We start from the raw sequence: 57155 nt of genomic DNA, 5'->3' as shown, positions 1-57155 counted from the left end.
GGCCGGTAGCTTTTCGAGGGCGCTCGCGACCGAGGCCTGGAGGTCGGCGTCGTCCCAGGAACGATCGGTCATCGTGCCGGCGAGATAAGCGTCGTACGCCGCCAGGTCGAGGTGCCCGTGTCCGCACAGGGCGGTCAGGATGACCTTCTCCTCGCCGGACTCCTTGCAGCGTTGGGCTTCCTCGACCGCGGCCGCGAGGGCATGCGTCGGCTCCGGCGCCGGCACGATCCCCTCGGTCCGGGCGAACAGGACGCCGGCCGCGAAGCAGTCGGACTGGTTCTTCGCGATCGCCTCGATCTCGCCGGTCTCGTAGAGATGGCTGATCAGCGGGCTCATCCCGTGGTACCGCAGCCCACCGGCGTGGATCGGGTCCGGCACGAAATCGTGCCCGAGGGTGTGCATCTTCATCAGTGGCGTCATGCCGAGGGTGTCGCCGAAGTCGTAGGCATACGTGCCTTGGGTGAGGGACGGGCACGCGGCCGGCTCGACAGCCCGTACGACGGGCGCCATCCGGCCGGCCCATTTCTCCCGGAGGAACGGGAAGGCCAGCCCGCCGAAGTTCGACCCGCCGCCGGTGCAGCCGATCAGCAGGTCGGGGGTCTCACCGACCATCGCGAGCTGGATCAGCGCCTCCTCGCCGATGATCGTCTGGTGCAGGAGGACGTGGTTCAGCACGCTGCCGAGCGCGTAGTGCACAGTCGGGTCCTGCACCGCCATCTCGACGGCCTCACTGATCGCGATGCCTAGCGAGCCGGTGGAGGCAGGGTTCTCCGCGAGGATCTTCCGGCCGGCCTCGGTCAACTCCGACGGGCTCGCGTGGACGGTCGCCCCGAACACCTCCATCATCGTGCGTCGGTACGGCTTCTGGTCGTACGACGCCCGCACCTGCCAGACCTCACACTCCAGCCCGTACTGCGCGCACGCGAACGCCAGCGCCGTTCCCCATTGGCCGGCGCCCGTCTCCGTGGTCAGCTTCCGGACACCCGACTTCGCGTTGTAGTAGGCCTGCGGGACCGCGGTGTTCGGCTTGTGCGAGCCGGCCGGGGACACGCCTTCGTACTTGTAATAGATCCGCGCGGGCGTATCCAGCGCCTTCTCCAGCCGATGCGCCCGGTAGAGCGGACTCGGGCGCCACAGGCGGTAGACGTCGAGCACCTCACCAGGGATGTCGACGTACTGGTCCTGTGACACCTCTTGCATGATCAGGTCCATCGGGAACAGCGGCGCCAGGTCATCCGGTCCGACGGGCTGCCCGGTGCCGGGATGCAGCACCGGCGGCGGTGGCGTCGGAAGATCGTGCAGCACGTTGTACCAGCGGGTCGGCAGCTCGTCCTCGGGCAGCAGGATCTTCGTCGGCGTCATGCCGCAAAGTTAGGCCTGCTCCCAGCCCGCCGCAATGCCCTCGGGATGCACTCGCCGAGCACTCCGCGTGAACTGGCTAGGAAGCCACCGGCGCCGGCTGGTCGACACCGAGCCACTCGTCGATCTCCGCGAGCAGACCCTTCTGTACGTCGGCGGGCGCGGTCGACGCGAGCACCGAGCCTCGGGCCAGCTCAGCCAGTTCGGCGTCGTTGAAGCCGTGCACATTCCGAGCCGTCTCGTATTGCTCCGCAAGCCGGGAGCCGAACAACAACGGATCGTCCGCCCCGAGCGCGATCCGCGCACCGGCGTCGTACAGCTGTCGCAGCGGCACGTCCTCGGCGCGCTGGTAGACACCCAGCGAGACGTTGGAAGCAGGGCAGACCTCGAGCGCGACCCCGGCGTCGACCACGCGCTTCAGAAGATCTGGATTCTCGACAGTACGCACCCCGTGGCCGATCCGGCCTGCTCCGAGCTCGTCCAGGCAGGTCCGCACCGTCGCTGGGCCGCACAGCTCACCGCCGTGCGGTACTGCGAGGAGCCCCGCGTTCCGCGCGATCCGGAAGGCCGCGGAGAACTCTGAGGTGGTCCCGCGCCGCTCGTCGTTGGACAGCCCGAAGCCGACCACGCCCCGTCCGACGTACTGCGCTGCTAGGCGCGCGAGGGTCCGCGCGTCCAGCGGATGCCGGGTCCGGTTCGCCGCGATCACCACCTGTACGCCGATCCCCGTGGATGCGGCGGCATCGCGCGCAGCGTCCAGGACCAGATCGGTGAACTCGGTGATGCCGTGGAAGCGGCCGGCGTACCCCGACGGGTCCACCTGGATCTCGAGCCAGCGGGAGCCGTCGGCGCGGTCGTCCTCGGCTGCCTCGCGGACGAGGCGGCGTACGTCCTCCTCGGTCCGCAGTACGGACCGGGCGATGTCGTACAGCCGCTGGAAGCGGAACCACCCGCGCTCGTCGGCGGCGGACAGATCCGGCGGCCAGTCGGTGCGCAGCGCGTCGGGCAGCCGGACGCCGTGCTTGTCGGCCAGCTCGACCAGGGTCAGATGCCGCATGGAGCCGGAGAAGTGCAGATGCAGGTGGGTCTTCGGCAGCAGCCGCAGGTCCCGACTCGTCATCACAGAAGGTTACCGACGGATCGGCTTCTGACGAAACCGGCGGTCCACCCGGCCAAGGAAACCGGACGGACCGCCGCGGATCAGCGGGTGACCTTGTAGGCCCTGGTGATGGTCTCGTCGACCGTGTTGCCGAGCGAGTCCGCCGCCCGCGTGCGCAGTGAGACAGACGAAGCGTCCACCGGCACCGAGACCACTGCGGTGTACTTGCCTGCAGCGCTTGCCGTCACGGGCGCGTCCTGCCAGGTCTTGCCGTCATCGGTCGAGGTCTGGACCGTCAGCGTGGTCAGCTTGCCCACCGCAGCGTCCCGCTGGGCCTCGACGACGATCGGAAGGGCGTGGGTCGGCCCGGACCTCAGGGTGTTGTGGTCATCGACCGGCGGCGCGAACCTGACCGCCCACAGGGGGAGTGCGACCCGCTTGGTAGTCCTCGCCGACCTGAAGGCCCAGGAAGTCCGTACGGCGGTGGAGGTGCCGAGTACCCCGGTGCCATTCGTGGCCAGATCGACGCGGTAGCGGCCACTGGCTGCCGGAACCGTGACCAAGGCCGGTGGATTACCCGGCTCGTAAGCGACCTCGGCGAGCGAACTGCCGTCGCGGGTCACACTCAGCGTGCCGGGGCCGGTCGCTGCCGCGCCGGAGTGTCCCGCGCTGTCTCCGATGACCGGTAGCAACGACATGACATCGCCCTCGCGATAGGCGAAGGGACTGTCGGCGTACGGGGGTGCTGGAAAGGCCGGGCCGAGCACAGCGCCGCCGAAGGTCTCCGAGTAGCTCCTGCCCGCCTGGTACGACGTTGCTGTGCCGTTCTGGTTGCTGGGCGCCTCTGCCTGCTCGGCATCCCGGAAAGCGGTCGAGGCCGACCAGGTCGCGCCGACGGCAGTCACGTGGACAGTAGGGGTGGCTGGGAGGTTCGGATACCAGTAGGTCATGCCGTGGCCACCCTCGAGCACAGGCGTCGCCGGCATCACGCCGTACGAGGCTCCGGTGCCTTTGCCCTGGGCAACGAGGGTCGGACGGACAGTTGCCAGCTCGGTCGGCCGCACTGCTTTGTCGAACCCTGTGAAGAAGCTGCCAGGCCTGTCCTGGACAACGGAGTAGATGTACGGAGTGGCCTGGAACGGGGTCGTTCCGGCCGCGCTGGGCTTGGCCCACTCGCTGTTGATCCGGCCGCTGAAGCCGGCCGGCGACGGACCTAGCTGGGCCGTGTAGAGCTTGGTGTCTCCGTCCCCGATCACGTTGCTGCTGTACGGCTGAGCTGTCGTGGTCAACGTGTAGTCGACCGACGTGAACACTCGCCTGGCGCTCGGCTCGGGGACGGAGATCCGCACCGGCTGGGCCTGCCGGGCATCAATGGTGAGCGTCAGGTCTGCAGTCAATTCGAGCTTCGGAGTGACCAGGAAGTTGTGCTCCGGAGCGTCCTTGCCGACTCCGATCGTGGTCTCCAGCAGGTACGACCCCTTCGGCAGCCGCACCCGGGAGGTCCCGTCCGGCTCGTTCAGCTGCACCAGGTCGGGGGAGGCCGCGTACCGATCCAGCAGGGTGTCGAGATAGTTCCCGGTCACCGCCCCCGACCGGTCGAGGTGCTTGATCGTGAGCTCGAAAGTCTGCTCGGTCCCACCGGCTGATGCCGGGAGGGCGGACGACCCGGCGGCCAGGGCCAGGGCGCTCAGGCCCGCGCCGAGCGACCTCGTCGTACGGGGGAAAGGGTTCATACCCGTTCCGACGCCGTGGCCGACCGGCACTGTCACCGAATACCGGCACTTCGAAGAACTGCGAAACGTCAGCCCAGGAGCTTCTGGATGCGGGAGACGCCTTCGATCAGGTCGTCGTCGCCGAGGGCGTAGGACAGGCGCAGGTAGCCGGGGGCGCCGAAGGCTTCGCCCGGTACGACGGCGACCTCGGCCTCGTCGAGGATGATCTCGGCCAGTTCGGTGGAGGTGGTCGGCGTACGGCCGTTGAGCTCGCGGCCGAACACGCCCTTCACCGAGGGGTAGGCGTAGAACGCGCCGGTGGGCTCGGGGCACTCGACGCCGGGGATCTCGTTCAGCATCGAGACCATCAGCTTGCGGCGCCGGTCGAACGCGACCTTCATCTCGTCGACGGCCGTCAGGTCACCGGTCAGCGCGGCGATCGCGGCCCGCTGCGCGACGTTGCAGACGTTGGACGTCTGGTGCGACTGCAGGTTGGTCGCGGCCTTGATGACGTCCTTCGGGCCGATCATCCAGCCGACCCGCCAGCCGGTCATCGCGTACGTCTTGGCGACGCCGTTCAGGACGACGGTGTGCTCGGCCAGCTCCGGTACGACGACCGGCAGCGAGGTCGACTTCGCGTCGCCGTACGTCAGGTGCTCGTAGATCTCGTCCGTGATCACCCAGATGCCGTGCTCCAACGCCCAGCGGCCGATCGCCTCGATCGCCTCGGGGGTGTCCACCGCGCCGGTCGGGTTCGACGGCGAGCAGAACAGCAGCGCCTTGGTCTTCTCGGTCCGGGCGGCTTCCAGTTGCTCGACGGTAACCAGGTAGTTCTGCGTCTCGTCGGCGAGCACCTCGACCGGTACGCCGCCGGCCAGCTGGATCGTCTCGGGGTAAGTGGTCCAGTACGGCGCCGGCAGCAGCACCTCGTCGCCCGGGTCCAGCAGCGTCGCGAACGTGTTGTAGACCGCGTGCTTCCCGCCATTGGTGACGAGCACCTGGCTCGCCTCGATCTCGTACCCGGAATCCCGCTTGGTCTTGTCGACGATCGCCTGCTTGAGCTCCGGCAGACCACCGGCCGGGCTGTAGCGGTGGTTCCTCGGATCGCGGGCGGCCGCGACGGCCGCCTCGACGATGTAGTCCGGGGTGGGGAAGTCCGGTTCGCCGGCGCCGAAGCCGATCACCGGGCGGCCGGCGGCCTTGAGCGCCTTCGCCTTCGCGTCCACCGCGAGCGTGGCCGATTCACTGATTGCACCGATCCGTGCAGAAATACGGGAGACCATGCCGCCCATCCTGGCACTGCCGCCAGGTTCGTCACACCTCGGTATCGCCTGGTGACCGGCGTACGGACGGACGATTCGCGACCCGACGGGCAGCTGGTTCGCGGGCGATGGACGGGTGATGTGCAGCTGGTTCGCGGCCGATGGCCGGCTGGTGGGCGGAACTCATCCCCACCCCTCGCCGTTGTCGGGAGGTGGAGACGGTATCGTTCTGCCCGCGGTACGGCGTCCGGAGTGGGGCGTGGCGGGCGCTCGGTGCCTCACCTGGGCTCAGTTCGACCAGGTGGCCCCGACCCCGTACACTCTTCTAGTCCGGGCGTTGATGGCCCTGATCCGGCATGCCCTGGATCAGGTCCGGCGGCGTCTGGGAAGCAGTACCAGATTTGCAGAGGGCACTAGCTCAACTGGCAGAGCATCGGTCTCCAAAACCGAAGGTTGGGGGTTCAAGTCCCTCGTGCCCTGCAAATCCTGACCGGCGCAGGGCCGGCCAGGGACGCCGCTAGCGAAAGAGGTAGGTCGTGACGGAGACGCGCACCCCGGCACCGTCCGGCGCCGGCAAGCCGGCGGAGAGCAAGTCGGGCAACCGGCTGCTGCGCTTCTATCGCCAGGTCGTCGCCGAGCTCCGCAAGGTGGTCTGGCCGACCCGCAAGCAGCTGTCCACCTACTTCATGGTCGTGCTGACCTTCGTGGTTTTCGTGATCGCGATCGTGTCGGTGCTCGACCTGGTCTTCGGCTGGGCGATGTTCAAGATCTTCGGCTGATCGACCTGAGCCAGCCGGCACCAGCCTGACCCACCCCCGATGCACAGATGACGGAGTACAACGTGCCCGACCAGCGTGACGACGAGGTCCTCGAGGTAGAGGACGAGTTCGACGTATCCGCTGACTCCGGCGTCGACCTCGGCTTCGACCTGGACGACGAGGACGACGACGACCTGTTCGCCGATCTCGACGTCGAGATCGCCGACGACGACGAGGACGATGTCGAGGTCGACGCGGACAGTGAGTACGCCGCCGACGACGAGGCCGAAGCGGGCACGCCCGACGAGGACGACTCCGACGACGAGCCGGTCGTGGTGGTCGAGGCCGCCGACGACGCGGAGGACGACGAGATCGTCACCGCCGCCGATGTCGACGACGCCGCCGACGAGCTGGCCGAGGAGACCGCCGAGACCACGCTCGACGACACCGACGAGGAGCTGACCGCTCCCGACGCCGTCGTCTTCTCCAGTGCGGACGAGGACGCGGCGGACGACGAGGACGAAGAAGAAGCCGAGGAAGCGGAGCCGGCCGAGCCGGTCGACCCGCTGGAGGAGCTGCGCAACACGCTGCGCTCCCAGATCGGCGACTGGTACGTGGTGCACACGTACTCAGGGATGGAGAACCGGGTCAAGGGCAACCTGGAGAACCGGATCAACTCCCTGAACATGGAGGACTACATCTTCGAGATCATCGTGCCGACCGAAGAGGTCGCCGAGATCAAGAACGGGCAGCGCCGGATGGTCAAGCGCACCGTGCTCCCCGGGTACGTGCTGGTCCGGATGGACCTGACGGACGAGTCCTGGTCGACCGTGCGGCACACGCCGTCGGTGACCGGCTTCGTCGGGAACAGCCAGAAGCCCGTCCCGCTCAGCCTCGAAGAGGTCGAGAAGATGCTCGCTCCGGCCGTCGTGGCGGCGGCCGAGGCGGCGGCAGCCGAAACCGGTGCCGCACCCACCAAGACCGCGGCCAAGAAGAAGGTCGAGGTCGCCGACTTCGGCGTCGGTGACTCGGTCATGGTGGTCGACGGGCCGTTCGCGACCCTGCACGCCACGATCACGGAGATCAATGCCGACGCCCAGCGGATCAAGGCGCTGGTGGAGATCTTCGGCCGGGAGACCCCGGTGGAACTCAGCTTCAGCCAGATCCAGAAAGTCTAAGGACCCGAGAGAATGCCTCCCAAGAAGAAGATCGCTGCCCTCGTGAAGGTGCAGCTCCAGGCCGGTGCCGCGACGCCGGCCCCGCCGGTCGGTACCGCGCTCGGTCCGCACGGCGTCAACATCATGGAGTTCTGCAAGGCGTACAACGCCCAGACGGAATCCATGCGTGGCAACGTCGTGCCGGTCGAGATCACCATCTACGAAGACCGCTCCTTCACGTTCATCACCAAGACGCCGCCGGCGCCGGAGATGATCAAGAAGGCCGCGGGCCTGCAGAAGGGTTCGGCCGTCCCGCAGAAGGACAAGGTCGGCAAGATCACCGCTGACCAGGTCCGCGAGATCGCCACCACCAAGATGCCGGACCTGAACGCCCGCGACATCGATGCCGCGATGAAGATCATCGAAGGCACCGCGCGGTCGATGGGTGTCGTCGTCGAGAAGTGATCCGACGGCCCCCGGCCGACGGAACGTAGTACGCAACAGCAGTTGTGGCAGGGCGAAGCGCCGCCCGTGACACCACATCCCAGAGAGGAACAGACATGACTCAGCGCAGCAAGAGCTACCGCGCCATCGCGGAGAAGATCGACTTCGACAAGCTGTACACGCCGCTGGAGGCCGTCAAGCTGGCCAAGGAAGCGGCGGCCGGCAAGAAGCTGAACTCCACCGTCGACGTCGCGATGCGCCTCGGGGTCGACCCCCGCAAGGCCGACCAGATGGTGCGCGGCACCGTCATCCTTCCGCACGGCACCGGCAAGACGGCACGGGTCCTCGTCTTCGCCACCGGTGAGAAGGCCGAGGCCGCCAAGGCCGCCGGCGCCGACTTCGTCGGCGACGACGACATGATCAAGAAGGTGACCGACGGCTGGCTCGACTTCGACGCCGTCGTCGCCACCCCCGACCTGATGGGCAAGGTCGGCCGGCTCGGGCGCGTGCTCGGCCCGCGTGGTCTGATGCCGAACCCGAAGACCGGCACCGTCACCCCCGACGTGACGAAGGCTGTCAACGAGATCAAGGGTGGCAAGATCGAGTTCCGGGTCGACCGGCACGCGAACCTGCACTTCATCATCGGCAAGGCCTCCTTCGACGAGGCCCAACTGGTGGAGAACTACGGCGCCGCACTGGAGGAGATTCTCCGGCTGAAGCCCTCCAGCTCCAAGGGCCGCTACATCAAGAAGACCGTCTTCTCGACCACGATGGGTCCGGGCGTCCAGGTGGACCCCAACATCACCCGCAACCTGCTCGAGGAGCCGGCCGAGGCCTGAGCCTCACCGCTCCACCCCGAAAGACCCCGGTCAGTCGACCGGGGTCTTTCGCGTACTACAACCCGCTTCGCACCTCCTGCGTCGGCGCTCGACCCACCCGCCCCGGTACGCCGCTCCTGCGTCGCGGCTGAAGCTGTCGCTCGGGCAGACCCGCGTTCGCGAGGTGCGAGTCCGCCGGGTCTTTCGCGTACTACGACCCGCTTCGCCCCTCCTGCGTCGGCGCTCGACCCACCCGCCCCGGTACGCCGCTCCTCCGTCGCGGCTGAGAGACGAGGGTGCCCGAATCGGTAGGCGAAGCGGCGAGAGATGCCTGAGTCGGAGGGGTGGTCGGGCGAGGTGCCCGAGCTCGCGGGTAAAGCGCGAGGTGCTCGGGTCGGCGGGTGAAGCTGCGGGGCGCCCGAGTCCGGCTGCGGCTGGCGTGGTTCCTCAAGCGGATGTCCGCCTTCGCGTCTGCGATCTCGTCGCTCAGCCTGTCCAACCCGGTGGATGGTCCGGGCCGAAGCGCTGAGCTTGAACCGTTCGCAGCTAACGCGGTAGCTGGCCGGGTGAGGTCTGAGCGACCCGGCGCATCCGCCAGCCGAGCGACCCGGCCGACCCGACCGACAGCTTCAGCCGCGACGGAGGAGCGGCGTCCGGGGTGGGTGGGTCGAGCGCCGACGTAGGAGGCGCGAAGCGGGGCGTAGTACTCAGAGGTCGAGTAGGTCGGGTGAGAGGCCGGCGAGGGTTGGTACGCCGATGAGGCGCATCGCGTGGTCGAGTTCGTTGCCTAGGTCATCGATCAGGCGGGTGACTCCGGCGGAGCCCCCGACCGTGAGGGCCCAGAGCGCGGGTCGGCCGACGAAGACAGCGCGTGCGCCGAGGGCCAGTGCCGCGAGGACGTGTTCGCCTCGTCGGATGCCGCCGTCGACGTACAGTTCGGTGTCAGAACCGCGAAGGGCCTCGGCCACTTCCGGCAAAGCGCGAGCGGTGGAGATCGAGGCGTCGAGTTGGCGGCCGCCGTGGTTGGACACGATCACGCCGGCGGCGCCCGCGTCGGCGCAGCGCTTGGCGTCGTCGGCGCGGAGGACGCCCTTGACGACCACCGGGAGTCCGGTGCGTTCGGCGAGCCAGCCGATGACATCGGGGGTGAGGTCGTCCGCCTTGCCGAGATCGTCGTCGGAGTACTCGTCCAGGTTCGCCAGCAAATGCCCCTCGGGGATCACCTCCCAAACGGTCGGCCCGTCGTCCTCCTTCCGCCCGACGACCGGCGTATCCGCAGTCAGTACTACGGCTCGCGCGCCCGCCGCCACCGCTTTGTCGAGCATCCGGAGCGTCACGTCGCGGTTCTTCACCACGTAGATCTGCAGCCACCAGGGCGCACCGACAGCACCGATGTCGGCGAACGTCTTACCGGCGTTGCTGGAGACGCCGAGGACCGAGTTGGCCGCGGCGACTCCGGCCGCCATTGCTGCCTCGCCGTCCGGGTCGGCCTGTCGCTGGAGCGTGGTCGGAGCAATCATGACTGGTACGTCGATCGGGGTGCCGAGCACGGTGGTCCGCAGGTCGACGGTCGACACATCGGTCAGGACGTGCGGCCGGAACCGGTACGAGTTCCAGGCGGCGGTGGCCTCCGCGACGCTGACGCCGCCGGCCGACCCTTGGCGGAAGTACCGGTGGACGGGCTCGGGGAGCTTCTCGGCAGCGGCCGCTTCCAGGGAGTCGATCCATCGCATGCCAGCGATGGTGCCATCAAGTGCTGGGCCAGCGCGCGCGAAATACCCAGGCGCCGGCTGGAACCGGCCCGGTACAGTGGATGGCGTGAAGCAGCATGCGCAGCGATTTCTGCGCCCCGGCCGGCACTGCGGTGCCGACGGGGTGAGTCGCTGCTGCGCTCTCTCCTGAGGTGACCGCGGCCGGTCGGGGTGTCTTCTCCTCCGAACCCGCTGCTCACCCTGGAGTGAAACCTCATGTCTGTCCTCACCACTGAAGAACTGCACGCTGCTCTGTCCCTGCGCGACCTCGCCGACCCGGCCCAAGGCCCGCACGCGATCCAGTTGATCGTCGACTCGATCCGTACCGCGCTCGGCCAGGCCTGGCCGTACACCGAGATCTGGACCAGGCGGGACCATCCCGTGGTCTCCCTGGCCGACAACTACGACAACCTCGGGTACGCCGCCGACGCGGTGACCCGGGAGGAGCGCTATACCCGCTATGCCTCGCCAGGTGAGGTACTGCGGAGTCACACGTCGGCCATGATCCCGCCGGCGCTTCGGGAGCTGGCCGGCTCAAAATCATCGGACGTACTGATGGTCTGCGCGGGCATCTGCTATCGCCGCGACTCCGTCGACTGGCAGCACACCGGTACGCCGCATCAGCTCGACCTGTGGCGAATCAGCCGCAACGTCACCCTGGGCGAGGCCGAGCTGGAGGACATGATCGCCCGGCTCGTCGACACCGTCCTGCCGGGACAGACGTATCGCACGGTCCCAGCGGTGCATCCTTACACGATTCACGGCCGGCAGATCGACGTACTGCTCGACGACCAGTGGATCGAGATCGGCGAATGCGGCGTCGCTGCACCCGCCGTACTGCGGCGTGCCGGGCTCGACGATCGCTGGACCGGCCTGGCGATGGGGCCCGGTCTGGACCGTTTGCTCATGCTGCGCAAGGGCATCCCGGACATTCGATTGCTTCGGGCAACGGATCCACGAGTGGCCACCCAGTTGCTCGACCTCACGCCGTACAAGCCGGTCTCGTCGATGCCACCGATCCGGCGGGACCTGTCGCTCGTGGTCGGTGACTCGACTGATCTGTCGGACGAGGTGCTGGGTGACCGCGTGCGGCAGGCCTTGGGTGCCGACGCGGAGGCCGCCGAATCCGTCGAGGTGCTGGGCGAAACGCCGTACGCCGATCTGCCGGAGGCGGCGCGGAACCGGCTCCGGCTTCGCCCCGGTCAACGCAACGTGCTGCTCAGGCTGATCCTCAGATCCCTGGACCGGACCTTGACGGACCACGAGGCCAATGTCCTTCGCGACAAGGTGTACTCGGCCTTGCACGAAGGGCCGGTCTTGGAGTTGATCGTCAGCTGAGCAGGCGGGCTACTCCTGGTCGAGTCGCGCCAGGCGCTCGGCCAGGAAGGCCCGTTCGGCTTCGTTGCTGGTCAGGTCGAGCGCGCGGCGGTAGGCGATCGCGGCCTCGTCGCCGCGCCCCGAACGTTCGAGCAGGTCCGCTTTGATGGCCGGAAGGTACTGGTACCGATCGAGCCGGCCGTCCTTTTCCAGCTCCTCGAGCTCGAACAAGGCCTGAGCCGGACCCGCGACCATCGAGACAGCGACGACGCGGTTCAGCGCGACCACCGGTGACGGCCAGACCGTCAGCAGTTCGTCGTAGAGGGTGACGATCTGCGGCCAGTCGGTCTGGTCGTAGGCCGGTGCCTCGGCATACAAGGAGGCGATCGCTGCCTGCAGGATGTACCGTCCCGGTCGGCCGCCACGAAGGCCGGCCACGATCAGCTCATGTGCTTCCGCAATCGCCGACCGGTCCCACTGGGATCGGTCCTGCTCCTCGAGGCGGAGCAACCGGCCGGTGGCGTCGACCCGGGTGGCGCGGCGCGCGTCGGTGACCAGTAGCAGTGCGAGCAGACCGGACACCTCCCGCTCGTCGGGCATCAGTTCGCCGAGCATTCGCGCCAGCCGAAGCGACTGGTCGGCGAGGTCGGTGCGCAGCAGCGAAGCACCTGATGGGGCAGTGTGCCCGGTGGTGAACAGCAGGTGGATCACGGCCAGCACGCTGCGCAGCCGATCCGGCAGCTCGGCGGCGGCCGGAACGCGGTACGGGATACGGGCGGTTGAGATCTTCTTCTTCGCCCGCGTCATCCGGGCGGCCATCGTCGGCTCGGACACCAGGAACATCCGGGCGATGTCGCTGGTGGACACTCCACACACGAGTCGCAGGGTGAGCGCCAGTTGCGCGTCCTCGGCCAGGGCCGGGTGGCAGCACAGGAAGATCAGCCTGAGCCGCTCGTCGGGTACGACGTCCACGGCCTCCTCCTCGACCGGTTCGAGCAGTTCTTCGTCGGTCATCTCGTCGGGCTCCAGCAGGAGCGGCAGCTTCGAGCGCAGCACCCGCTCCCGCCGTACCGCGTCCATCGCGCGGCGCTTGGCGGTGGTGGTGAGCCAGGCAATCGGCTGCTTCGGGACACCGTCGCGGGCCCATCCCACCAACGCCGCCGCGTAGGCCTCTTGCACGCACTCCTCGGCGAGATCCAGATCCCGCGTCAGCCGCGCGGTCGTGGCCAGCACCAAGCCCCACCCGCGCCGATGGGCGTCCGCGACCGCTGACTCGATCTCGCCGGGAGCCGTCATCTCAGCCCTCGGCGGGCTGAGTGATGACGCCGCCGCTGTGGACCGGACGCACCTCCACGCCACCGCCCTGCTGCGTGGCGGGGTTGCGTCGGGCGATCTCCAGGGCGGCGTCCAGATCGGGCGCTTCGATCACATAGAAGCCGGCCACCACCTCCTTGGCCTCCACGAATGGCCCGTCGGTGACGACATCACCCCGGATCGACGTCGCCATGTCCCTGGGCGTCAAGGCGAACGCGGCCACCACGGCGCCGGCCTCCTCCAGTTCGGCGGCGTGCTTGTCATGGATTGCGAGGTCTTCCGGCGTGGCCTGCGGAGCATGCGCGGAGTCGTTCGCGTAGATCAAGATCGCGTACTGGGCCATGGTGTCTCTCCTTCGTCGATCGGCTGTCGTTCTACTCCCTTGTCGAACGGCCGAACCGGAATCGACAACCGCCGGCAACATTCGTGCTGATCAGATCCTGCCGTACGTACCGCGCCCCAGATCCGCCGTACGCGCTGCAGCTCCGTCTAGGTCCGGGGGCGCAGCGCGCGGCAGGCGACGACGAAGGCGCAGATCGCCAGCGGAACCTCGAGCAGAACGGCCTCGCCCAGGGACAGGGCATGGTCCACGCCGGCGGCCGAGGTGCTTACATCGAACCAAGCGTCGGCGAGCAAAAGCGTGCCGGTCGCGACCGCGGTCAGGGCGGCTCGAACGTCCTGCTTGCGCAGCAGGTACGCCGTCAGGCCCGCCGCCAGCGCGGTACCGCAGTCGAGGCCGATCCAGGTGAGCTTCCAGTTCTCGGCCTGGTACGTCGACGGCAGCGTGGCCGCGAGGATCAGGCACCAGGGCAGCAGTACTGCGGCGACTCCGGCGGCGACCAGTGCGGCGACGCCACCGGGGGAGCGGCGGGGACGGATCCGTCCGTCGAGCCGGCCCTCGGCCAGGTAGTCGTCGAGGGCCTCGGCGACCCGGTCGTCGATGGCATCGCCTAGCGGGTCGGGCAGTGTGCCGGCCTTGAGGAGTGAGCGGGCGGGGCGGGAAAGCGCGGTGGTCGTCATGGCTACGAGACTTCCGAATATCGACGCCTGGCACAGTGCGGCCAACCCACGAAGGCGACCGGGGGATAACCCCAGGTCGAATCGGTGGTTTCCCTCCTGCCGGCCGACCGCGCCGACCCCGTAGGTTGTTGCCTACGGCCACACACCTGGCGGCCACCGGACAGAGGAGGTGCCGCGCAATGGCGACGAGCGTCGCGAGTCCAGTTCCGCGCGCGCCTTGGCGGCTCTGGCGTTCGCCGTACCTGTGGCTGGCTACTGTGCACCTGCTCGGCGATGCCGTCGCGGTCCTGGTCGTCGGTCTGCTGGTCCTGCTGATGCTGATCGTGGCTGTGCTCGCGTTGCCGCTGGCCTACCTCGGCATTCCGCTGACTGTCGGTGCGACCAGGCTGGTGTACGCCGCCGGCGGGTGGGAGCGCGCCAGGGCGGCGATCACTCGTGACCAGGTGATTCCGCCGCTGATGCCGCCGGCTCGCACGGGTTCGGCGGCCAAGGATGCCCGGGCAGCGCTGGCCGACCGTGCCCTGTGGCGGCAGTTCGGCTACTTCGTTCTGCTGTTCGGCATGGCTTGTGTCGGCGTCCCGGCGATCGTGCTGGCCTGGTCCGTGCCGCCGGTGCTGATCGCGTTGCCGTTCTACTACTCGGGCTGGGCGGCGGGACGGTCCCAGCTCGGACCGTTCGAGATCGACAGCGTCACCAAGGCCGGCGTGGTCGGCGCGCTGGCGCTCCTCTTTCTGCTGTTCGTGTCACCGCTGCTGATCCGGGGGCTGTCCGCGGCCGACGGCGTCCTGGCCCGTAACCTGCTGGGCGCCTCGGCGACCGGTGCGCTGGTCAAGCGGGTCGATCAGCTCGTGGAGAGCCGGCAACAGGTGGTCGACTCCGTCGAGGCCGAGCGGCGCCGGATGGAGCGCGATCTGCACGACGGCGCCCAGCAACGACTGGTGTCGCTGGCGATGACGCTCGGCCGCGCCCGCAGCCGGCTGGGCACGTCGAACCCGGGCGTGCTGGAGCTGATCGAACAAGCACATGCCGAGGCGATGCAGGCGATCACCGAGTTGCGGGATCTCACCCGCGGACTGCATCCGCCGGTGCTGACCGACCGAGGGCTGGATGCGGCCATCTCCGCGGTGGCGGCTCGGGCGCCGTTCCCGGTCCGCGTCGACATCCGGGTCCCGGTCAGGCCGTCGCTGACGATCGAGTCGATCGTGTACTTCGTCGTCACCGAGTCACTCACCAACATCGCGAAACATGCCCAGGCGGCTCGGGCCGCGATCCAGATCATCCGGGTGGGCGACCGCCTTCGGCTGGTGGTGACCGACGACGGCCGAGGTGGCGCCGATCCGGATCGGGGCACCGGCCTGCAGGGCCTGATCGATCGCGTTTCCGGCGTGGACGGGGATTTCTCGGTGGTCAGCCCGATCGGCGGGCCGACCGTGGTGACGGTGGAGGTGCCATGCGGGTAGTGATCGCGGAGGACTCGGTGCTGCTGCGCGAGGGGATCGTCCGCCTGCTCGAGGAGCAGGAGTGCGAAGTGGTGGCCGCCGTCGGCGACGCCGACCAACTCCTCAAAGCAGTGGACGAACACCAGCCGGACGTCTGCGTCGTCGATGTCCGGATGCCGCCGAGCTTCACCGACGAGGGGTTGCGTGCCGCACTGGTGATCCGGCAACGGTCGCCGCAGATCGGGGTGCTCGTGCTCTCGCAGTACGTCGAAGAGCGGTATGCGAGCGAGCTGATCGGCAACAATCCCGGTGGTGTGGGTTACCTGCTCAAGGACCGGGTCGGGGACGTCGACCAGTTCATCGACGGCCTGCGGCGGGTCGCCGAGGGCGGGGCCGCGCTCGACCCGGAGGTGATCTCGCAGCTCCTGGTCCGGTCTCGCAGAGCCGACCCGCTGGCAGTGCTCAGTCCCCGCGAGCAGGACGTACTGCGGGCGATGGCCGAAGGGCGCTCCAACACGGGGATCGCGAAGGCGCTGGTGGTCGGCGAAGGGGCGGTCGAGAAGCACATCAGCAACATCTTCGCGAAGCTCGGCCTGGCCGCGGCCGACGGCGAACACCGCCGGGTCCTGGCTGTGCTCAAGTTCCTGGAGTCCTGATGACCAATGCTCAGCGGAAGATGCTCGTGCTCGGGCTGATCCCGGTCCTCGCCCTGGTGCTCGGCGGCGCGGCCGTCACGGTATCGGTCATTCGCGGCAAGCTGGACTTCAACTACGCGACGACCTATGACAAGCCGGTCGACGCGGTGACCATCACGGCGAACATGGTGGTCGCTGTCGCTCCCAGCACCGACGGCAAGGTCCACATCGCGCTGACCGGGACGTACACGGCCGCCCAGCCGACGATCGCCGTACGGAAGCCGGAGCCGGGGTCGCAGGAGTTGGAGATCGGAGCGGACTGCCCAGCCACCGGTTGCCACCTCTTCCTTGCCATCGAGTTGCCGAGCGCAACCCGGCTGTCCGTCAGCGCCTCTGGAACGTCGGTCGAACTGCGTCAGCTGACGGGTGCCATCCAGGTCACTGCCGACAACGGGTCGGTGAACGGGATACGGCTGCGCAGCGACTCCGTTTCGGTCGCCGCACAGAGCGGCTCGGTGGACCTCGGGTTCGACCGGGCGCCGACGAATGTCGAGGTGACCAGCAGCAACGGGTCCATCCAGGTGCTGTTGCCCCGCACCACGACGTACGCAATCGACGCCGCCGCTGACCGCGGCTCCACCCAGCTCAATGTGAACAACGACCTGAGCTCGCCCAACCGGCTGCACCTTCGCAGCAGCAACGGAAGTATCACCGTCGACTCCAACTGACCGCTGGTCAGATGATTGCCCAGAGCAACGAGGCCATGCCGAAGCCGACCAGGGACAGGACGGTTTCCAGGACCGACCAGGTCAGCAGGGTTTCCTTGACAGTCATGTTGAAGTACTTCGCGACGATCCAGAAACCGCCGTCGTTCACGTGGCTGAGGATGATCGAGCCGGCACAGATGGCGGCGGCGATCAGCGCCAGGTGAGCCTGTGAATAGTGATCGGCAGTGAGCAACGGGCCGACGATCCCGCCGGTGGTGACGATCGCGACGGTCGCCGAACCTTGCGCGATCCGCAGACCGCAGGAAATCACGTAGGCGAGCAGCAGAACGGGGAGGCCCGCACTCGACAGGCTCTTGGCCAATGCCGCACCGACGCCGGTGGCCGAGATGACCGCGCCGAAGAACGCGCCCGCGCCGACGACCAGCAGGATCATGCCGACCGGCTTCAGCGAGTTGCCCGACAGTTCGCTGAACTCGGCGTTGGTCATCCCACGGCGTACGCCGAGCAGGTAGTAGGCCAGCAGGACGGCGAGCAGCAGCGCGACGGCCGGGTTGCCGAGGAAGGTCAGCACGCTCAGCAGATCGCGGTGCGGATCGAGAATCAGCGTGCCGAAGGTCGCGCCGAGGATCAGCACCAGCGGCAGCAGGATCACCGCGAGTACCAAGCCGAGGGACGGTTCCGGCTTGTCGGCATCGTCCTGGGTCTTCTCGGCGATGACGAACTCGTCCGGCACGGAGACCGGAACGCGCGGTGCGATGTAGAGCGGCCAGAGAACACCGGCCACCGCGAAGGCGGGTAGTCCGCAGACGAGTCCGATGATGATCAGCCAGCCCATGTCCACGTGCAGCAACCCGGCGACCGCCGTCGGGCCGGGGTGCGGCGGCAGGAACGCGTGCGTCATCGAGAGACCCGCGAGCACCGGCAGCGCGTAGAGCACGAGCGACTTGCCGCCCCGCTTCGCTGCGACGTACACGAGTGGCGCGAGCACGAAGATGCCGATGTCGAAGAAGACCGGGATGCCGAAGATCAGGCCGACCAGGCCCATCGCGACCGGCGTACCCTTCGGGCCGAAGAGCCGCAGCAGGCGACGGCTGAGCACGTCCGCGCCGCCGGACCGCTCCAGCAGGGCACCGAGCACGGTGCCCAGGCCGATGATCACGGCGATGTGGCCGAGAATGCCGCCGAAACCCTTCTCCAGCACGGAATCACTCGACTTGAGTGCGGTTCCGACGATCTGCCGGACGTGCAGGCCGGCCGCCAGCGCCAGGAACAGGCCGGTGGCGAGCAGCGAGATGAACGGTTCGAGCTTGACCTTGATGATCAGGAACAACAGCAGCGCGATGGCCACCAGGCACAGCAGCAACAAGCCTGCCGTGTCGTGGTGCAGCCAGTCGATGGCACCGGACATGGGGACACTCCAAGGGCTAGCAGGGGCGGGGGCAAGTCAGCAAGGAGGCAGCGGGAAACTACAGGCAGCGCGGGGAACTAGAGGGCGGCGCAGAAGGTGGTGGCCTTCGCGGTGATGTCCGACCAGCGGGCGGCCTCCACATCGGCGGGGGACACCACGTCCGTACCGGCGCTGACCGCGAGCGCACCGGCATCGAGGAACTGCCGGGCGTTCCCGGCGTTCACCCCGCCGGACGGAACCAGCGGTACGCCGGGGAACGGGCCGCCGAGGTCCTTCAGGTATTTCGGCCCCAGCTGATGCGCTGGGAAGATCTTGACTGCGTCGGAGCCCAGGGCCAGCGCCGTCATCACCTCGGACGGCGTGAACGCACCGAGCACGACAGGGATGCCCGCGGCGTGCCCGGTCGCCACGATCGCCGACGCCTCCAGCCCTTGACCGGGCGTCACGATGAACTGGGCGCCCGATTCGACCGCCTGCTTGGCCTGCGCAGCTGTCTGTACGGTCCCGGCACCCACCACTGCGCCCGTCTCGGCCGCGGTCGACGCCGCTCGTTCCAGATGCCGGGGCAGCTCCGGTGTGGTGAAGGTCAGCTCGATCACATGGATGCCGCCGGCAACCAATGCGGCGCAGAGGTCGCGCGCGTCGTCGATCGCCGGTGCCCGGACGACGCTCAGTACGCGGTCTTGGCGCAGCAGGTCCAGAGTGCTCATCAGTTTCCTTCGCTAGGGGTACGGCGGATCGCGCGGCCGGGCAGTTCGTCGGTACGGCGTCCGTCGGCGATGACGGGGACACCGTTGACCAGGACCCAGGGGATGCCCTCGGCCTGCTGGCGTGGGTTGTCGAAGGTCGCGGCGTCGCGGACGGCAAGAGGATCGAAGAGGACGAGATCGGCGTGGTACCCCACCCGGACCAGTCCTCGATCGGCGAGCCGCAGCCGGCGGGCGGGACGCCCGGTCAGATGGTGAATGCAGTCGGCCAGCTCGAGAACGCCCAGCTCACGGACGTAGTACGCGAGGTACCGCGGGAACGTCCCCCACGCGCGTGGATGCGGTTTGCCGCCGACCAGGATGCCGTCCGAACCGCCTGTATGGGTCGGATGCTGCATGATCGCCTGCACGTTCTCCTCGTGGCCGACGTGCTGCAGGATCGTGGTCGCGAGGTTGTCCCTGATCAGCAGGTCGAAGAACACCCAGGACGGCGGCTTGTCGATGCCGGCCGCGATCTCGGCGATCGTGTTGCCGACGGCACCGGTCAGGGTCGGGTTCTTGACCCCGCCGATCTCGATCGTGTTCCAGTCGGTCACGCAGCCGTGGCATCCATCGGTCCCGACCTGCTCCAACTCGAAGGTGATCCGCTCGCGGTCCACCGGGTCGGCGAGCCGCGCCAGCAACGCGTCCGGGCCGCCCTCGGCGGTCCAGCTCGGAAGGATCGCGGCCAGAGTGGTTGCCCCGGGCAAGTAAGGATAGGTGTCGGTGGTGATGTCGACGCCGTCGGCCAGCCCCGCGTCGATCAACGCGAGGAGGTCGCCGCCACGGCCCCGGTTCGGCTCGAAGTTCATCGTCGCGTGGGTGAGATGCAGTGCGCAGCCTGCTTCCCGGGCGACGTCGATCATTTCGCCGTACGCCTCCAGCGCGCCCTTGCCGTACGAGCGCTGGTGCGGGCTGTAGTAGCCGCCGTACGACGCGACCACGCGGCAGAGCTCCACCAGTTCGGCGGTGTCGGCGAACATCCCCGGCGTGTAGGTGAGGCCGCTGCTCATCCCGGCGGCACCCTCCTCCAGGCCGACAGCCAAGAGCCGCTTCATCTCGTCGAGCTCGGCGCGGGTGGCCGGGCGGTTCGCCGTACCGACGACCATCATCCGCAGCGTGCCCTGCGGGACCAGGTACGCCGCGTTGCAGGCGATGCCCTGGTCGAGTCGGTCCAGGTAGCCGGCGACCGTGGACCAGGAGAAGTCGAAGTCGTCGGGTTCGCCGTTCCAGCCGGCGATCTGGCGACGGACGGCGGCCCGGGTCGGATCGTCGATCGGGGCGAACGACAGGCCGTCCTGGCCGAGCACCTCCAAGGTGACGCCCTGGCTGACCTTGGCCAGATGGTCCGGGTTCGCGAGGATCTGCAGGTCGGAGTGCGCGTGCATGTCGATGAAGCCGGGCGATAGCGCCAGGCCGTCGGCGTCGATGGTTCTTGCCGCGGCGGGAAGGTCGTTGCCGACGGCTACGATCCGGCCGGCGTCGATCGCGACGTCCGCGCGGACACCGGGCGCGCCCGTGCCGTCGTACACCGTCGCGCCGCAGATCAGCAGGTCGGTCATCAGGCCCTCACGATCGATCGGTCGGAGCTCAGGTCGGGGTTCCGGTCGGAGTTCAGGTCGGGGTTCAGGTCGGAGTTCAGAAGAAGGTGCGGATCAGATCGACGACTACGGGGTCGTCGGCGTCCGGGTCGTCGATGACCGGGATCAGGCCCCACTTGTCGAACGCCGTACAGGGGTGGGACAGGCCCACTCGCAGTTCGTCGCCGATCTGCAGGGCGTCCGTGCCGAAGGTGAGGAACCCGTGCTGGTCGTTCATCTTGGTGACGGTCATTCCCTCGACCCGGCGGACCGCGTCGCCCGGCGTACGGGGACGAAGGAGCTGCGGCTCGGGCAGGTTCTCGTCGAAGGGCAGGTCGCGCTTGCCGGCGTCGAAGATCGCCAACCCTGGTTCGGGTTGCGAGGTGATCCTGATCCAGCCGTGCATCGCCGGGACCAGCCGGTCGCCGTCGGTCCGCGGCGCTTCTCCGAGCGGAGAGATCTCGCGGTAGTACCCGTCATCGTGCGCGATGTATGCCCCCGAACGGATCACCACGCGGGCACCGGTCGAGGTGAGCGGGCCGAGTACCTGAGCCACCTGCTCGAAGTACGCGCTTCCGCCCGCGCTGACCACCGGCACCAGGCCGTCGTCGTACCGGCCGTCCTCCTGCAAGCGGGTGTGGACGGAGGCGAGGTCCCGTAGGTAGGAGCGGACGTGTTCGAGCCCAGCCTCGTCGGCGCCGTGAGCGATCGCGCCCTCGTACCCGGCGACGCCGGCCAGCCGGAGGGTTGGCGCAGCCTCGATCGCAGCGGCGACTTCAAGCGCTGTCTCGGCACCTCGTGCCCCAGTACGACCGCCGATGCCCCCGACCTCGACCAGTACGTCGAGCCGGCGCGCGCCCGCTTCGACGTACGCCGACCGGGCCGCCTCCATGATCTCGACGGTGCGGACCGAGTCGGCCCAGACCATCACCTCGAACCCCTGGTCAGCGGCGAGTTCGTCGGCGATCCAGCGCAACTGCAGCGGGGAGATCATGGCGTTGGCGATCATCACCCGGCTGACTCCGAAGGCCCGGGCGACGCTGAGCTGGAAGGCGTTGGCGAACGTCATACCCCATGCGCCGGCCTCGAGCTGGGTCGCCCAGAGCGCAGGGGACATCGTGGTCTTGCCGTGCGGAGCGATCTCGACTCCGTGCGCTGCGCACCAGCGGGCCATCGTGTCGACGTTGTGCCGCAGGCCAGGCGCGGACAGAGTGAGCAGGGGAGTCGGCAGGTCGGACAGCCGCGGTTTGCCGGCCAGTATTTCGGCGACGGTCCGGCCCCAGAACGCCGGCGGCAGTGCTTTGTCCCGCCAGCTCACCGGCTTGTCGGCCAGCGCTGCGACGGCTGCGGCATCGTACGAAGCGGACATTGCTTCCCTCGGATCGGTGATGCAAAGTGCGGGTTGCGCATGTTGCAACGATCGTTGCGCATTCTGACGTACCGGTTGTAGCATCGCGGGGGAACTCCCGTCAACGACAGCTGCCCGAGAGGACTGGCCGATGGTCGAGGTGGTACCTCGGGCGATCTGCGTCGGCGAAGCGATGATCATGCTCGCCGCCGACACCGGCGCCCCGCTGGAGGATGTCGAGACGTTCCGGCGTTCCGTCGGTGGTGCCGAGTGCAATGTCGCCGGCGGCCTGGCGGCGCTCGGTATCCCGACCGGCTGGGTCTCACGGATCGGAGCCGACGGCTTCGGTCGTCACGTGCTGCGTGACCTGCAGTCCCGTGGTGTCGACGTTGGTGGAGTCGAGGACGACCCAGTGCGGCCTACTGGGCTCTATGTGAAGCACAGCATCGCCGGTCGCACCCGGATGCACTACTACCGTTCCGGCTCGGCTGCCGCCGCAATGGATCCGGCCTTCCTCGACCGACCGGCTGTGCACAACCGGCTGGTCGGTGCGGAGCTCGTGCACACCACTGGGATCACTGCGGCCATCTCCACGACAGCGGCCGAGATGCTGGACCGATTGGCTGTACTGCGGGACTCGCTCGGTTTCACGCTGAGCGTCGACCTGAACTGGCGTCCGGCGCTGTGGCGCGACACTGATCCGGCACCGCTGTGGCGGTTGCTGCGTGCTGCTGATGTGGTGCTGATCGGTGCGGACGAGGCGATGCTCTTCGCTGACACGAGCGACCCTGCTGAGCTTCGGCGGCTGCTCGGTCCGCGGTCGACGCTCGTGGTGAAGTCCGACGCGCACGCAGCGCTCGCGCTGGAGCCGAGCGGCCGTAGTACTGAGGTTCCTGCGCTGAGGGTCGACGTGGTGGAGCCGGTGGGAGCAGGGGACGCTTTCGCCGCTGGGTTCCTGGCCGGCACGTTGCAGGGGTTGCCGATGGAGCAGAGGCTTCGACTGGGTCACCTGAGCGCGGCGGCGGTCCTTGCGGTGCCGGACGATCACGCTGCGCCACCGGGGTCCGTAGTACGGGATGCTTTGCTGCACTGCTCCGATGAGGAGTGGGTGCGTACTGAGGTAGGTGCTGCAGGCATCAGTTCGCCGGCGTTGGTGGGAGGGGGCGTATGAGTCAGAGCCTGGCCAGAGCGCTGCAGATCCTGGTGAGCCTCGGTGAAGGCGACCGATCCCTCGACGAGCTGGCGACCGAGCTGGACGTGCACAAGACCACCGTGCTGCGGCTGCTGCGCACGATGGAGGTCGAGCGCTTCGTACGCCGCGACGGGGCCCACCGGTATCGACTGGGCTCGCGCCTGTTTTCCTTGGCGGATACGGCACGCGAGCAACACGTCGTACGGGCTGTTGCTGCACCGCATCTGCGTCGGCTGAACCAGAAGACGGGTCAGACGGTGCACCTGGCGGCGTACGAGAACGGGCAGGTCATCTACATCGACAAGCTCGACAGCGTGCAGTCGGTCCGCATGTACTCGCAGGTCGGCGTACCAGCGGCACTGCACTGTACGGCGGTCGGCAAGGTGCTCCTGGCGGCTCAGCCGAAGCGGCAGCGGGAGGCGTTGCTGACCACGATCGAGTACCGGCAGTTCACCCCGAACACGATCACCGACCCGGACGCGCTGCGCGACGAACTCGACCTCGTCCGGGAACAGGGCTGGGCACACGACCGGGCCGAACACGAGTCGTTCATCAACTGCATCGGGGCACCGATCAAGGAACGCTCCGGCCGGGTGGTCGGGGCCGTCTCCGTGTCGGTGCCGGACGTTCTGCTCAACTACGAGCAGGTACTGGAACTGCTGCCGGACCTGCTCGCCACGACGGCCGCGATCGCCGCCGACTACAACTGACAACTCACCTGAGAAAGGCTGTATCCAGATGTCTTCCAAGACCGTCATCTCCACGCCCGACGCCCCCGCGCCGATGCCCGTGTTCTCCCAAGGGGTGCGCAAGGGCGGCATCCTGCAGGTGTCCGGCCAGGGCTCGGTCGACCCGGCCAGCGGCGAGTTCGTCTTCGAAGGCGACGTGAAGGCGCAGACCACCCGCGTGCTGCAGAACATCGAGGCCATCCTGAAGGCCGGCGGCGCCACCTTCGACGATGTCGTGATGCTCCGCGTCTACCTCACCACCCGCGAGCACTTCGCCCCGATGAACGAGGCCTACGCCGAATTCGTCGGCGCCCGCACCCCCAGCGGCGTCCTCCCCTCCCGCACTACCGTCTTCACCGGCCTCCCCCTCGAACAAATGCTGGTAGAAATCGACGCCCTCGCCGCGCTCGACTAGTGCCATCCGCACCTGGTGCTACCGGATAGCACCAGGTGCCACAGGCGGGTAGGATGGATGTCATGAGTGCCCAGTCCGAGATCACCCAACGCGACCTGCGGTTGCGGTCCAAAGAGATCATGGACGCCGTGCAGAGTGGCGAGTCCTTCACCGTCACCCGGGACGGCCACCGGATCGGTGAGTTGATCCCGCTGCGCCGTCGGCGCCGCTTTGTTCCCCGCGGTGAGTTTGCCGCGATGTCGCGGACCGCTCCGGACATCGATCTGGACAGCTTCCGTGCCGACCAGGAAGCCCTCGTCGACTCCGAACTCGACGATCCCTATGCCCGTTGAGTTTCAGCAAGGCCTGCTCGACACGAACATCATGATCCTGCGCAGGTGGATAGATCCTGCCGAACTGCCCGCGGAGATGGCGATCTCGGCCATCACCCTGGCGGAGCTGTCGGCGGGCCCACATCAGGTACGAGCCGGTCAGACCGGCTACGAGGAACATGCTGAGCGGGCGCGCCGGATGGACGTCCTTCAGCGGGCCGAGAACGAGTTCGATCCGATCCCGTTCGACGCCGAAGCGGCGAGGATGTACGGCCGAATCTGTGCGGCAGTGATGGCCGTCGGCCGGACGCCTCGGCGGCGCGCGGCCGATCTGATGATCGCCAGCATCGCCGTGGCAGAAGAACTTCCCTTGTTCACCACGAATCCGGACGACTTCCGCGGTCTCGAGGGCCTCCTCACTGTCGTGCCGGTCACGCGGCCGCGATCGGCGGACAGTTGAGCGTCCCGTGAGATCACCTGTCCTGCTGGGTGGTTGAAGGTGGGATCATGGGCGGGATGGGTGAGTCCCCGGGGTTGTTGAGGATTGCTCCTGCTGTTTATTTGCCGGCGTTGTTGTACGGCATCGGGCAAGGGGCGATTGCGCCGGTGGTGGCGTTGTCGGCGCGGGATCTCGGGGCCGCGGTGGCGACCGCGGGGTTGGTGGTGGCCGCCGCTGGGTTGGGGCAGGTGGTCGGGGATATCCCGGCCGGAGCGCTGACGACCCGGATCGGGGAGCGGCGGGCGATGCTCGGCGCGACCGGGCTGGTGTCGGTGGCGCTGGTTGCGTGCCTGGTGGTGCCGAACGTCTGGGGCCTTGCGCTCGCGATCTTCACGACCGGTCTCGCGGGAGCCGTCTGGGGACTGGCGCGGCAGGCGTATCTGAGCGAGGCCGTGCCCATCCAGCTTCGGGCTCGGGCGTTGTCCACGCTCGGTGGCGTTCAGCGGATCGGGTCGTTCATCGGCCCGTTCCTCGGTGCCTTCGCGATGCGCTTCCTCGGCACCGACGGCGCCTATTGGGTCCACCTGGCCGGCGCGCTGCTGGCCTGCGTTGTCCTCCTCAGCCTTCCCGACATCGAGTCCGTACGCCGTGCGCGCACTGGCCGGCCGATCGTCGTACAGTCCACCCGCGCCGTCATCCGCGAGCACCTTCCCGTACTACGGACGCTCGGCGTCGGCGCACTTCTCGTCGGTGCCGTTCGCGCGTCCCGGCAAGTCGTGATCCCGCTCTGGGCGGAGCACATCGGTCTGGATCCGCAGACGACCAGCCTGATCTTCGGCGTCTCCGGCGCGGTCGACATGCTGCTGTTCTATCCAGCCGGCTCGGTGATGGACCGCTTCGGCCGCAAGTGGGTCGCCGTACCGTCGATGGCCGTCCTCGGTCTCGCGCACCTCCTGCTGCCGTTGACCCACTCGGCCGGAGCGTTGACTGCCGTCGCCTTGTTGATGGGCATCGGCAACGGGCTCGGCGCCGGCGTGATCATGACGCTCGGCGCAGACGCGTCCCCTCCGATCGGCCGAGCCCAGTTCCTCGGCGCCTTCCGCCTCTTCGCCGACACAGGCAACGGCGCCGGCCCACTCCTGATCGCGGCCGTCACCGCCTTGGCCGGCCTGGCACCCGCAGTACTGGTCATGGGGCTGACCGGCTGGGCGGCAGCAACAGCCATGAGCCGCTGGATCCCGCCTCATCCCGTCCGCCCCGACTGAGGCTGTGGAACCGATTTGGTGCGTGGGTCACCGGCGGTTACTCTGGAGGCTGCCAAAGACCGCTGGTCGTTGCTCCCGGAGCAACTGAAGGTCCCACAAGCTCGTGGGCGGCCCGCGTAGGTGACAAGTCAGTGGAAGTTTTTCACGCCCTTGCGCCTGCGCAGGGGCGTTTTCGATGTTGAGGGTCCTGGCCGGTGTGGCAAAGAAGCCCAACCCTGATTTACGCAGGGCGGAAGGAGACCCATGGCGAGGCCGGACAAGGCTGCCGACGTCGCAGAGCTCACTGAGAACTTCAAGAGCTCCGCCGGCGCCGTGCTGACCGAGTACCGCGGACTCACCGTGGCGCAGTTGCGGCAGTTGCGCACTACGCTCGGTGACGACGTGAACTACGCCGTGGTGAAGAACACGCTGACCAAGATCGCGGCCAAGGACGCGGGAGTGGAGTCGTTCGACTCGCTGCTGCAGGGTCCGTCGGCCATCGCCTTCATCAAGGGCGACCCGGTGGTCGCGGCCAAGGGGCTGCGTGACTTCGCCAAGGCCAATCCCCTTCTCGTCATCAAGGGTGGTGTGCTGGATGGCAAGGCACTCAACTCTGACGAGATCAACAAGCTCGCTGACCTGGAGTCGCGTGAGGTCCTCCTCTCGAAGCTCGCAGGTGCGATGAAGGCGGCTCCGCAGCAAGCGGTGTCGCTGTTCGCTGCTCCGCTCGCGCAGGCTGCCCGCCTGTTCGCGGCGCTGCAGGACAAGCTGCCGGCCGAGGACGCCCCCGTGGCGGACGAGGCTCCGGCTGCCGAGGCCGTGCAGGACGCACCGGCCGACGCACCTGCCGAGGAGACGAGCACCGAGGAGACCGCGTCAGCCGACAGCTGACCCGTTCACTTCACGCAGGACCCCATTCAGTAATCACCTAGCTACACGTTAAGGAAGGACCGCCAAAATGGCGAAGCTCAGCACCGAAGAGCTGCTCGGTCAGTTCAAGGACCTCACCCTGCTCGAGCTCTCTGAGTTCGTGAAGGCCTTCGAGGAGGAGTTCGGCGTGACCGCCGCTGCTCCCGTCGCGGTTGCCGCGGCCCCGGCCGCCGGCGGCGGCGCTGTCGAAGAGGTCGCGGAGCAGGACGAGTTCGACGTCGTCCTGGAGTCGGCCGGCGACAAGAAGATCCAGGTCATCAAGGAGGTGCGCGGTCTCACGAGCCTCGGCCTGAAGGAGGCCAAGGACCTCGTCGAGGGTGCGCCGAAGGCCATCCTGGAGAAGGTCGACAAGGCTGCCGCGGAGAAGGCCAAGGAGGCCCTCGAGGGCGCCGGCGCCACCGTCACCCTGAAGTGACCCGTGCGGCCCAGCCGCACTCGTAGTACCTGAGAAGGGCGGTCCCGCAAGGGGCCGCCCTTCGCTGCGTGCAAAGCCAAGTTCAGGCGCGAACAGCCGTACGCCGGACGAGTCGCAGCAGCCATTGGCGTCCAGGTGCACCTATATATCTGTGCGCTCCTTCTGCGATCAGCACGGTGAAGCCGATCCAGCCGACGGCGAGCAGCGCGTTGGGCAGGGAGCCGGCATGGACCGGCCCGAATCCTTGGATCACAACGGTCTTCAAAAGGAACATGGCGTAGCCGAGCACCCCGAGGCGGACCAGCACAGGGCCGGCCAGCACCGCCGAGACGCGAGTGCGGGTGAGCACGCTGAGAATCAACAGTCCGAGCGGAACCGACCAGAGCACGCTGTACCGCACTGCACTGCTGGAGCCGAACAACAGCACCACGGCGACCGCATAAACGACTACAGCCACCTGCACGAAGTACGCCGTACGCCGGCTCAGCCGGAACCCGTTGGTTGCCGCGCCGGCCAGCACCATCCCCAGCACCAGGTCGGGGATCCACACGAGTGGGTTGCGGTAGAGCCAGTCGTCGGAGCCAGTGCCCAGCCGTAGTGCCAGCACGACGAGTTGCACGACCAGCGCGCAGACCGCGGCCCTGGCCGGGTCGGCAGCGACGATTCGGGTCAGCGCGGGATACACGGCGTACAGGACGAGCGTGGTACCGACGTACCAGCTCTGTGGGCCGAAAACGGATCGGGCCCACTCGCCGCCGTTCAGCTTGCTCAGCACGAGCACCCCTGCGCCGATCACTACGAACAGAGGTCCTAGTCGAGCGATCCTGGCAACCGCATAGCGGCCCAGTGAACGCCCAGGGCTCAGCGTCGGGTAGTTGTAAAAGAGAACGAAGCCGGACAGCAGGAAGAAGAACGGCACGCCCAGCGAGCCCGCGGCGACCAAGTGATGCAGCGATGGGGGAGCGGTCCGCCAGACGCCTACCTGGGAGGCCACGACGCCGAGCGCGGCGAGCCCGCGTAACCCTGTCAGCGCGAGGATCTCGGGCTGCGGGTGACGTAGTACCGCGCCCTGTTCTTGCGATGTGAGTCCTGTCACGCCGACACCTCGGACGGCGTACGCTCCGTGACCAGTTGCCGAGTGGTGTGCCGCTGGACGACCCGCAGTACTGCCCGCCGAGCCGGTACTTCGACCAGCCGGTGCGCGCCTTCCCCGACCAGCAGGCAGAGCCCGACGATGACGGCCACCGACGCGTACGTGGCCCAGCCGGACGGATTGGTCAGCAGGTCGAACCGGTCCTTCCCGAGATACGGCAGCAACGGCCGGTGGGTCAGGTAGACGGCGTAACTCGCAGTACCGAGTGCGACCAGTGCACGGGTGGAGAAGAACCGCGAAAGCCAGGCGTCAGGCGCTGCCGCGAGTGACAGCAGCAGTACTGCGAACGGCACCGTCCACATCGCCCCATAGAACGCGGGCAGCTCCCAGTCGGCGTGGCCCGGCCCCAACGCTGCGACGACGAACACGACGGCAACGCACGCGGCCTGCAGCCAGCCGGCGATCCGCGTTCGGAGCCGGAGACCACGCAGTAACAGGAAGGCGAGCGACAGCCCGACGACGAACTCGGACAACCGCGGCAACGGATTCCGGTAGAGCCAGCGATGCCCGGATGAGGGGTCCTCCACCGACAGATGCGCCCAGCCCTCCGCGGTGAACAGCACGACCAAAAGCACCTGTACTGCGAACGCGAACGCGATCACGCCGACCAGTCCAGGGGCACCGAATCGCTTGGAAACAAGGGCGATCACCGGGATCAGCAGCGGGAAGAGCGCGTACAGGAACACCTCGACGCAGATCGACCAGCCCGGCGGGTTGTAGCTCGCCTGGCCGATCACGTAGTCACCCGACCAGGTCTGGATCGCCAGGAGGTGACGCCACAGCGCCTCCTGCGGTACGCCGCGAGCCGCTCGCTGCACGACAAGGAAGAGCAGCACTGCCCAGTACAGCGGCATCACCCGGGCGATCCGGGCCAGGTAGAACCGCCAGAGCCGGGTGCCGGACAACACCGTCAACGACGAGTAGTTCCACCCGAGCACCAGCCCGGACAGCATGAAGAACAGCGGTACGCCGATGTAGCCCGAGGCGGCCAGATTGCGCAGCGGCTCCGGGGCGGTCGCCGGTAACCCGATGTGATGGACGACCACGGCCAGGGCCGCCGCGGCCCGGACCCCGGTCAGCGCTAAGATCTCCGAGCGCGGATGCGGGAGCTGGTCACCGTGCTGCGGTGAGGCGATGCCTTGCGGCAGAGCGTCAGGCGAGCGCGGCCGCAGGCGGTTCAACCAAGTAGCTGGCCGCGGCACTGTTCCTCCGGCAATTCGGGCTCTTCGCCACCTCGAAGGGCAGACGCGCAGGACTGTACCCGACCGGGCTGGTCCAGACCGGTGGCCGGGCCGGACGCGCCGTAACCGGCCGGACAGAGCGTGATCAGAGCGTGACTCATCGGTCACCGACACTTGACATCCGGGGGTTACGTATTAAGTGACTCGTGCGTAACCTAGGGCACCGCGCCCTCGTTGGACCGTCGAAAGCGTCGTCGGTCGGGGCAGAGATGTATCCCGTTGAGGAGGACCGGTGGGCGTAGAAGTCCGCGTCGAAGGGCTGACCAAGTCCTTCGGAAGTCAGCTCATCTGGGGCGACGTGTCCCTGACGCTGCCTGCCGGCGAGATCTGCGTGATGCTCGGCCCTTCCGGTACCGGGAAGTCCGTTTTCCTCAAGACGCTGATCGGTCTGCTCAAGCCGGACAAGGGCCACGTCTTCATCGAGGGCACCGACATCGCCACCTGCAGCGAGCGGGACCTGTACGAGATCCGCCGGCTGTTCGGGGTGCTGTTCCAGGACGGCGCGATGTTCGGCTCGATGAACCTGTACGACAACGTCGCCTTCCCGCTCCGCGAGCACACCAAGAAGTCCGAGTCCGACATCCGCTCCATCGTGATGGAGAAGATGGAGATGGTCGGCCTGGTCGGCGCGGAGAAGAAGCTGCCCGGTGAGATCTCCGGCGGGATGCGCAAGCGGGCCGGGCTGGCCCGCGCGCTGGTCCTCGACCCGCAGATCCTGCTCGTCGACGAGCCCGACTCCGGCCTCGACCCGGTCCGCACCTCGTTCCTGAACCAGGTGATGATCGACCTGAACGAGGCCTTCGGCGCCACCTTCCTGATCGTCACCCACGACGTGAACACCGCGCGCACGGTGCCGGACAACATCGGGATGCTCTACCACAAGCACCTGGCGATGTTCGGGCCGCGCGAGATGCTGCTGTCCAGCGAGGAGCCGGTGGTCCGGCAGTTCCTGAACGCGCAGATGATCGGCCCGATCGGCATGTCCGAGGAGAAGGACGCCGAGGAACTCGCCGCCGAGGCCGACCAGGAATTGCCGCCGCTGCCGCCGATCCCGCTCCAGCAGTTGCCGAGCAGCGGGATGCTCCGGCCGACGCAGCGCCCGCCGGGTCAATGGTGTGAGGAGAACGGTGTGACTCCGCCGCCCGGATCCTTCGCGACCGCGACCGTGGGGGCCACGTGACCGTCAGCGCCACCGCCCCGCTGAAGCATGCCGGCAACCTCTTCGCCTTCGCGCTCGACACCGCCCGGGCCTCGGTCCGTCGCCCGTTCCAGCTGCGCGAGTTCCTGCAGCAGGCCTGGTTCGTCGCCAGCGTGACGATCATCCCGACCGCGCTGGTCGCGATCCCGTTCGGTGCGGTGATCGCGCTGCAGGTCGGCGGGCTGATCAAGCAGTTCGGCGCCCAGGCGTTCACCGGCTCGGCCGCCGTACTGGCCGTGGTGCGGGAGGCTTCGCCGATCGCGACCGCGCTGCTGATCGCGGGTGCGGGCGGCTCGGCGATCTGCGCCGATCTGGGTTCGCGCAAGATCCGCGAGGAGCTCGACGCGATGATGGTGCTCGGGATCGACCCGATCCAGCGCCTCGTCGTACCGCGGGTGCTGGCCACCATGCTGGTCGCGTTCTTCCTCAACGGCTTCGTCAGCGTGGTCGGCGTGATGGGCGGCTACGTCTTCAACGTGGTCCTCCAAGACGGTACGCCGGGTAGCTACATCGCCTCGTTCACTGCGCTCGCACACCTTCCCGATCTGTGGCAGGGCCAGGCCAAGGCGCTCGTGTTCGGGTTTCTCGCCGCGGTCGTTGCCTCGTACAAGGGGATGAACGCGGGCGGTGGCCCGAAGGGTGTCGGTGACGCCGTGAACCAGTCGGTCGTCATCACCTTCATGCTGCTGTTCGTCGCGAACTTCTCGATGACCGCGATCTACTTCCAGCTCGTTCCGCCGAAGGGGGCCTGACATGTCGGCCCTGGACTACCTGGTCAAGAAACCGCTGAACTCGCTCGACCACCTCGGTGAGCAGCTCGCGTTCTACATCAAGGCGCTGGCCTGGTCGGGCAAGTCGGTCACCCGGTACCGCCGCGAGATCCTCCGCCTGCTGGCCGAGGTGACGCTCGGCACCGGCGCGCTCGCGGTCATCGGCGGCACGGTCGGCGTGATCACCTTCCTGGCCTTTTTCACCGGCACCGAGGTCGGCCTGCAGGGCTACTCGGCGCTGAACCAGATCGGTACGTCGGCCTTCGCCGGCTTCGTGTCGGCGTACATCAACACCCGCGAGATCGGCCCGCTGATCGCCGGGATCGCGCTCGCCGCGACCGTTGGCTGCGGCTTCACCGCCCAGCTCGGCGCGATGCGGATCAGCGAGGAGATCGACGCGCTCGAGGTGATGGCGATCCCGTCGCTGCCGTTCCTGGTCACCACCCGGATCATCGCCGGCCTGGTCGCCGTCATTCCCCTGTACGTCGTGGGGTTGCTCGCCTCGTACTTCGCCACCCGGTTGACCGTGACCACGTTCTACGGGCAGAGCACCGGGACGTACGACCACTACTTCCATCTGTTCCTGCCACCCGGCGACGTGCTCTGGTCCTTCGGGAAGGTGCTGGTCTTCGCCGTCCTGGTGATCCTGGTGCACTGCTACCACGGCTACCACGCGATCGGCGGCCCCGCGGGCGTCGGTGTCGCCGTGGGCCGCGCGGTACGGACGTCCATCGTCGTCATCAACGTGGTCGACCTGCTGCTGTCGATGGCGATCTGGGGTACGACGACCACGGTCAGGCTGGCGGGGTAGCGCCATGACCAAACGCGTTCTCGGCACCGCCTTCATCGGGTTGCTCTGCTTCCTGCTCTGGCTGACCTACGCCTTCTACGCGAAGGTGTTCACCGACACGGTGACGGTCGAGCTGAAGACCAGCCACATCGGCCTGCAGCTGAACCGGCACGCGGACGTGAAGCTGCGCGGCATCATCGTCGGCGAGGTGAAGAAGGTCTCCACCGACGGTGACGAGGCGACGGTCGAGCTGGCCCTCAAGCCGGACCAGGTCAGCGAGATCTCCAGCCAGGTCAGCGCGCGGATCCTGCCGAAGACGCTGTTCGGCGAGAAGTACGTCGCGCTGGTGCCACCGCAGGGCAGCGAGGGCCGGGCGATCCGGGCCGGCGACGTGATCTCGCGGGACAAGACCGCGGTCGGCATCGAGATCGAGAAGGTGCTGAACGACGCGTTGCCGCTGCTGCAGGCGGTCGACCCGGCCGATCTGAACGCGACGCTGAACACCCTGGCGACCGCGCTGGAGGGCCGCGGCACGGAGATCGCCAAGACCCTCACCCAGCTCGACGGGTATCTGAAGAAGCTGAACCCGAACGTGCCGAACCTGATCGCCGCGCTGACCAAGCTCACCCAGGTCTCGCAGATCTACGGCGATGTGACACCCGACCTCGTCCGGGCCTTGCGCAACCTGACCATCACCGGCAACACGGTGGTGGAGAAGGAGCAGCAGCTGCAGAAGTTCTTCACCGACGTCCAGGCGCTGTCGACGACCGGCGACGGGTTCCTCCGGGAGAACGAGGACCGGGTGATCCGCCTCGGCGAGGTGAGCCGGCCGGTGCTGGACCTGCTCGAGCGGTACTCACCGGAGTTCCCGTGCTTCCTCAAGGTGATGACCGACACCGCGCCGGTGCTGAACGACACCTTCCGCGACGGGGCGCTGCACATCAACCTGGAGCTGATCACCAACCAGCCCACGCCGTACCAGCCGAACGAGTTGCCGGCGTACAAGGATCACCGCGGGCCGACGTGTGTGGGCCGGAACTACAGCGTGCCGGGCGAGAAGCCCGGGCCGTACACCCAGGAGAACCCGGCGCCGTACGTGACCGGTGACGACGGCGTGATCGGCGACCACAACAAGACCACCCGCTTCCCGCTGAACCTGACGCTGAACCGGGCGGCCCCCGGCTTCGCGATGGACAACGGCGGCGCCGGTACGCCGGCCGAGCAGAAGGTGATCGACTCCTTCGCCGGCCCGGTCCTCGGGATGCCGGCCGACGACGTACCGGATCTGACCACCCTGATGATCGGCCCCCTCGTCCGCGGCGGGCAGGTGAACCTGAAATGAAGCTCTTCGACAAGAAGACGTCGTTCGACACCGTGCGGCTCGGGATCTTCGTGGTCGTCACGACGATCGCGACCGCCTTGCTGGCCGTCACGATCGGCAACATCAGCTTCAACGCGACCACGAAGTACCGGGCCGTGTTCACGGACGTGGTCGGGCTGAACAAGGGTGACGACATCCGGATCGCGGGTGTGCGGGTCGGTCAGGTCGACAAGATCGCGATCTACCAGGACAAGTACGCGATGGTGACCTTCAGCGTCGACTCCGACCAGTCGGTCGACACCACTACCCGGGCGACCCTGCGGTACCGCAACCTCGTCGGCAACCGCTACATCGCGCTCACCGAGGGCGTCGGCGGCGGCACCCGGATGAAGAAGAACGGGATCATCGACAAGGACCGGACCGCGCCGGCGCTGGACCTGTCGGTGCTGTTCAACGGGTTCAAGCCGCTGTTCACCGCGCTCACCCCGGCCGACGTGAACCAGTTCGCCTTCGAGGTGATCAAGGTGCTGCAGGGCGAGGGCGGCACGATCGAGAGCCTGCTCGCCCGGACCGCCTCGCTCACCAGCACGCTGGCCGACTCCGACCAGGTGATCGGCGACCTGATCACCAACCTGACCTCGACCCTGCAGATCGTCTCGCAGCGGCAGCAGAACTTCTCCCAGCTGCTCGTCAACCTGCAGCAGTTCATCACCGGGCTGAGCCAGGACATCAACCCGATCCTCGGCTCGCTCGGCTCGATCAACTCGCTGAACACCAAGACGGCCGGCCTCCTGCAGCAGACCCGGGTGCCGTTGAAGGCCGACCTGGACCGGCTCCGGACGGTGTCGACCACGCTGGACGACACCCAGGCGATCTGGGTGAAGACGCTGCAGTTCATGCCCGAGAAGCTGCAGACGATGACGCGGACCGCGCAGTACGGATCCTGGTTCAACTTCTTCCTCTGCGGCTTCGACGGCAACGTCACCCTGCCGCTGGGCACTCGGATCCCGGTGAGCTACGACAACAACTCGGCGAGGTGCGCGAAGTGAAGCCCTTCCGCGAACAGAACCAGGTCACGATCGGCGTGGTCGGGCTGACGATCATCGGGCTGATCATGCTGGCCGCGTTCAAGGCGCAGGACCTGCCGCTGATCGGTGGCGGGACCAAGTACTCCGCGCAGTTCTCCGAGGCCGGCGGGCTGAAGCCGAACGACGAGATCCGGGTCGCCGGCGTCCGGGTCGGGCAGGTCCGCAAGGTCGAACTCGAAGGCACCCACGTCCGGGTCGACTTCGTGGTGGACAAGGGCGTCAAGCTCGGCGACCAGACCGGTGCCGAGATGAAGATCAAGACCCTGCTCGGCCAGAAGTACCTCAAGCTCAACCCCGCGGGCGACGGCCAGCTCAAGGAGGGCACCGAGATCCCGCTGGCCCGGACCATCTCGGCGTACGACGTGGTCGACGCGTTCACCGACCTCGCCAACACCACCGAGCGGATCGACACCGCCCAGCTCGCCAAGGCGCTCGACACGTTGTCCGCGACCTTCAAGAACACTCCTGAGGAGGTCCGTGCCTCGCTGGACGGGCTGTCCCGGTTGTCCCGCAACGTCGCCAAGCGCGATGAGGACCTGAAGAAGCTGCTGCAGCACTCCGACGTCGTCACGAAGATCCTTGCCGACCGCAACCAGCAGCTGATCAAGTTGCTGAAGGACGGCAACACGGTGTTCCAGGCGGTCCAGGCCCGGCGGGCGCTGATCCACGAGTTGCTGGTCTCGACGCAGAAGCTTGCCGCCCAGGTGACCGCGCTGGTCCGGGAGAACCGCAAAGATCTGACCCCGACGCTGCAGAAGGTCAACGCCGTGCTGGCGATCCTGCTGAAGAACCAGAACGCTCTGGACGCCAGCATCAGAGGACTCGCGCCGTACGCCCGGGTGTTCACGAACACGCTCGGCACCGGGCCGTGGTTCGACACGTATGTGCAGAACCTGGTGCCCGTGCCCGAGATCCCGCTGCCGAAGGTGCCCATCCCCGGCCTGCCGATCCTGGGAGGTGGCCGATGACGAAGGTCGCCGGTTTCTCCCGGCTGGTCGCGATGGGCGTCGTGCTGGTGGTGGTCGCCGTCAGCGCGATCGCGCTCTGGCCGCACCCGAAGCGGGTCAGCGCGACGGCGTACTTCCCACGTGCGGTCAGCGTCTACCCGGGCTCCGACGTCCGGATCCTCGGCATCAAGGTCGGCGAGGTCGAGAGCGTCACCCCGGCCGGCCGTTCGGTCCGGGTGAAGTTCTGGTGGGAGGCCAAGCACAAGGTCCCGGCCGACGCGAAGGCCGTGATCGCGTCACCGTCGATCGTTGCCGACCGCTACATCCAGCTGACTCCGGCGTACTCCAAAGGCGCGGTGATGGCCGACGGCGCGCAGATCCCGCTGGAGCGCACCGCCGTACCGCTGGAACTGGACCAGATCTACCAGAGCCTGAACGACCTGTCCGTCGCGCTCGGGCCGAAGGGCGCCAACGACCAGGGCGCGCTGTCGCGCCTGCTCGACGTCTCCGCGGCGAACCTGAACGGCCAGGGCGCCAAGCTGAACCAGACCATCACCGACGTCTCGACGCTGACCCAGACGCTGGCCGGGAACTCCAAGAGCCTGTTCAGCACGGTCCGGCAGTTGCAGACCTTCGTCTCCGCGCTGGCCGCGAACGACACCCTGGTGAAGCAGTTCAACACCAACTTCGCCGCCACCTCGACCACGCTGGCCGGTGAGCGCAAGGACCTCGGCGCGGCGCTGTCCACCCTGGCGACGGCGCTCGGCGAGGTCGCTTCGTTCGTGAAGGACAACCGGGCGTTGCTCAAGACCACGATCTCCGGTGCCACCGACATCTCCCAGATCCTGGTCAAGGAGAAGGCGGCGCTGGCCGAGATCATCGACACCGCGCCGCTCGGCCTGGGCAACCTGGCCCGCGTCTACAACCCGCAGTTCGGCACCCTGGACCAGCGGATCAATCTGGCCCAGTTGGACGACCCGGCCTCCTTCATCTGCTCGATCCTGCTCCAGGCGAACCAGCCGCTGTCCACCTGCTCGGCCTTGAAGGGGATCATCGACCTGCTGCCGAAGCTGCCACTGCTCGGCTCGATCACCGGCTCCGGCGGCCCGGCCGGTACGCCGTGGGCGCCACCGCCACCGAAGAAGCTGCCGAGCCCGGACAACGTCGACGAGACCCTCGGCGGCCTGGTCCCGGGAGGCTCGCGATGAGGCGCCGTACTGCGGTAGTGGCGGGCGTGGTCGCGATGGCGACCCTGCTGACCGGCTGCGACTTCAGCGTCTACTCGCTGCCGTTGCCGGGTGGCGCCAAGATCAAGGGCCCGTCGTACACGGTCACGGTCGAGTTCGCCGATGTCCTGGACCTGGTGCCCAAGTCGTCGGTGAAGGTCGACGACGTCACCGTTGGCACCGTGCAGAAGGTCTGGCTCGACGGCTATGTGGCCAAGGTCAAGATCAAGCTGCCGAAGAGCCTCGACCTGCCGGACAACACGCATGCGACGATTCGCCAGACCAGCCTGCTGGGCGAGAAATTCGTCTCGCTGGCTCCGCCGACCGGGGACGAGAAGCCGCGCGGCAAGCTGGACAACGGCGAGCTGATCCCGCTGTCGCGGACCACCAGCAACGTCGAGGTCGAGGAAGTGCTGTCCGCGCTGTCCCTGCTGCTGAACGGTGGTGGCGTCGCGCAACTGCAGATCATCACCCAGGAGCTGAACAAGGCGCTGACCGGCAACGAGCCGGCCATCAAGAGCGTGCTCACCCAGCTGAACACCTTCGTCGGCACGCTCGACCAGAACAAGCAGAAGATCGTCACCGCGATCACCGCGGTCGACGCGCTGGCCAAGAAGCTGAACGCGCAGAAGACGACGCTGGCGACCGCGATCGACTCGCTGCCGAAGTCGATCGCCACGCTGGACAAGCAGCGCGCCGCCTTGGTCAAGACGCTGCAGGCACTGAGCAAACTGGGCAGCACGGCCACCCGGGTGATCACGGCCTCGCAGAAGGACCTGGTCGCCAACCTTCAGTCGCTCTACCCGGTGCTGACCAAGCTGGCCGAGGCGGGGGAGAACCTGCCGAAGTCGCTCGAGCTGCTGCTCACCTATCCGTTCCCGGACGGCGCCGCGAAGGCGGTCAAGGGTGACTTCACCAACCTGAACATCACCCTCGACGTGAACACCCAGAAGGCGCTCAAGGGCCTGCTCGGCCTCAACCTGCCCACCACGGGTCTCACGCTGCCCACAGTGGGGCTCAGCCTGCCGGTGCACAACTCGCCGCAGTTCCCGACGGGTAAGGGCACGGGTGGACTTCCCCCGCTGCCGCTGCCGACCGGGACGGCGACCAGTTGCATCACGCTGCTCGGACTGCCGGTCTGTACGCCGACGCTGAACCGGCCGGCCTTCGATCCCGAGCTGGCCAAGGTCCTGATGCCGGGGGTGGCCAAGTGATCACCAGAGGCGTCCGGATCCAGCTGATGGTGTTCCTGCTGATCACCGTCGTCGGTGTCGCCTTCGTCGGCGCCAAGTACGCGCAGGTCGACCGGCTGTTCTTCGACGACAGCTACACGGTCAGCGCCAGCTTCGCCGAGTCCGGTGGCATCTTCACCGGTGCCGAGGTGACGTACCGCGGCCAGCCGGTCGGCCGGGTCGGTCAGCTGAAGCTGCTGTCGGACGGCGTCGAGGTCGACCTCGACATCAACAACAAGACGAAGATCCCGAACGACCTGCTCGCCGTGGTGGCGAACCGGTCCGCGATCGGCGAGCAGTACGTCGATCTGCAGCCGCGGCGCGAGGGTTCGCCGTACCTGCAGGACCACTCCGAGATCGCCCGGGCCGACACGGCGCTGCCGATCGACACCACCGAGCTGCTGCTCAACCTCGACCAGCTGGTGAACTCCGTCGACAAGAACAGCCTGAAGACGACGATCAAGGAGCTCGGCGACGCGCTGCGGGGTAAGGGCAGTGACCTGCAGAAGATCATCGACAGCTCCGGGCTGCTGATCAACGACGCCGACGCGAACATCCTGCAGACGATCAAGCTGATCAACGACGGCAACACCGTGCTCGCGACCCAGGTGGCCAGCGGTGACGCGATCAAGACCTGGGCGAAGAACCTGGCGCTGCTCTCGGACACGCTGGTCAGCTCCGACGCCAACCTGCGCAAGGTGATCGACCAGGGCTCGGGTGCCTCCGAGCAGCTGACAGCGCTCATCTCCGAGAACCGCGGCGACATCGCCGTACTGCTCGGGAACCTGCTGACCACGAGCGAGATGACGGCCGTCCGGCTCGACGCGGTCGAGCAGTTGATGGTGGTCTACCCGGCCGTGGCGATGGGCGGATACGTCGTACCGGGCAAGGACGAGGGGACCGGGCACTACGACGCCCACTTCGGGCTGGTGCTCGGGTTCAGTCCGCCCGCTTGCCGGGCCGGTTACGGCGGCACCGACTGGCGGGTTCCGCAGGACACCACCAGCAAGGCCGCGAACACCAAGGCCGGCTGTACTGCGTCGCCGGGCTCGGGGATCAACGTCCGCGGCTCGCAGAACAAGCCGTCGCCGTCGTCGCGCAATCTCAACCGCACTGGGTACGGCATCGGCTACGACCCGGCGACCGGGGATGCCGGTGGCGCCGCCGGGATGCCGGAGCTGGTCCTCGGCTCCACCGGCGGTCAGGCGGACCTGCTGGGTGCCGATTCCTGGAAGGCTCTTATCCTCGGTCCGGTGAGCGGAAAGTGATCTCTTCTACCTCCCGGCGCGGTCCGGTGATGCTGGCCTGGGCGCTCAGCGTCCTGCTGGTGGTCGCGCTCGGCGCGGCCGTCCTGTCCGGCGTGGCGCTGAGCCGTCAGCACGCTCGCGACAGTGAGCGGACCAGTGCAATGCAGGCCGCGCGGCAGTTGACGCTCGACTTCACGACGTACAAGTACAGCTCCTGGGACGCGGACGCGCAGCGCGTGCTGGACGGCTCGACCGGGCAGTTCAAGGAGGAGTTCGCGGCCGGTGCGAACCAGGTGAAGACCGAGGTGGTGACGAACCAGGCGACCTCGACCGGCGAAGTGGTGGAGGCAGCGGTGGTGTCGAACGACAAGGACTCGGCCCAGGTGCTGGTGATCGCGAACGCGGTCGTCACCAACACGGCCGCCAAGGACGGCGTCCAGCGCCGCTACCGGATCAAGCTCGACATGGTCCGGGAGAAGAACCGCTGGCTGACCGCCGACTTCCAGGTCGTGGGCTGATGACCGATCGTCCGAGGAACCGCCCCCGCATCGCCGGCCAACGCCGTACCGGCGAGCCCCGTACTGCGGGCGCCACGCAGCTCCCCGTGGTCGACGACCTCGCGCCGGAAGCGCCGGAGGTCGCCGCGCCGGAAGCTCCGGAAGGGGCCGTTTCGGACGTGGTAAGCGACACGATTGAAACGCCTGAAAGCGGGGTAGTCGCCGACTCCGACAGCGAACCGCCGGTGACTGTCAGTGACAGCGAAGCCCCCGAAGAGACCGGTACGGCGAAGCGGCCGCTCGGTGCGGTGCTGTCCGCGCTGCTGGCCGTCGTGATCGTGCTGGTGCTCGCCGTGGCGGGGATCGTCGGGGTGAAGGCGCTCAAGGCCAAGCAGGCCGAGGACGCGCGCGGCCAGGCGGCAGCGGCGGGCCGGAAGGCCGCCGAGGTGGCCCTGAGCTACGACTACCGCTCGTTGGACAAGAGTTTCGCGGCGGCCCGGGCGACGATGACCCCGGATTTCGCGACCAAGTTCGACGCCACCGCGAAGGTGGCCGGCGAGCTGGCGACCAAGACCAAGGCGACCGTGCGGGCCGAGGTGCGCGAGGTCGGCGTACGCGACGGGGACGCCGACCGGGTGACGCTGGTGATCTTCGTGAACCAGACCACCACCAGCACGATCACGCAGGGTAAGCCCCGGGTGGACCTGAACCGGACCCGATTCACGATGGTCCGAAACGGGCACCAATGGCTGGTCCAGGAGATCGCCGGACTGTAGTCTCTTGCTGACTCCGGAGAGGTCGTGCCGGGCGGCTCGCGGGTGGATCTACCCGCTGGAGAACCCGGGTCGATCCTTGACGGAGTGGGTGGTCCGAAGGCATAGTATCGGACCCCATTGGACAGGCTTGCCCTGATCGGGTAGCCTATTGCTTTGCGCTGCCTTTAACCCCACCCTGGCTCGGGCCAAAACTTGACTAGGGCGGTTCGGCGTGCGCTCCCAGCACCGAAGTGATTTCTGCGAGCCCGTGGAAGGACGCCCCTTGGTCGCCTCGCGCAACCCCCAGTCCGACAGTATTACCGACGTTTCCGGCTCCCGCCGCATCTCCTTCGCAAAGATCTCCGAGCCTCTCGAGGTTCCGGATCTGCTTGCGCTGCAGGTGGACAGTTTCGACTGGCTGGTCGGGAACGAAACCTGGCAGGCCCGGGTGGCCGCCGCCGAGGCGGAGGGTCGAACCGACCTCTCCTCCCCGTCCGGCCTGGAGGAGATCTTCGAAGAGATCTCCCCGATCGAGGACTTCAGCGGCACCATGTCGCTGTCGTTCCGCGATCACCGGTTCGAGCCCCCGAAGAACACGGTCGACGAGTGCAAGGAACGTGACGTCACCTATTCGGCGCCGCTGTTCGTCACCGCCGAGTTCATGAACAACGAGACCGGCGAGATCAAGAGCCAGACCGTCTTCATGGGTGACTTCCCGTTGATGACGCGCAAGGGCACGTTCGTGATCAACGGCACCGAGCGTGTCGTCGTGTCCCAGCTGGTCCGCTCGCCCGGTGTGTACTTCGAGCGCACGCCGGACAAGACGTCGGACAAGGACATCTTCACCGCCAAGATCATCCCGTCGCGCGGTGCGTGGCTGGAGTTCGAGGTCGACAAGCGCGACATGGTGGGCGTGCGGCTGGACCGCAAGCGCAAGCAGAACGTCACCGTGCTGCTCAAGGCGCTCGGCTGGACCGACGCGCAGATTCTCGAGGAGTTCGGCGAGTACGAGTCGATCCGGCTCACCCTGGAGAAGGACCACACCTCCGGGCAGGACGACGCGCTGCTCGACATCTACCGCAAGCTGCGCCCCGGCGAACCGCCGACGCGCGAGGCTGCCCAGGCGTTGCTGGACAACTACTACTTCAACGGCAAGCGCTACGACCTGGCCAAGGTCGGTCGCTACAAGATCAACAAGAAGCTGGGCCGCGACGAGGCGCACGACACGGCCGTCCTGACGATCAACGACATCGTCGCGACGATCAAGTACCTGGTCGCGCTGCACGAGGGCAAGACCGAGCTGGCCGCGCCGCAGGGCGAGATCGTCGTCGAAGAGGACGACATCGACCACTTCGGCAACCGCCGGCTGCGTACCGTCGGTGAACTGATCCAGAACCAGCTGCGCACCGGCCTGGCCCGGATGGAGCGCGTGGTCCGGGAGCGGATGACGACCCAGGACGTCGAGGCGATCACGCCGCAGACCCTGATCAACATCCGTCCGGTGGTGGCGGCGCTGAAGGAGTTCTTCGGCACCTCCCAGCTGTCGCAGTTCATGGACCAGACCAACCCGATCGCGGGACTCACCCACAAGCGCCGCCTGTCGGCCCTTGGCCCGGGTGGTCTGAGCCGCGAGCGGGCCGGCTTCGAGGTCCGCGACGTGCACCCGTCCCACTACGGCCGGATGTGCCCGATCGAGACCCCGGAAGGCCCGAACATCGGTCTGATCGGCTCGCTCGCGACGTACGGCCGGGTGAACCCGTTCGGCTTCGTCGAGACGCCGTACCGCAAGGTCGTCGACGGCCGGGTCACCGACCAGGTCGACTACCTGACCGCGGACGAGGAGGACCGGTTCGTCATCGCGCAGGCCAACGCGGCGCTGACCCCGGACAACGTGTTCGCCGAGGACCGGGTGCTGGTCCGCCGGCGCCACGGTGAGGTCGAGCTCGTGCTGGTCGACGACGTGGACTACATGGACGTGAGCCCGCGCCAGATGGTGTCGGTCGCGACCGCGATGATCCCGTTCCTCGAGCACGACGACGCCAACCGCGCCCTGATGGGCTCCAACATGCAGCGCCAGGCCGTTCCGCTGATCACCGCGGACGCCCCCCTGGTCGGTACCGGCATGGAGTTCCGCGGTGCGGTCGACGCCGGTGACGTGCTGGTGTCGGAGAAGGGCGGTGTGATCAAGGAGGTCTCGGCCGACCTGATCGAGGTCGCCGCCGACGACGGCACCTACCAGACCTACCGGCTGGCCAAGTTCCGCCGCTCGAACCAGGGCACCTGCATCAACCAGCGTCCGCTGGTCGACGCCGGTCAGCGGGTCGAGGTCGGTACGCCGCTGGCGGACGGTCCGTGCACCGACGAGGGCGAGATGGCCCTCGGCCGGAACCTGCTCGTGGCGTTCATGCCGTGGGAAGGGCACAACTACGAGGACGCGATCATCCTCAGCCAGCGCGTCGTCCAGCAGGACCTGCTCACCTCGATCCACATCGAGGAGCACGAGGTCGACGCCCGCGACACCAAGCTCGGTCCGGAGGAGATCACCCGGGACATCCCGAACGTCTCCGACGAGATGCTGGCCGACCTGGACGAGCGCGGCATCATCCGGATCGGCGCGGAGGTCACCACCGGTGACATCCTGGTCGGCAAGGTCACGCCCAAGGGTGAGACCGAGCTGACCCCGGAGGAGCGGCTGCTCCGGGCGATCTTCGGTGAGAAGGCCCGTGAGGTCCGCGACACCTCGCTGAAGGTGCCGCACGGTGAGAACGGAACCGTCATCGGGGTCCGCGTCTTCGACCGCGACAACGGCGACGAGCTGCCGCCGGGCGTGAACCAGCTGGTCCGCGTGTACGTCGCGCAGAAGCGCAAGATCTCCGTCGGTGACAAGCTCGCCGGACGCCACGGCAACAAGGGCGTCATCTCGAAGATCCTGCCGGTCGAGGACATGCCGTTCATGGAGGACGGCACCCAGGTCGACATCATCTTGAACCCGCTGGGCGTGCCCGGCCGGATGAACGTCGGCCAGGTGCTCGAGACGCACCTCGGCTGGGTGGCCAGCCGCGGCTGGAAGGTCGACCCGGACAGCACCGAAGAGTGGGCCCAGCGACTGATCAAGATCGGTGCCGGCGAAGCCGCCCCGTTCACGAACGTCGCCACCCCGGTCTTCGACGGCGCGCGGGAGGAAGAGGTCACCGGACTGCTCGGCTCGACCCTGCCGAACCGCGACGGCGACCGGATGGTCGACAGCACCGGCAAGGCCAACCTGTTCGACGGCCGCTCGGGTGAGCCTTTCCCGCAGCCGGTCGGCGTCGGCTACATGTACATGCTGAAGCTGCACCACCTGGTGGACGACAAGATCCACGCCCGCTCGACCGGTCCGTACTCGATGATCACGCAGCAGCCGCTGGGTGGTAAGGCGCAGTTCGGTGGTCAGCGGTTCGGCGAGATGGAGGTGTGGGCCCTGGAGGCCTACGGTGCCGCCTTCGCGCTGCAGGAGTTGCTGACGATCAAGTCGGACGATGTGGTCGGTCGCGTCAAGGTCTACGAAGCGATCGTCAAGGGCGAGAACATCCCGGAGCCGGGTATCCCGGAGTCCTTCAAGGTTCTGGTCAAGGAAATGCAGTCCCTGTGTCTGAATGTCGAGGTCCTCTCGTCCGACGGAAGCCGGGTCGAGATGCGCGACAGCGAAGAGGACGTCTTCCGCGCTGCGGAAGAACTGGGAATCGACCTGTCCCGGCGTGAGCCGAACAGCGTCGAGGAGGTCTGAGCGGGTTGCCGCTTGAGATCAACAGCCAACTCACTCAGACCATCTTTACAATCGGGAGATAACACATCGTGCTCGACGTGAACTTCTTCGACGAGCTTCGGATCGGCCTGGCGACTGCGGATGAGATCCGCCAGTGGTCGCACGGCGAGGTCAAGAAGCCCGAGACGATCAACTACCGGACGCTCAAGCCCGAGCGTGACGGTCTGTTCTGCGAGAAGATCTTCGGTCCCACCCGGGACTGGGAGTGCTACTGCGGTAAGTACAAGCGCGTTCGCTTCAAGGGCATCATCTGCGAGCGGTGTGGCGTCGAGGTCACCCGCTCCAAGGTGCGCCGCGAGCGGATGGGCCACATCGAGCTGGCCGCGCCGGTCACCCACATCTGGTACTTCAAGGGTGTCCCGTCGCGACTCGGCTACCTGCTCGACCTCGCCCCGAAGGACCTCGAGAAGGTCATCTACTTCGCGGCGTACATGATCACCGACGTCGACGAAGAGGCTCGCCACCGCGACCTCTCGTCGTTGGAGGGCCGGACCGATGTCGAGCGCAAGCAGCTCGAGGGCCGGCGCGACAACGACATCGAGACCCGGATGAAGAAGCTCGAGGAGGACCTCGCCCAGCTCGAGGCCGAGGGCGCGAAGGCCGACGTTCGCCGCAAGGTGAAGGAAGGCGCCGAGCGTGAGGTCAAGCAGCTGCGCGACCGTGCGCAGCGCGAGATCGACCGCCTCGACGAGGTCTGGAGCCGGTTCAAGAACCTCAAGGTCCAGGACCTGGAGGGCGACGAGATCCTGTACCGCGCCATGAAGGAGCGGTTCGGCAAGTACTTCGAGGGCGCGATGGGCGCTGCCGCGATCCAGCGGCGCCTGGAGACCTTCGACCTCAAGGCCGAGGCGGACAGCCTGCGCGAGACGATCAAGACCGGTAAGGGCCAGCGCAAGACCCGCGCCCTGAAGCGGCTCAAGGTCGTCACCGCGTTCCTGGCCACCAACAACAGCCCGATGGGCATGGTGCTCGACTGCGTTCCGGTGATCCCGCCGGACCTGCGGCCGATGGTCCAGCTCGACGGTGGCCGGTTCGCCACCTCCGACCTGAACGACCTGTACCGCCGGGTGATCAACCGGAACAACCGGCTCAAGCGGCTGCTCGACCTGGGCGCGCCCGAGATCATCGTCAACAACGAGAAGCGGATGCTGCAGGAGGCCGTCGACGCACTGTTCGACAACGGCCGCCGTGGGCGTCCGGTCACCGGCCCGGGCAACCGGCCGCTGAAGTCGCTGTCCGACATGCTCAAGGGCAAGCAGGGCCGGTTCCGTCAGAACCTGCTCGGCAAGCGCGTCGACTACTCCGGCCGTTCGGTCATCGTGGTCGGCCCGCAGCTCAAGCTGCACCAGTGCGGTCTGCCGAAGGCGATGGCGCTGGAGCTGTTCAAGCCGTTCGTGATGAAGCGGCTGGTCGACCTCAACCACGCGCAGAACATCAAGTCCGCCAAGCGGATGGTCGAGCGTCAGCGCGCCCAGGTCTGGGACGTGCTGGAAGAGGTCATCACCGAGCACCCGGTCCTGCTCAACCGTGCACCAACCCTGCACCGGCTGGGCATCCAGGCGTTCGAGCCGCAGCTGATCGAGGGCAAGGCGATCCAGATCCACCCGCTCGTCTGCTCCGCGTTCAACGCGGACTTCGACGGTGACCAGATGGCGGTGCACCTGCCGCTGTCGGCCGAGGCGCAGGCCGAGGCCCGGATCCTGATGCTGTCGACGAACAACATCCTGAAGCCTGCTGACGGCCGTCCGGTCACGATGCCGACCCAGGACATGATCATCGGCATCTACTTCCTGACGATGCTGAAGGAAGGTGCTCTCGGTGAGGGCCGCGCCTTCAGCTCGCTGGCCGAGGCGCTGATGGCCTTCGACCGCAAGGAACTGTCCCTGCAGGCGAAGATCACGCTGCGGCTGACCGAAGCCGGCGCGCCGGCCGGGTCGACCGAGCGGCCGGACGGCGGGTTCTCGCTGGAGACGACGCTGGGTCGCGCCCTGTTCAACGAGGCGCTGCCGAGCGACTACACCTTCGTGGACGCCGAGGTCGGCAAGAAGCAGCTGGGCTCGATCGTCAACGACCTGGCCGAGCGCTACTCCAAGGTCCAGGTGGCGAACTGCCTGGACGCGCTGAAGGACCTCGGTTTCCGCTGGGCCACCCGTTCGGGTGTCACGGTGTCGATCGACGACTTCAGCACGCCGCCGAGCAAGCCCGAGATCATGGCTCGCTACGAGTCGCAGGCCGAGAAGGTCCAGAAGCAGTTCGAGCGTGGTCTGATCACCGCGTCCGAGCGGCGGCAGGAACTGATCGAGATCTGGACCGGGGCGAACGCCGAGGTCGGTAAGGCCATGGAGGAGAACTTCGAGAAGGCCAACCCGATCTGGATGATGGTCCACTCGGGTGCCCGAGGCAACATGATGCAGATCCGGCAGATCGCCGGTATGCGTGGCCTGGTGGCCAACCCGAAGGGCGAGATCATCGCCCGTCCGATCAAGGCCAACTTCCGTGAGGGCCTGTCGGTGGTCGAGTACTTCATCGCCACCCACGGTGCTCGTAAGGGTCTTGCCGACACCGCGCTGCGGACCGCCGACTCCGGGTACCTGACCCGTCGTCTGGTGGACGTCTCGCAGGACGTCATCATCCGCGAGGAGGACTGCGGCACCGAGCGCGGTCTGCCCAAGCAGATCGGCCAGCAGGGTCCGGACGGCAAGGTCGTGCACGCCGAGAACGTGGAGACCAGCGCGTACGCGCGGACTCTGGCGACCGACGTGTCCGACGCCAAGGGCAACGTGGTGCTGACCGCGGGCAGCGACCTGGGCGACGTGTCCATCGCCGCCCTGGTCGAGGCCGGGATCGAGACCGTCAAGGTCCGCTCCGTGCTGACCTGTGACGCCAAGACCGGTACCTGCGCCAAGTGCTACGGCCGTTCGCTGGCGACCGGTAAGCCGGTCGACATCGGTGAGGCCGTCGGCATCATCGCGGCGCAGTCCATCGGTGAGCCGGGTACGCAGCTGACCATGCGTACCTTCCACACCGGTGGTGTCGCGGGTGATGACATCACCCACGGTCTGCCGCGTGTGGTCGAGCTCTTCGAGGCTCGCCAGCCCAAGGGCAAGGCGCCGATCGCCGAGGCCGCGGGCCGGATCTCGATCGAGGACACCGACAAGACCCGGAAGCTGGTGCTCACCCCGGACGACGGTTCCGAGGAGGTCGCCTACCCGGTGTCGAAGCGTGGCCGCCTGCTGATCGAAGAGGGTCAGCACGTCGAGGTCGGTCAGCAGCTGACGCAGGGTACGCCGGACCCGCAGGAGGTACTGCGGATCCTGGGTGTGCGCAAGGCGCAGGAGCACCTGGTGGACGAGGTCCAGGAGGTGTACCGGTCGCAGGGTGTGGCCATCCACGACAAGCACATCGAGATCATCGTCCGGCAGATGCTGCGCCGGGTCACGGTGATCGAGTCCGGCGAGGCGAACCTGCTGCCGGGCGAGCTGGCGGACCGCCTGATGTTCGAGGCGGAGAACCGCCGGGTGGTGGCCGAGGGCGGTACGCCGGCCTCCGGTCGCCCGGTGCTGATGGGTATCACCAAGGCGTCGCTCGCGACCGAGTCGTGGCTGTCGGCCGCCTCCTTCCAGGAGACGACCCGGGTCCTGACCGAGGCCGCGATCCACGGCAAGTCCGACTCGCTGGTCGGTCTGAAGGAGAACGTCATCATCGGAAAGCTGATCCCGGCGGGTACCGGCATGGACCGTTACCGCAACATCCGGGTGGAGCCCACCGAGGAGGCGAAGGCCGCGATGTACTCGATGGTCGGCTACGAGTCGTACGACTACGACTTCGGCCCGTCCACCGGTCAGTCGGTCCCGCTGGACGACTTCGACCTCGGTTCCTACCAGAACTGAGCGCGGTCCGTACTACGCCCGAGGGCGGCACCCGGCAGGGTGCCGCCCTCGCGGCTTTTCCCACCCCGGCAGGCCTCGCCTGCCCACTCCGGTAACCAGCCGGCGCGGACGCGTGTCGCCGGCGATCGGAATGGTTGTTGCCTAGGGCAAATTCGGCGGGTGGGCCCGGATCGCCTGCCCTGCTGGGGTTGTGACGCACGGGGCAGGTGTGACACGCCGAGGGTGGTCGGGTGGCTGCAGAGTGTCGCGAGGGGTCGGCGTGGAAGTGTCGGCGGGATGCGCGAGAATGGCTTGAAATACTGAGAAAGTAGGCCGCACATGCCGGATCTCGCGCCCTACCTGCGACCGTTCGTACTGGACGTCGAGGAGGTGGCGGGACAGCGCGTCGACCGCGTCGGCGAGCTGGACTTCTACCGTCCCGCGAGTACGGCGCGGACGGGCGCGATCCTGTTGATCCACGGGGGTCCAGGGCCCACCGACCTGACCGCCTCGCCGCGCGACTGGCCGGTGTACCAGGGCTATGCGACGGCGATCGCTCAGCGCGGCCTGGTGGCCGTCGTGGTCGACCACAGCCTCATTCGTGGACTCGACCAGCTGAGCGCCGCTGCCGACGACGTGGAGGCCGCTGTCGGCCTGCTGCGGGCCGATCCCCAGGTGGACCCGGAGCGCGTGCTGCTCTGGTTCTTCTCCGGTGCCGGCCTGCTGGCAGGGGAGTGGCTGGACAGCCGCCCCGACTGGCTGCGTGGCATCGCTTTGAGCTATCCCCGCCTCGCCACCCCGCCCGGTGTCGACGAACTGGTCTCCGCCGCCGAGGTCATCGGCAAAGACAAGAATGTGCCGGTGCTGCTGACGAGGGTCGGCCGCGAGCGCGACGAGCTCGCTGGTCCGGTGGCGGAGTTCGTCTCCGCCGGTGGCGCCGCGCTGGACATCATCGACGTACCGAAAGGGCAACACGGCTTCGACATGCTCGACCACACCGACGAATCCCGCGCCGCGGTGACCAAGGCCCTCGACTGGGCCATCGCCCACCTGGGCGAAGACCCCACCGGCCAACTCCCCATCCCGACCCCCACCCCAGCCGTCACCATCCCCGCTGCCACACCTGCGCGGACCGCCGTCGCCGCGACAACTCCACGCACCGGACGAACGGTTGCCTCCACCGACTCCGCGGAGCCGGCGGCTGGATCTTCCGCCGTTCGGGCGACGAAGGAGCCCAAGTCGTCGGCGACGGAGGAGCTGAAAGTGAGCCCGCCGCAGGCGGATACTCCGGCAGCCCGTGTTGTCGGGCGCGAGCACTCGGCGTACGAAGCGCATGATCTGGAAGCGTTTCTGGCGATGTACTCACCCACCGCGCAGCTCCAGACGGCCGACGGTTCCGTACTCCGTGGTCGCCGGTCGCTGCGGGAGTACTACCGGCCCCGGTTCGAGGCCGGCCAGTGCAAGACCGAGCTGGTCCACCGGATGACCCAGGGGGAGTGGGTCGTCGACCAGGCGATCGTCCACGACCCCGACCAGGGCCCGGTGCCGACGATCAGCTTCTACCGTGTCCAGGAAGGGCTCATCACCGAGGTCCGCATCCTCGGCTGACACGTCGCGGATTGTTGCCCCGGCGCGCAGATCGGCCGGGGCAACAGTCGTGTTCAGGCGGGAAATGCGCCGCGCGAGCCGCCGATGCCAGGGTTACGGCGAACACCCTGTAAACTGGTCTAGCGGCTGCGCCTCAACGCCGTACGGCCTTCTGTTTTGACCGTGCATGAGGCAGCCGCTAGTCTTAACGATCGTGCCCGGGTCATCCTGGGCCGTCATGCGTGCCCCTCGTACTTTTCGGGTCAGCGCGTGGCACGGGACTTCTGCCGACAGTCAGAAAGTTTATGACTCCGGCGTGTCCGTGCCCTCGCGACACACCCGACCGCGGGGGTCAGGTGCGCAGCAACCGACCGGACGACAGAAAGAGACCTACGCGGTGCCCACCATCCAGCAGTTGGTCCGCAAGGGCCGCCAGGACAAGGTGTCCAAGAACAAGACGCCGGCCCTGAAGGGTTCCCCTCAGCGTCGTGGTGTGTGCACGCGCGTCTACACGACCACCCCGAAGAAGCCGAACTCGGCCCTTCGGAAGGTCGCTCGCGTCCGCCTCACCAGCGGCATCGAGGTCACCGCCTACATCCCGGGCGTCGGCCACAACCTGCAGGAGCACTCGATCGTGCTCGTGCGTGGCGGCCGGGTGAAGGACCTTCCGGGTGTCCGGTACAAGATCATCCGCGGTTCGCTCGACACCCAGGGTGTGAAGAACCGGAAGCAGGCTCGCAGCCGGTACGGCGCGAAGAAGGAGAAGAGCTAATGCCGCGCAAGGGTCCCGCCCCGAAGCGGCCGGTCATCATCGACCCGGTCTACAGTTCGCCGCTGGTCACCCAGTTGATCTCCAAGATCCTGGTGGACGGCAAGAAGCAGATCGCGCAGAGCATCGTCTACACCGCCCTCGAGGGCACCCGGACGAAGACCGGCACCGACCCGGTCATCACGCTCAAGCGCGCCCTGGACAACGTGAAGCCCAGCATCGAGGTGAAGAGCCGCCGCGTCGGTGGTGCCACCTACCAGGTGCCGATCGAGGTCAAGCCCGGTCGCTCGACCACGCTCGCCCTGCGCTGGCTCACGTCCTACTCCCGGGCCCGCCGCGAGAAGACCATGTCCGAGCGCCTGATGAACGAGATCCTGGACGCGTCCAACGGTCTCGGTGCGTCGGTGAAGCGTCGCGAGGACACGCACAAGATGGCCGAAGCCAACAAGGCTTTCGCCCACTACCGCTGGTGATCGCGGGGTCCGGTAGCGGACCCCACCCGATCACCGTTTTGAAGCTAGACAGAAGCGAGAGGTAGACCACCGAGGTGGCCGTACAAATCACCACCGACCTGAGCATGGTGCGCAACATCGGCATCATGGCCCACATCGACGCCGGTAAGACGACGACGACCGAGCGGATCCTCTTCTACACCGGTATCACCTACAAGATCGGTGAGGTCCACGACGGCGCCGCCACGATGGACTGGATGGAGCAGGAGCAGGAGCGCGGCATCACGATCACGTCCGCCGCGACGACCTGCACCTGGAAAGACCACACCATCAACATCATCGACACCCCGGGCCACGTCGACTTCACCGTCGAGGTGGAGCGCTCGCTGCGCGTCCTCGACGGTGCCGTCGCCGTGTTCGACGGTGTCGCGGGTGTCGAGCCGCAGTCCGAGACCGTGTGGCGTCAGGCGGACCGGTACGGCGTACCGCGGATCTGCTTCGTCAACAAGCTGGACCGGACCGGCGCGGAGTTCATGCGCTGCGTCGACATGATCGTCGACCGGCTGGCCGCGGTGCCGCTGGTGCTGCAGCTGCCGATCGGTTCCGAGGCCGACTTCATCGGTGTCGTCGACCTGATCGGGATGCGCGCGCTGACCTGGCGCGGCGAGACCACGATGGGTGAGGACTACACCGTCGAGGAGATCCCGGCCAGTCACACCGAGATCGCCGCCGAGTGGCGCGACAAGCTGATCGAGACGCTGGCCGAGGCCGACGACGAGATCATGGAGCTGTACCTGGAAGGCGAGGAGCCGACCAAGGAGCAGATCATGGCCGGCATCCGGCGCGCGACCATCGCGAGCAAGCTGACCCCGGTGCTGACCGGTACCGCGTTCAAGAACAAGGGCGTCCAGCCCCTGCTCGACGCGATCAACGCCTTCCTGCCGAGCCCGCTCGACGTGCCCGACATCGAGGGCCACGACGTCAAGGACGCCTCGGTCGTCGTCACCCGCAAGCCGGACGACAGCGAGCCGTTCTCGGCGCTGGCGTACAAGATCGCGGCCGACCCGCACCTGGGCAAGCTGACCTTCATCCGGGTGTACTCGGGCAAGCTCGAGACCGGCACCCAGGTCCTGAACCCCACCAAGGGGCGCAAGGAGCGGATCGGCAAGATCTACCGGATGCACGCGAACAAGCGTGAGGAGATCGCGTCGGTCGGCGCCGGCCACATCGTCGCCGTGATGGGTCTGAAGGACACCACCACCGGTGAGACGCTGTGCGACCCGGCCAAGCCGGTCGTGCTGGAGTCGATGACCTTCCCGGCCCCGGTGATCTCGGTCGCCATCGAGCCGAAATCGAAGGGCGACCAGGAGAAGCTGGGCGTCGCGATCCAGCGGCTCGCCGAGGAGGACCCGACCTTCCAGGTCCGGACCGACGAGGACACCGGCCAGACGATCATCGCCGGTATGGGCGAGCTGCACCTGGAGATCCTGGTCGACCGGATGAAGCGCGAGTTCCGCGTCGAGGCCAACGTCGGCAAGCCCCAGGTCGCCTACCGCGAGACCATCAAGAAGAAGGTCGAGAAGGTCGACTACACGCACAAGAAGCAGACCGGTGGTTCGGGTCAGTTCGCGCGCGTGATCATCAACGTCGAGCCGACGTCGGCCGAGGTCGGTGGCGAGGGCGGCTACGAGTTCGTCAACGCCGTCACCGGTGGCCGGATCCCGCGGGAGTACATCCCGTCGGTGGACGAGGGCGCGCAGGAAGCCATGGAGTTCGGCGTCCTGGCCGGCTACCCGATGGTGGACGTCAAGGTCACCCTGACCGACGGCGCCTACCACGATGTCGACTCGTCCGAGCTCGCCTTCAAGATCGCCGGTTCGATGGCCTTCAAGGACGCCGCCCGCCGGGCGAGTCCGGTCATCCTCGAGCCGATGTTCTCGGTCGAGGTCACCACCCCAGAGGACTACATGGGTGAAGTGATCGGCGACCTCAACTCACGCCGCGGCCAGATCCAGTCGATGGACGAAGGCCCCGGTGGCAGCCGGGTCATCAAGGCCCTGGTGCCGTTGTCCGAGATGTTCGGGTATGTCGGTGACCTACGGTCGAAGACCCAGGGCCGCGCGTCGTACTCGATGCAGTTCGATTCCTACGCCGAGGTTCCGAAGAACGTGGCGGAAGAGATCATCAAGAAGGCCCGCGGCGAGTAATCTCGCCCCGGACCAACCAACCCACAGCGCGTCGGCGTACGGCGTAAGTCAACACTTTCCAGGAGGGCCCCAGTGGCTAAGGCGAAGTTCGAGCGGACTAAGCCGCACGTCAACATCGGCACCATCGGTCACATCGACCACGGTAAGACGACTCTTACCGCGGCGATCACCAAGGTGCTGCACGACAAGTACCCGACGCTGAACGAGGCGTCGGCCTTCGATCAGATCGACAAGGCGCCGGAAGAGCGCCAGCGCGGTATCACGATCTCGATCGCGCACGTCGAGTACCAGACCGAGGCCCGGCACTACGCCCACGTCGACTGCCCGGGTCACGCGGACTACATCAAGAACATGATCACCGGTGCGGCCCAGATGGACGGCGCGATCCTGGTCGTCGCCGCCACCGACGGCCCGATGCCGCAGACGCGTGAGCACGTGCTGCTCGCCCGTCAGGTCGGCGTGCCGGCGATGGTCGTCGCCCTGAACAAGTGCGACATGGTCGACGACGAGGAGATCCTGGAGCTCGTCGAGCTCGAGGTTCGCGAGCTGCTGAGCGACCAGGAGTTCGACGGGGACAACGTCCCGGTCGTCAAGGTCGCGGCGCACCCGGCACTGCAGGGTGACGCCAAGTGGGGCGAGTCGATCATCGAGCTGATGGACGCCGTCGACTCCTACATCCCGCAGCCGGAGCGCGAGATCGACAAGCCGTTCCTGATGCCGGTCGAGGACGTCTTCACCATCACCGGTCGCGGTACCGTCATCACGGGCCGGATCGAGCGGGGCGTCATCAAGGTCAACGAGACCGTCGACATCGTCGGTATCCGGCCGGAGAAGCAGACCTCGACCGTCACCGGTATCGAGATGTTCCGCAAGCTGCTCGACGAGGGCCAGGCCGGTGAGAACGTCGGTCTGCTGCTTCGTGGCACCAAGCGCGAGGACGTCGAGCGCGGCATGGTCGTCATCAAGCCGGGCACCACGACCCCGCACACCAACTTCGACGCTTCGGTCTACATCCTGTCGAAGGAGGAGGGCGGCCGTCACACGCCGTTCTTCCAGAACTACCGGCCCCAGTTCTACTTCCGCACCACGGACGTCACCGGCGTCGTCACGCTGCCCGAGGGCACCGAGATGGTCATGCCGGGCGACAACACCGACATGTCGGTCGAGCTGATCCAGCCGATCGCCATGGAAGAGGGCCTGAAGTTCGCGATCCGTGAAGGTGGCCGCACCGTCGGCGCCGGCCGGGTCACCAAGATCCTCAAGTGATTTCATGAGGTCCGCAAGGGCTCGCTCACTGAGCCCTTGCGGACCTCTGCTTTGCGCCTGATCCAGGGCAAGTCGGGGTCGGTGACTCCGGAACGGTCCCGGATTCAGGCGTGAAGCCACCACGATTGGCATTCCGATGCCGATCTCTGGCACAATATTCAGGTTGCTCAGGCTAGGTTGCCGGGGCGCGCCGCAGACGGTTGTCTGGCGGCTGCGCCGGACCGGAGACCCGGCCGAGGTTCTCGGTCCGAGACCGAACCCCGATCACCATCCCAGGGTCGAAAGTGTGTGGTGACGCGCGTGCCGCGTCCACGACACACCCGACCGCGGGGGTCGGAGCAGCAAAGACGAAGACGAAGAGAAGGACGTAGCGAAGCGATGGCGGGACAAAAGATCCGCATCCGGCTGAAGGCCTACGACCACGAGGTCATCGACAGCTCGGCGCGCAAGATCGTCGACACGGTGACGCGTACTGGTGCGAAGGTTGCTGGCCCGGTGCCGTTGCCGACGGAAAAGAACGTGTTCTGCGTCATCCGCTCGCCGCACAAGTACAAGGACAGCCGCGAGCACTTCGAGATGCGCACCCACAAGCGGCTCATCGACATCATCGACCCCACGCCGAAGACCGTCGACTCGCTGATGCGTCTCGACCTGCCGGCCGGTGTCGACATCGAGATCAAGCTCTGAGGGAAACGCGAAACCAATGAGCAATCAAAAAACCACGCGCGGTCTGCTGGGCACGAAGCTCGGCATGACCCAGACCTGGGACGAGAACAACCGAGTCGTCCCCGTCACCGTGATCCAGGCCGGTCCCTGTGTGGTCACCGAGGTGCGTACCTCGGCCAGCCACGGCTACGACGGCGTCCAGATCGCGTTCGGCGACATCGACCCCCGCAAGGTGAACTCGCCGATGCGCGGCCACTTCGAGAAGGCCGGCGTGACCCCGCGCCGCCACCTGCTCGAGCTGCGCACCGCTGACGCCAGCGAGTACACGCTCGGCCAGGAGATCAAGGCCGAGGCGTTCGCCGCGGGCGAGATCGTCGACGTGTCCGCCACCAGCAAGGGCAAGGGCTTCGCCGGTGTGATGAAGCGGCACGGCTTCCACGGTCTTCGCGCCACCCACGGTGTGCACAAGAAGCACCGTTCGCCGGGCTCCATCGGCGGTTGCGCGACCCCGGGCCGGGTCTTCAAGGGCCTCAAGATGGCCGGCCGGATGGGCAACGAGAAGGTCACCACGCAGAACGTGACGGTCCACGCGATCGACGCCGAGCGCGGCCTGGTCCTGCTCAAGGGCGCCGTCCCCGGCCCCAAGGGCGGCCTCGTGCTGATCCGCAACGCCGCGAAGGGAGCTACCAAATGAGCACCGTTGACGTAGTCGCCGTGAAGGGCGACAAGGTCAGCAAGAAGGGCTCCGCGGAGCTCCCGGCCGAGCTGTTCGACGTACAGGCCAACATCCCGCTGATCCACCAGGTCGTCGTGGCCCAGCTGGCCGCGGCCCGCCAGGGCACGCACAAGGTGAAGTCCCGCGGTGAGGTCTCCGGTGGTGGCGCCAAGCCGTACCGCCAGAAGGGCACCGGCCGCGCCCGGCAGGGCTCGACCCGCGCACCGCAGTTCACCGGTGGTGGCGTCGTGCACGGCCCGACCCCGCGCGACTACAGCCAGCGGACCCCGAAGAAGATGATCGCCGCCGCGCTCCGCGGTGCGTTGTCCGACCGGGCCCGTGGCGGCCGCGTGCACGTGGTCGAGAAGTTCGTGGACGGCGACAAGCCGTCGACCAAGGCAGCCCTCAAGGTGCTGGCCGAGGTCACCGAGCACCTCAAGGTGCTGGTGGTCGTGGCCCGCGCCGACGAGCAGACCTGGCTCAGCCTGCGCAACGTGCCCACCGTGCACCTGCTCGCGGCCGACCAGCTGAACGCGTACGACGTGCTGTGCAGCGACGCGGTGGTCTTCACCGCCGAGGCGCTGGAAGCCTTCGTCGCCGGTTCGCCGAAGGGCAAGTCCGTCAAGGCCGTCGCTACGTCGACCGAGGCCGAGCAGGAGGTAGAAGCATGAGTCACGGAGTCAACAAAGACCCGCGGGACGTGCTGCTGCGGCCGGTCGTGAGCGAGAAGAGCTACGGCCTGCTGGACGAGCAGAAGTACACGTTCGAGGTCGCCCCGGACGCCA

General features: G+C 67.5%; 52 protein-coding genes and 1 tRNA gene (2 of these 53 cut by a window edge). 39 read left to right on the top strand and 14 right to left on the bottom strand.

Annotated elements, in window-relative coordinates:
* The 4 genes from DIZ26_RS19355 to DIZ26_RS19340 all read right to left on the bottom strand — a co-directional run.
* Positions 1-1362: the 5' portion of a TrpB-like pyridoxal phosphate-dependent enzyme gene (locus tag DIZ26_RS19355; protein WP_112243320.1), read on the bottom strand. It extends 6 nt beyond the left edge of the window; the window shows 1362 of its 1368 coding nt (coding positions 1-1362); the start codon lies at positions 1360-1362; the stop codon falls past the left edge of the window.
* Positions 1363-1438: 76 nt separating this feature from the next.
* Positions 1439-2479, bottom strand: coding sequence for an adenosine deaminase (locus tag DIZ26_RS19350; RefSeq protein WP_112243318.1), 1041 nt, complete (start codon positions 2477-2479; stop codon positions 1439-1441).
* Between the two features lie 80 nt (positions 2480-2559).
* A complete protein-coding gene (locus DIZ26_RS19345) occupies positions 2560-4191 on the bottom strand; it encodes a hypothetical protein (protein ID WP_112243316.1) in 1632 nt (543 codons plus the stop codon).
* A 68-nt stretch (positions 4192-4259) separates the two neighbouring features.
* Entirely contained in the window at positions 4260-5453 is a 1194-nt protein-coding gene (locus tag DIZ26_RS19340; protein ID WP_112243314.1) for a pyridoxal phosphate-dependent aminotransferase, read from the bottom strand.
* Between the two features lie 386 nt (positions 5454-5839).
* Here DIZ26_RS19340 and DIZ26_RS19335 point away from each other — a divergent pair.
* The 5 genes from DIZ26_RS19335 to rplA all read left to right on the top strand — a co-directional run bounded on the left by DIZ26_RS19335 (position 5840) and on the right by rplA (position 8630).
* Positions 5840-5912 (top strand) — tRNA-Trp (locus tag DIZ26_RS19335).
* Positions 5913-5968: 56 nt separating this feature from the next.
* Complete coding sequence (gene secE / locus DIZ26_RS19330; protein WP_112243312.1) at positions 5969-6211, top strand: preprotein translocase subunit SecE; 243 nt, start codon at positions 5969-5971, stop codon at positions 6209-6211.
* A gap of 47 nt (positions 6212-6258) precedes the next feature.
* A complete protein-coding gene (gene nusG / locus DIZ26_RS19325; protein WP_112243310.1) occupies positions 6259-7368 on the top strand; it encodes a transcription termination/antitermination protein NusG in 1110 nt (369 codons plus the stop codon).
* Positions 7369-7380: 12 nt separating this feature from the next.
* Complete coding sequence (gene rplK, locus DIZ26_RS19320) at positions 7381-7812, top strand: 50S ribosomal protein L11 (protein ID WP_112243308.1); 432 nt, start codon at positions 7381-7383, stop codon at positions 7810-7812.
* A gap of 95 nt (positions 7813-7907) precedes the next feature.
* On the top strand, positions 7908-8630 hold the full coding sequence (gene rplA, locus DIZ26_RS19315) for a 50S ribosomal protein L1 (protein ID WP_112243305.1): 723 nt from the start codon (positions 7908-7910) through the stop codon (positions 8628-8630).
* 686 nt (positions 8631-9316) lie between these two features.
* Here the strand turns inward: rplA and DIZ26_RS19310 are convergent.
* Entirely contained in the window at positions 9317-10342 is a 1026-nt protein-coding gene (locus DIZ26_RS19310; RefSeq protein WP_112243303.1) for an alpha-hydroxy acid oxidase, read from the bottom strand.
* Positions 10343-10576: 234 nt separating this feature from the next.
* On the opposite strand from DIZ26_RS19310, the gene srmL reads away from it, so the two are divergent.
* Entirely contained in the window at positions 10577-11698 is a 1122-nt protein-coding gene (gene srmL / locus DIZ26_RS19305) for a PheS-related mystery ligase SrmL (RefSeq protein WP_112243301.1), read from the top strand.
* 9 nt (positions 11699-11707) lie between these two features.
* On the opposite strand, the gene DIZ26_RS19300 is transcribed toward srmL, so the two are convergent.
* From DIZ26_RS19300 to DIZ26_RS19290, 3 genes are all read right to left on the bottom strand, one after another.
* Positions 11708-12973 (bottom strand): RNA polymerase sigma factor, encoded by a 1266-nt coding sequence (locus tag DIZ26_RS19300; protein ID WP_112243299.1) that lies wholly within the window; start codon positions 12971-12973, stop codon positions 11708-11710.
* Between the two features lies 1 nt (position 12974).
* A complete protein-coding gene (locus tag DIZ26_RS19295) occupies positions 12975-13334 on the bottom strand; it encodes a YciI family protein (RefSeq protein ID WP_112243297.1) in 360 nt (119 codons plus the stop codon).
* 146 nt (positions 13335-13480) lie between these two features.
* Complete coding sequence (locus tag DIZ26_RS19290; protein WP_112243295.1) at positions 13481-14011, bottom strand: hypothetical protein; 531 nt, start codon at positions 14009-14011, stop codon at positions 13481-13483.
* 179 nt (positions 14012-14190) lie between these two features.
* Here DIZ26_RS19290 and DIZ26_RS19285 point away from each other — a divergent pair, with 179 nt between their 5' ends.
* Genes DIZ26_RS19285 through DIZ26_RS19275 form a run of 3 tightly spaced genes read left to right on the top strand, consistent with a single transcriptional unit; the run spans position 14191 to position 16813 of the window.
* Positions 14191-15471 (top strand): sensor histidine kinase, encoded by a 1281-nt coding sequence (locus DIZ26_RS19285; protein WP_112243293.1) that lies wholly within the window; start codon positions 14191-14193, stop codon positions 15469-15471.
* Positions 15462-16106 carry a response regulator transcription factor gene (locus tag DIZ26_RS19280; RefSeq protein WP_112243291.1) on the top strand — a complete coding sequence of 215 codons (645 nt, stop codon included), beginning with the start codon at positions 15462-15464 and terminating at the stop codon, positions 16104-16106. The genes DIZ26_RS19285 and DIZ26_RS19280 overlap by 10 nt, the downstream gene beginning before the upstream one ends.
* Positions 16106-16813: a DUF4097 family beta strand repeat-containing protein gene (locus DIZ26_RS19275; protein ID WP_112243289.1), complete on the top strand. Its 708-nt coding sequence runs from the start codon at positions 16106-16108 to the stop codon at positions 16811-16813. The genes DIZ26_RS19280 and DIZ26_RS19275 overlap by 1 nt, the downstream gene beginning before the upstream one ends.
* Before the next feature lie 7 nt (positions 16814-16820).
* On the opposite strand, the gene DIZ26_RS19270 is transcribed toward DIZ26_RS19275, so the two are convergent.
* The 4 genes from DIZ26_RS19270 to DIZ26_RS19255 all read right to left on the bottom strand — a co-directional run bounded on the left by DIZ26_RS19270 (position 16821) and on the right by DIZ26_RS19255 (position 21916).
* Positions 16821-18221 (bottom strand): GntP family permease, encoded by a 1401-nt coding sequence (locus DIZ26_RS19270; protein WP_112243287.1) that lies wholly within the window; start codon positions 18219-18221, stop codon positions 16821-16823.
* A 77-nt stretch (positions 18222-18298) separates the two neighbouring features.
* On the bottom strand, positions 18299-18931 hold the full coding sequence (locus tag DIZ26_RS19265) for a bifunctional 4-hydroxy-2-oxoglutarate aldolase/2-dehydro-3-deoxy-phosphogluconate aldolase (protein WP_112243285.1): 633 nt from the start codon (positions 18929-18931) through the stop codon (positions 18299-18301).
* Positions 18931-20529 (bottom strand): N-acyl-D-amino-acid deacylase family protein, encoded by a 1599-nt coding sequence (locus DIZ26_RS19260; RefSeq protein WP_112243283.1) that lies wholly within the window; start codon positions 20527-20529, stop codon positions 18931-18933. The genes DIZ26_RS19265 and DIZ26_RS19260 overlap by 1 nt, the downstream gene beginning before the upstream one ends.
* Before the next feature lie 76 nt (positions 20530-20605).
* Positions 20606-21916 (bottom strand): type III PLP-dependent enzyme domain-containing protein, encoded by a 1311-nt coding sequence (locus tag DIZ26_RS19255; RefSeq protein ID WP_112243281.1) that lies wholly within the window; start codon positions 21914-21916, stop codon positions 20606-20608.
* Between the two features lie 130 nt (positions 21917-22046).
* Between DIZ26_RS19255 and DIZ26_RS19250 the strand changes: the two genes are divergently transcribed.
* The 8 genes from DIZ26_RS19250 to rplL all read left to right on the top strand — a co-directional run bounded on the left by DIZ26_RS19250 (position 22047) and on the right by rplL (position 27569).
* Entirely contained in the window at positions 22047-23066 is a 1020-nt protein-coding gene (locus tag DIZ26_RS19250; RefSeq protein WP_112243279.1) for a sugar kinase, read from the top strand.
* A complete protein-coding gene (locus DIZ26_RS19245) occupies positions 23063-23797 on the top strand; it encodes an IclR family transcriptional regulator (RefSeq protein WP_112243277.1) in 735 nt (244 codons plus the stop codon). Before DIZ26_RS19250 ends, DIZ26_RS19245 begins: the two co-directional genes overlap by 4 nt.
* 28 nt (positions 23798-23825) lie before the next feature.
* Positions 23826-24230 (top strand): RidA family protein, encoded by a 405-nt coding sequence (locus tag DIZ26_RS19240; protein ID WP_112243275.1) that lies wholly within the window; start codon positions 23826-23828, stop codon positions 24228-24230.
* A gap of 62 nt (positions 24231-24292) precedes the next feature.
* Positions 24293-24562: a type II toxin-antitoxin system Phd/YefM family antitoxin gene (locus DIZ26_RS19235; protein ID WP_198676155.1), complete on the top strand. Its 270-nt coding sequence runs from the start codon at positions 24293-24295 to the stop codon at positions 24560-24562.
* Positions 24552-25001, top strand: a complete 450-nt coding sequence (locus DIZ26_RS19230) for a type II toxin-antitoxin system VapC family toxin (RefSeq protein ID WP_112243271.1) — start codon at positions 24552-24554, stop codon at positions 24999-25001. Before DIZ26_RS19235 ends, DIZ26_RS19230 begins: the two co-directional genes overlap by 11 nt.
* A 56-nt stretch (positions 25002-25057) precedes the next feature.
* Positions 25058-26245: an MFS transporter gene (locus tag DIZ26_RS19225; protein ID WP_232828442.1), complete on the top strand. Its 1188-nt coding sequence runs from the start codon at positions 25058-25060 to the stop codon at positions 26243-26245.
* Between the two features lie 243 nt (positions 26246-26488).
* The gene (gene rplJ / locus DIZ26_RS19220; protein WP_112243267.1) at positions 26489-27115 is read left to right on the top strand and encodes a 50S ribosomal protein L10; all 627 of its coding nucleotides are present in this window, start codon (positions 26489-26491) and stop codon (positions 27113-27115) included.
* Between the two features lie 67 nt (positions 27116-27182).
* Positions 27183-27569: a 50S ribosomal protein L7/L12 gene (gene rplL / locus DIZ26_RS19215; RefSeq protein ID WP_112243265.1), complete on the top strand. Its 387-nt coding sequence runs from the start codon at positions 27183-27185 to the stop codon at positions 27567-27569.
* An 82-nt stretch (positions 27570-27651) separates the two neighbouring features.
* Here rplL and DIZ26_RS19210 read toward each other — a convergent pair whose 3' ends face one another.
* The gene (locus DIZ26_RS19210; RefSeq protein WP_112243263.1) at positions 27652-28665 is read right to left on the bottom strand and encodes an acyltransferase family protein; all 1014 of its coding nucleotides are present in this window, start codon (positions 28663-28665) and stop codon (positions 27652-27654) included.
* A complete protein-coding gene (locus DIZ26_RS19205) occupies positions 28662-29903 on the bottom strand; it encodes an acyltransferase family protein (RefSeq protein ID WP_157979758.1) in 1242 nt (413 codons plus the stop codon). The genes DIZ26_RS19210 and DIZ26_RS19205 overlap by 4 nt, the downstream gene beginning before the upstream one ends.
* Before the next feature lie 292 nt (positions 29904-30195).
* Between DIZ26_RS19205 and DIZ26_RS19200 the strand changes: the two genes are divergently transcribed.
* From DIZ26_RS19200 to rplW, 22 genes are all read left to right on the top strand, one after another.
* Positions 30196-31143, top strand: coding sequence for an ABC transporter ATP-binding protein (locus DIZ26_RS19200; RefSeq protein ID WP_112243259.1), 948 nt, complete (start codon positions 30196-30198; stop codon positions 31141-31143).
* Positions 31140-31913, top strand: coding sequence for an MlaE family ABC transporter permease (locus DIZ26_RS19195; protein WP_112243257.1), 774 nt, complete (start codon positions 31140-31142; stop codon positions 31911-31913). The genes DIZ26_RS19200 and DIZ26_RS19195 overlap by 4 nt, the downstream gene beginning before the upstream one ends.
* Before the next feature lies 1 nt (position 31914).
* Positions 31915-32742, top strand: coding sequence for an MlaE family ABC transporter permease (locus DIZ26_RS19190; RefSeq protein ID WP_112243255.1), 828 nt, complete (start codon positions 31915-31917; stop codon positions 32740-32742).
* Between the two features lie 4 nt (positions 32743-32746).
* Complete coding sequence (locus tag DIZ26_RS19185) at positions 32747-34063, top strand: MCE family protein (protein WP_112243253.1); 1317 nt, start codon at positions 32747-32749, stop codon at positions 34061-34063.
* Entirely contained in the window at positions 34060-35091 is a 1032-nt protein-coding gene (locus DIZ26_RS19180; protein ID WP_112243251.1) for an MCE family protein, read from the top strand. The genes DIZ26_RS19185 and DIZ26_RS19180 overlap by 4 nt, the downstream gene beginning before the upstream one ends.
* The gene (locus tag DIZ26_RS19175; RefSeq protein WP_112243249.1) at positions 35088-36098 is read left to right on the top strand and encodes an MCE family protein; all 1011 of its coding nucleotides are present in this window, start codon (positions 35088-35090) and stop codon (positions 36096-36098) included. Before DIZ26_RS19180 ends, DIZ26_RS19175 begins: the two co-directional genes overlap by 4 nt.
* On the top strand, positions 36095-37285 hold the full coding sequence (locus tag DIZ26_RS19170) for an MCE family protein (RefSeq protein WP_112243247.1): 1191 nt from the start codon (positions 36095-36097) through the stop codon (positions 37283-37285). The genes DIZ26_RS19175 and DIZ26_RS19170 overlap by 4 nt, the downstream gene beginning before the upstream one ends.
* Entirely contained in the window at positions 37282-38517 is a 1236-nt protein-coding gene (locus DIZ26_RS19165) for an MCE family protein (RefSeq protein WP_112243245.1), read from the top strand. The genes DIZ26_RS19170 and DIZ26_RS19165 overlap by 4 nt, the downstream gene beginning before the upstream one ends.
* Positions 38514-39803 (top strand): MCE family protein, encoded by a 1290-nt coding sequence (locus tag DIZ26_RS19160; RefSeq protein ID WP_112243243.1) that lies wholly within the window; start codon positions 38514-38516, stop codon positions 39801-39803. The genes DIZ26_RS19165 and DIZ26_RS19160 overlap by 4 nt, the downstream gene beginning before the upstream one ends.
* Positions 39800-40300 carry a hypothetical protein gene (locus tag DIZ26_RS19155; RefSeq protein ID WP_112243241.1) on the top strand — a complete coding sequence of 167 codons (501 nt, stop codon included), beginning with the start codon at positions 39800-39802 and terminating at the stop codon, positions 40298-40300. The genes DIZ26_RS19160 and DIZ26_RS19155 overlap by 4 nt, the downstream gene beginning before the upstream one ends.
* Positions 40300-41055 (top strand): hypothetical protein, encoded by a 756-nt coding sequence (locus tag DIZ26_RS19150; protein WP_112243239.1) that lies wholly within the window; start codon positions 40300-40302, stop codon positions 41053-41055. Before DIZ26_RS19155 ends, DIZ26_RS19150 begins: the two co-directional genes overlap by 1 nt.
* 262 nt (positions 41056-41317) lie before the next feature.
* Positions 41318-44800: a DNA-directed RNA polymerase subunit beta gene (gene rpoB / locus DIZ26_RS19145; protein ID WP_112243237.1), complete on the top strand. Its 3483-nt coding sequence runs from the start codon at positions 41318-41320 to the stop codon at positions 44798-44800.
* A gap of 68 nt (positions 44801-44868) precedes the next feature.
* On the top strand, positions 44869-48729 hold the full coding sequence (locus tag DIZ26_RS19140; protein WP_112243235.1) for a DNA-directed RNA polymerase subunit beta': 3861 nt from the start codon (positions 44869-44871) through the stop codon (positions 48727-48729).
* A 318-nt stretch (positions 48730-49047) separates the two neighbouring features.
* Complete coding sequence (locus DIZ26_RS19135) at positions 49048-50316, top strand: nuclear transport factor 2 family protein (RefSeq protein ID WP_112243233.1); 1269 nt, start codon at positions 49048-49050, stop codon at positions 50314-50316.
* 376 nt (positions 50317-50692) lie between these two features.
* Entirely contained in the window at positions 50693-51067 is a 375-nt protein-coding gene (gene rpsL, locus DIZ26_RS19130; protein WP_012923692.1) for a 30S ribosomal protein S12, read from the top strand.
* Positions 51067-51537, top strand: a complete 471-nt coding sequence (rpsG, locus tag DIZ26_RS19125) for a 30S ribosomal protein S7 (protein WP_112243231.1) — start codon at positions 51067-51069, stop codon at positions 51535-51537. Before rpsL ends, rpsG begins: the two co-directional genes overlap by 1 nt.
* A gap of 74 nt (positions 51538-51611) precedes the next feature.
* On the top strand, positions 51612-53723 hold the full coding sequence (gene fusA, locus DIZ26_RS19120; RefSeq protein WP_112243229.1) for an elongation factor G: 2112 nt from the start codon (positions 51612-51614) through the stop codon (positions 53721-53723).
* A 72-nt stretch (positions 53724-53795) separates the two neighbouring features.
* A complete protein-coding gene (gene tuf / locus DIZ26_RS19115) occupies positions 53796-54989 on the top strand; it encodes an elongation factor Tu (RefSeq protein ID WP_112243227.1) in 1194 nt (397 codons plus the stop codon).
* 378 nt (positions 54990-55367) lie between these two features.
* On the top strand, positions 55368-55676 hold the full coding sequence (gene rpsJ / locus DIZ26_RS19110) for a 30S ribosomal protein S10 (protein WP_012923688.1): 309 nt from the start codon (positions 55368-55370) through the stop codon (positions 55674-55676).
* 16 nt (positions 55677-55692) lie between these two features.
* Positions 55693-56349: a 50S ribosomal protein L3 gene (gene rplC / locus DIZ26_RS19105; RefSeq protein ID WP_112243225.1), complete on the top strand. Its 657-nt coding sequence runs from the start codon at positions 55693-55695 to the stop codon at positions 56347-56349.
* Entirely contained in the window at positions 56346-57041 is a 696-nt protein-coding gene (gene rplD, locus DIZ26_RS19100; protein ID WP_112243223.1) for a 50S ribosomal protein L4, read from the top strand. The genes rplC and rplD overlap by 4 nt, the downstream gene beginning before the upstream one ends.
* On the top strand, positions 57038-57155 hold the beginning of the coding sequence (rplW, locus tag DIZ26_RS19095) for a 50S ribosomal protein L23 (RefSeq protein ID WP_112243217.1). It continues 188 nt past the right edge of the window; the window shows 118 of its 306 coding nt (coding positions 1-118); its start codon is at positions 57038-57040; its stop codon lies beyond the right edge, outside the window. Before rplD ends, rplW begins: the two co-directional genes overlap by 4 nt.

The organism is Kribbella monticola, assembly GCF_003261635.1.
Classification (GTDB): domain Bacteria; phylum Actinomycetota; class Actinomycetes; order Propionibacteriales; family Kribbellaceae; genus Kribbella; species Kribbella monticola.
The sequence above is the reverse complement of the archived record's forward strand: the minus strand, read 5'-3'. Positions and strand labels throughout refer to the sequence as shown.

Excerpts from the sequence above, each read along its gene's own strand:
- DIZ26_RS19350 (WP_112243318.1), bottom strand. The coding sequence starts at position 2,479 with ATGACGAGTCGGGACCTGCGGCTGCTGCCGAAGACCCACCTGCATCTG.
- DIZ26_RS19345 (WP_112243316.1), bottom strand. The coding sequence starts at position 4,191 with ATGAACCCTTTCCCCCGTACGACGAGGTCGCTCGGCGCGGGCCTGAGC.
- DIZ26_RS19340 (WP_112243314.1), bottom strand. The coding sequence starts at position 5,453 with ATGGTCTCCCGTATTTCTGCACGGATCGGTGCAATCAGTGAATCGGCC.
- nusG (WP_112243310.1), top strand. The coding sequence starts at position 6,259 with ATGACGGAGTACAACGTGCCCGACCAGCGTGACGACGAGGTCCTCGAG.
- rplK (WP_112243308.1), top strand. The coding sequence starts at position 7,381 with ATGCCTCCCAAGAAGAAGATCGCTGCCCTCGTGAAGGTGCAGCTCCAG.
- rplA (WP_112243305.1), top strand. The coding sequence starts at position 7,908 with ATGACTCAGCGCAGCAAGAGCTACCGCGCCATCGCGGAGAAGATCGAC.
- DIZ26_RS19310 (WP_112243303.1), bottom strand. The coding sequence starts at position 10,342 with ATGCGATGGATCGACTCCCTGGAAGCGGCCGCTGCCGAGAAGCTCCCC.
- srmL (WP_112243301.1), top strand. The coding sequence starts at position 10,577 with ATGTCTGTCCTCACCACTGAAGAACTGCACGCTGCTCTGTCCCTGCGC.
- DIZ26_RS19300 (WP_112243299.1), bottom strand. The coding sequence starts at position 12,973 with ATGACGGCTCCCGGCGAGATCGAGTCAGCGGTCGCGGACGCCCATCGG.
- DIZ26_RS19295 (WP_112243297.1), bottom strand. The coding sequence starts at position 13,334 with ATGGCCCAGTACGCGATCTTGATCTACGCGAACGACTCCGCGCATGCT.
- DIZ26_RS19290 (WP_112243295.1), bottom strand. The coding sequence starts at position 14,011 with ATGACGACCACCGCGCTTTCCCGCCCCGCCCGCTCACTCCTCAAGGCC.
- DIZ26_RS19285 (WP_112243293.1), top strand. The coding sequence starts at position 14,191 with ATGGCGACGAGCGTCGCGAGTCCAGTTCCGCGCGCGCCTTGGCGGCTC.
- DIZ26_RS19280 (WP_112243291.1), top strand. The coding sequence starts at position 15,462 with ATGCGGGTAGTGATCGCGGAGGACTCGGTGCTGCTGCGCGAGGGGATC.
- DIZ26_RS19275 (WP_112243289.1), top strand. The coding sequence starts at position 16,106 with ATGACCAATGCTCAGCGGAAGATGCTCGTGCTCGGGCTGATCCCGGTC.
- DIZ26_RS19270 (WP_112243287.1), bottom strand. The coding sequence starts at position 18,221 with ATGTCCGGTGCCATCGACTGGCTGCACCACGACACGGCAGGCTTGTTG.
- DIZ26_RS19265 (WP_112243285.1), bottom strand. The coding sequence starts at position 18,931 with ATGAGCACTCTGGACCTGCTGCGCCAAGACCGCGTACTGAGCGTCGTC.
- DIZ26_RS19260 (WP_112243283.1), bottom strand. The coding sequence starts at position 20,529 with ATGACCGACCTGCTGATCTGCGGCGCGACGGTGTACGACGGCACGGGC.
- DIZ26_RS19255 (WP_112243281.1), bottom strand. The coding sequence starts at position 21,916 with ATGTCCGCTTCGTACGATGCCGCAGCCGTCGCAGCGCTGGCCGACAAG.
- DIZ26_RS19250 (WP_112243279.1), top strand. The coding sequence starts at position 22,047 with ATGGTCGAGGTGGTACCTCGGGCGATCTGCGTCGGCGAAGCGATGATC.
- DIZ26_RS19245 (WP_112243277.1), top strand. The coding sequence starts at position 23,063 with ATGAGTCAGAGCCTGGCCAGAGCGCTGCAGATCCTGGTGAGCCTCGGT.
- DIZ26_RS19240 (WP_112243275.1), top strand. The coding sequence starts at position 23,826 with ATGTCTTCCAAGACCGTCATCTCCACGCCCGACGCCCCCGCGCCGATG.
- DIZ26_RS19235 (WP_198676155.1), top strand. The coding sequence starts at position 24,293 with ATGAGTGCCCAGTCCGAGATCACCCAACGCGACCTGCGGTTGCGGTCC.
- DIZ26_RS19230 (WP_112243271.1), top strand. The coding sequence starts at position 24,552 with ATGCCCGTTGAGTTTCAGCAAGGCCTGCTCGACACGAACATCATGATC.
- DIZ26_RS19225 (WP_232828442.1), top strand. The coding sequence starts at position 25,058 with ATGGGTGAGTCCCCGGGGTTGTTGAGGATTGCTCCTGCTGTTTATTTG.
- rplJ (WP_112243267.1), top strand. The coding sequence starts at position 26,489 with ATGGCGAGGCCGGACAAGGCTGCCGACGTCGCAGAGCTCACTGAGAAC.
- rplL (WP_112243265.1), top strand. The coding sequence starts at position 27,183 with ATGGCGAAGCTCAGCACCGAAGAGCTGCTCGGTCAGTTCAAGGACCTC.
- DIZ26_RS19190 (WP_112243255.1), top strand. The coding sequence starts at position 31,915 with ATGTCGGCCCTGGACTACCTGGTCAAGAAACCGCTGAACTCGCTCGAC.
- DIZ26_RS19185 (WP_112243253.1), top strand. The coding sequence starts at position 32,747 with ATGACCAAACGCGTTCTCGGCACCGCCTTCATCGGGTTGCTCTGCTTC.
- DIZ26_RS19180 (WP_112243251.1), top strand. The coding sequence starts at position 34,060 with ATGAAGCTCTTCGACAAGAAGACGTCGTTCGACACCGTGCGGCTCGGG.
- DIZ26_RS19170 (WP_112243247.1), top strand. The coding sequence starts at position 36,095 with ATGACGAAGGTCGCCGGTTTCTCCCGGCTGGTCGCGATGGGCGTCGTG.
- DIZ26_RS19165 (WP_112243245.1), top strand. The coding sequence starts at position 37,282 with ATGAGGCGCCGTACTGCGGTAGTGGCGGGCGTGGTCGCGATGGCGACC.
- DIZ26_RS19150 (WP_112243239.1), top strand. The coding sequence starts at position 40,300 with ATGACCGATCGTCCGAGGAACCGCCCCCGCATCGCCGGCCAACGCCGT.
- DIZ26_RS19135 (WP_112243233.1), top strand. The coding sequence starts at position 49,048 with ATGCCGGATCTCGCGCCCTACCTGCGACCGTTCGTACTGGACGTCGAG.
- rpsG (WP_112243231.1), top strand. The coding sequence starts at position 51,067 with ATGCCGCGCAAGGGTCCCGCCCCGAAGCGGCCGGTCATCATCGACCCG.
- rpsJ (WP_012923688.1), top strand. The coding sequence starts at position 55,368 with ATGGCGGGACAAAAGATCCGCATCCGGCTGAAGGCCTACGACCACGAG.
- rplC (WP_112243225.1), top strand. The coding sequence starts at position 55,693 with ATGAGCAATCAAAAAACCACGCGCGGTCTGCTGGGCACGAAGCTCGGC.
- rplD (WP_112243223.1), top strand. The coding sequence starts at position 56,346 with ATGAGCACCGTTGACGTAGTCGCCGTGAAGGGCGACAAGGTCAGCAAG.